Raw genomic sequence first — 57,671 nt, 5'->3', positions numbered from 1 at the left:
ATAGTATTCGCCTGTCAAAAGTTCCGAATGCGGATGTAGCAGTAGGGTTCAAAAGCACACTTTGGATGCAGCTCGGAAATATAGCGCAGCGGACAGGACATACATTAAATGTAGATCAAACAAACGGGCACGTAGTAGGCGATAAAAAAGCAATGGAACTTTGGGGTCGTACTTATCAACAAGGTTGGGAGCCTAAAGTATAATGGATCGTAGTACCAGCTTATGATTTTTAAATCAGCACCGTTGTGTCACTCCCTTGTACTTCATCTTTTTATGGCGGCCCTTTTAAAAGTTTTCTATCTACAAAAACAGATGACATGGAATCGAACATTTCATGTCATTTTTCATAAAATGGAATAATTATCAAGAACATAAAGAAGGCGCAAGAATTTGAAAATCTGAAGAAAAAAAGACCTATTCAAAACTTAATTATCTTTCAAGCTCAACAGTAAAAACAGGAATGAGATACCCGGTTAAAATAACTTTCGCAATTATATTGGTTTCAGTTCTTAATAGTTGCCATACAATGAATAGCGCATCGAAGAATACTTCGGCTGGTAATGGAAATGTAAAAATAATTACGTTAGATCCTGGTCATTTCCATGCAGCCTTGGTGCAAAAAGAAATGTATAGCGGTATCGATCCGGAGGTAAATGTTTATGCACCCGGTGGAGCAGAATTAGAGGCGCACCTTGCTCTGATTAAGCAATACAATGAGAGAAAAGAAAACCCGACCAAGTGGGTCGAAAAGGTGTATACTGGCAGCGATTACCTTGAGAAAATGCTTAGCGAAAAGAAAGGAAACGTGGTGGTGTTGGCAGGTAACAACCGTCAGAAAACAGAATACATCAACAAAGCAATTGATGCAGGTTTAAATGTGTTAGGTGATAAGCCGATGGCGATCAACTTTCAAAATTTTAATTTGTTGCAGAACACTTTTGCAAAAGCGGCTCAGAAGAAATTGTTGTTGTATGATATCATGACCGAACGGTCCGAAATTACTAACCTACTCCAAAGGGAACTTGCCCAATCGCCCGAGCTGTTTGGCGAGTTAAAAAAAGGAACCTCGAACGACCCTTCGGTAATACTGGAAAGCGTACACTTTTTCTATAAGTTTGTTTCAGGCAAAGTATTGACGAGGCCCTCTTGGTTCTTCGATCCCACCCAGCAAGGCGACGCCATAGCGGATGTAGGAACGCATTTAATTGACCTCGTACAATGGGAATGTTTTCCCGATCAGACAATTGATTATAAAAAAGACATCAAGATTAATTCTTCCAGAATATGGCCTGAGCCTTTAACCCTTTCGCAGTTTAGCCTCATCACAAATCAAAGTACTTTCCCGGAATACTTAAAGCAATATGTAAAGAGTGATACCATTTTGCAAACGCACGGCAATGGCGAAATTAACTACACCTTGAAAGACGTGCACGTTAAGACAATAGCACGTTGGGAATATAAAGCTCCTCCCGGTGGTGGTGATACCCATTATTCTATCCTGAAAGGAACAAAGTCGAACCTGGAAATCAAGCAGGGAAAAGAAGAGGGTTACCAGCCAACACTATATATTATTCCCGTTGGTAATCAAAACAGTTTTGAGTCTACGTTAAAGAATACGATCACAAGACTGAACGCTTCTTATGCAGGTGTGACAACAGAAAAAACGGCGAACGGGTGGAAGCTTGTTATTCCTCAATCTTATAAGATCGGTCATGAAGCTCATTTTGGACAAGTGATGACACGCTACCTTCAGTATTTGAAAGACAAAAAATTGCCCGAGTGGGAGGTACCTAATATGTTGGCGAAATATTATACCGCTACAAAAGGTTTGGAAATGGCAACCACTAATACCAAATAAACATTCTAACAATAACGATTAAAATAATAATTGCTAATATGGAACAGTCGAGAAGAAAATTTATTCAGAAGGCAACACTCGGTTTTGCCGGTGCTGTCAGCGTGCCTTTTATTAACCAGGCAGCAACTCAATCAAAAAATTTTGTAGCAAAGCAAGGTGATTTATTACCTGTTGGTATCGCCGGCTACACGTTCAATAAGTTTGACTTGGAGAAGTCGATTGCAATGATGAAACGTATAGGCGTTCAAAACCTTTCTTTAAAAGAATTTCATCTGCCTATCAATAGTAATGACGAAAAGATTAAATCTGTAATGTCTCAGTTCGCAGCTGCAAATATTAATGTGTACGCCGTTGGGGTTATCTATATGAGAACAAAACAGGCGGTGGACGAGGCTTTTAATTATGCAAAAAAGGTAGGAGTGAAGCTGATTGTAGGCGTACCAACTTATGACCTGATTGACTATACTGAACAGAAAGTAAAAGAAACTGACATTAGAATAGCCATCCATAATCACGGGCCTGAAGATGCGTTGTATCCGGGTCCTCAACAGGTGTACGATCGCATTAAAGACAGGGACTCAAGAATGGGACTTTGTTTAGATATCGGTCATGCTGAAAGGGCAGGAACGGACCTGGTGAAAGCTATCAAAGATTTTAAAGGTCGTTTGTATGATCTGCATATTAAAGACGTATCACTTGCTCAGAAAGAAGGTAAGGCAATTGAAATCGGCAGAGGCGTAATTGATTTTAACGCTGTAATAAAAGCGCTGAAAAAGAATAATTACAAAGGAATGTGCAGCATCGAGTTCGAAAAAGATATGAGCGATCCGCTTCCCGGAATGGCTGAGTCTATTGGTTATTTCAGAGGGGTAATGTCAACAATGAGCTAGACGCATTTTTGGTTGAATATTGAAATAAGGTAAAAGAGTGCGACGCAACAATGCCACATAGTAGCACACAGATTGGCTCAATAAAAATCAAACAATTATTGGTTTGAACTTTTAGAAACTTTTTGAAGAAGACGTATGGAAAAAAAAGTTCTACGGGCAGGATTAGTAGGATCAGGCTTTGCGGCAAAGTTTCACTTTGAAGCTTTACAAAGGGTTTTTAGTACCAGGGTAGAAATCACCGGGGCATATTCTCCGTCTTCAGATAATCTCGTAAAATTTACAGAACCAAGAAACCTACGGGCATTTGAAAACGTCGATCAGTTAATAGAAAATTCTGACGTAGTTCACGTATGTACGCCACCGGTTACGCATGAGCCGATTGTTGTCGCAGCCTTACAGCAAAACAAACACGTTATAGTCGAGAAACCATTTACAGGATATTTTGGAGATGGAAGCACCAGCTTTAACGGCGATACTTTCTCTAAGGAAGAAGGCCTTCATCATGCAATGGAAAGTGTAAGGAGAATGTTGGACGCAGAGAAAGCAAGTGAAGGCAAGATTATGTATGCGGAGAATTGGGTCTATGCGCCAGCCATTCAAAAAGAAAGGGAACTCTTGCAAAAAACGGGTGCTCAAATTATTTGGATGAATGGTGAGGAGTCTCACTCCGGCTCACATTCCCTTACTTACGGACAATGGAAATTTTCGGGCGGCGGTTCGATGATAGGAAAGGGTTGCCACCCGTTGTCTGCTGCTATTTACCTGAAACATGCCGAAGGCAGGGCACGCAATGGAAGGGCAATAAGACCTAAAAGTATATCAGCGCGCACGCACGCCATTACCCGGATGCCGACTTTCAAAGACGAAGGATATTTAAGAACCACCTATAAAGACACAGAGGATTTTGCAATGCTTCATGTAGTGTTTGAAGATGGTACCATTGCCAATTTAATTGCAAGTGAACTTGTTCTTGGTGGAGTTCATAACTGGCTCGAAGTAAATACAACCAATCACAGAACTATCTGCAACATTAATCCTAATACTTCTATGCAGGCTTATACGCCTGCGCAAAAACACTTTGAGGAGGTTTACGTGGTCGAGAAGACCGAAACAAAACAAGGTTGGTCTTCGATATCTCCTGACGAAGGATGGTTTGCAGGATACCAACATGAAATGGATGCTTTCTATAGATCGGCAGCTTTTGGTGAGCTAATAGAAAGTGATAGCAGCCTGGCGTCTGATGTAATTGCAACCATCTACGCGGGATATTTGTCTGCCGAACGAAAAGGCGCAGAAGTTGCCATTACCATCCTTTAGATGTTTTTACCTAAGTAATCCGCTAATTCAATAATTTTAAAAATCTAACAACGCTTATTTCACTTGTTTTTCAATAACTAAAATAAATGGCAGCCATAGAAATGAATACTGGTCTTCAGACCAAAATAGGAAAATACAGATGGACAATTTGTGCATTAGTATTTTATGCCACCACTATTAACTATCTCGACCGACAGGTAATCAGCCTGCTAAAACCAACTTTAGAAAAAGAATTTAACTGGACAGAGTCTGACTATTCTAATATAGTCGTAGCCTTTCAGTTCGCTTATGCAATAGGGATGGTCTTTGCAGGAAGGTTCATTGATAAGATTGGTACCAAGATCGGTTACGCGCTTACATTAACCCTATGGAGCATCGCCTCTATCCTACATGCTTTCGCTACAGGCACTGTTAGTTTCGCTGTTTTTCGTGCATTTTTAGGAGTTACCGAAGCAGGAAATTTTCCTGCTGCATTTAAAACTGTAGCAGAATGGTTTCCCAAAAAAGAACGTGCGTTTGCTGGTGGTATTTTTAACTCGGGCACTAACGTAGGAGCTATACTTGCGCCACTATTAGTTCCCTGGCTGGCAATTAATTATAGTTGGAAAATTGCTTTCATCGCCATAGGCGCCATTGGCTTTATCTGGTTGATTTTTTGGTTTATGTACTATGAAATTCCTTCGAAGCAGAAAAGACTCTCGAGAGCAGAGTTCGATTACATCCACAGTGATGTTGAACCTGATACCCATACAGCAACCGGCGAAGAAAAACCTAAAATTACATGGACACAGTTATTAGGCTTTAAACAAACGTGGGCCTTCATAGTTGGTAAGTTTTTAACGGACGGCATCTGGTGGTTCTTTCTCTTTTGGCTGCCAGCGTTTTTAAATTCTCAATACCATCTTGTGGGCATGCAGGTTAGCTTGCCTATAGCATTTGTGTATACCCTTGCAGGTGTCGCCAGTGTTTTCGGTGGCTGGTTACCCATGTGGTTCGTAAAAGAAAAAGGTTGGGACATCGTAAAGGCCAGAAAGACTTCGATGCTTATTTATGCATTTTTCCCTTTGTTGGTAATGGTCTCACAAGCCGCCGGTAGTTATGGGATGTGGTATGCTGTTGTAATAATTGGTATTGCTGCTTCTGCACACCAGGCTTGGTCTGCGAACCTTTTTACAACCGTTTCTGATATGTTTCCAAAAAATTCTGTGGCTTCTGTTGTCGGCATTGGCGGTATGGCTGGCGGACTGGGAGGTATGGCTGTAGCCAAAGTAGCAGGTCTTTTGTTTGACCATTATAAAGCACTAGGCCATATAGAAACAGGATACTACATCTTGTTTCTATATTGCGGATTAGGCTACCTGGCAGCATGGTTTATCATGTTTAGGTTACTAGTTCCGAAGATGAAACCAATAGAGGTATAATTTTCAAAATTGACAAAAACATAAAAGCCTGTAGAAATGTAAAGATTACTTTACTTATCTACAGGCTTTTTATATTGTTACCCATCTTCTTAAAATTCGTATGACACAGTCGCTTTTTTAGCAGATGATTTTTTACTTAGCTCTTATTCATTCTGCAGCTTTCGTTGTGTCACACTCTTGTACGGTATGTACTATGGCAACTATAGGTTTAAAGGAAATTGGTCTCGTTTTCATTAAACAGCAAAGTCGCGCTAAGCCATCTTTTGACTAAACTAAAAGCCAGGTCTATTCGGCTTTTTTCTTGGTTTTGCTTTTGGTCTTTCTTTCTCTTATTAACTCCATTCTTTCTTCTTCCTCCTCTTCGTCGTCATTTTCTGCAACTTTTACAAAAGCACTACGACGCGGAGCTGGCATTTCGCTGTCCTCACCTCTTACAGCTTTCCAAATGATTTGGCTGAAAAGCATATCGGGTACAAGGTCTTCTTTGCTCAAGTCAATCTTATCGCTCAGCTTCGCAGTATTAGAATTGTTGTTAGCTAAATTTTTATCGTTCAGGTTTATGTCCGAAGGCAGCGCTTTAAAAGGAGCAAGGTTTGGTGTGGCTGTAAAACTTTTAAACATAGGCGTAGCAGCTGCGTCATACTGGCTCATTGGAGGAAGGCCAAGTATTAACTCCATCGTGCGTAGCATAGAGGAAGTCGAATACATGCTGTGGTCAACGAAACCACGTTTTACATGCGGGCCAGCTACATAAGCTGTTGTTCTATGGGCATCGACATGATCGGGACCATTTTGCGCATCGTCTTCAACTATAAAGACAACACTTTCTTTCCATATGGGACTATTTGAAAGATGCTCTATAAACATTCCAACTGCCAGGTCGTTATCTGCGACTTGGGCGTATGGCGTTGCGACTCCACGCTTCAGTCCTTGAGTATGATCGTTACCAAAACGAAGTGAGTTGAATTGTGGAACGGCGTTAACTTTTACCAACGAATCGAACTCTCTTTGCCACTGATAAAAACGGGTAGTATCGCGAACATTTAAGTCCCAACCGGTATAGGTTGGAGAAAGATGATTGACAAGCACGGGAATGTTCGCCTTACCATCATCCGCGAACTCGCCGTAAGTACGATAACTCACACCTGCACGCTTGCAATAATCCCAAATAAAGCCATTCTTAGGGTTTGCAATCTCACGTTTTCCTTCACCTGGATAAGTACCACCACGACCACCATAACTAGTAACCCAATTCTTCTCAAGGAAGTCAGTTGCGTGGGCAGACGTGCTCCAATTATGACCATCTGCACTTACTTCGCCATCAGCATAGAAGTTGTCAAGTAATACAAACTCCTTCACCAGCTTATGTTGGTTAGGAGTAATTCTTTCACCAAATAGTGTAAGCGATTTATCACCGTTGCCTTCAGCTATATCTCCAAGTACCTGGTCGTACGTTCTATTTTCTTTAATGATATAAAACACATGTTTAATCGGTGATTTGTCACCTACTTTCATTGGAACAGGATTACCTTTTTCCCCGGTGCTCGTTAGCTCTCCATCCTTTGTGTAGGGGGTATTTGTATAGACAGCTTTTGAATATGCTGCCAATGTAATATCAGAAGGTTCGTCTATTATGGACATTGTTCCTTTCATCAAACCTCCGATATAGCCGGGGTTAACCATAGCCGAAGTATCGCCCATGTGGCGAAGAACGAGCTGTGTTGCTTTTAAAGGATTAGGTCCGTTAGCGTTCGGATAAGAAGAAAACCCTTTGCCATTAGAAACAAATATTTTAGTACCAATCACTTTCAAATTAGTAGGATACCAGCCTACAGGTATGAACCCTTTTGACTTGCTTCTGCCAGGAACGGAAACATCAAAAACCGCGAGGCAATTATTATTTGCATTAGCTACATACAAACTTTTTTCATTGGTAGATAAAGCAAGACCATTAGACGACGATCCTTCAGGTGCATTTGGAAAAAGCGCTGCGTTTAAAACTTCGAGCACCTTTCGCTTTTTTACATCTATCACAGACACGCTATTATCGTTGGCATTTGCAACAAATAGAAGACTACCGCTCTTGTTCAATAGTAACTCGTTTGGATTATCGCCAACAGATATTTCCTCTGTAAATTTTTGTTCCCTTGTATTGTATACCCGTACTTTATCGCCGCCCCATACTGAAATATATAATTCAGTTTTGTCTGGTGATAAAACGCAGGCATAACCTTCATTGCCAAGTGGTAATTGTTGCACAATGGATTTGTCTGCAAGGTTTATAACATATAGTGCATTGTTTTCTTTGGTAACTACATACATCCGCTTTGCCGCATCATCTATTTCTATTCCGGCGGGAGATATTTTTTCGGGCCATTTTTTTCCAAGAATAATACTGTCTTTTAGTACGAGTCTATTATTCGTGATCGCGTATTGAAAGATCCAGTTATCGTTGCCACCTGAAGCATACAAAAATTTTTCATCTGCACTAAACTTTAACCCATACCACGACTTTGGAATGATAACATTAGAAAGAATTTTTTCAGTCTTGGGATCTATCAACTGGATGCTCTGAACGCTTTGTCCGTTATTGGTAACAGCCAGAAATTTTTTGGAAGAAGAAACGGCTATGTTTAAAGGAAGATCTCCTAAAGCTATTGACCTGCCGGCAGGAGAGAGGTGCCATCCGTTCGGTAACCTGACCCTTGTTTTTGATAAATTGTCACCTACTGATGAGGTCTTCTTTTGAGCAGTCACACTTAACACCAGTGTGCTACTTAGAACAATTAAGAGCAGTTTTTTCATAATTCGCTATTTAGTACAAGAAGGTTTGTAAAATTTTTGGAACAATTATTTAAGATAAAAATTTGCTTTTTAAAAGGAGTTATAACCCATTTAATGCAAGTGCTTTTCTTACTTCAGCCAGAAAAACAGGCACCTTTATTTTCGGGTCTCCGGCGCCCAGAGTTTCTATCGGCACGTATCCTCTGTAACCCGACGCTTTGATAATGCTGATTACTTTTTGCAGGTCTGTCTTCTGTTCGCGGTTATCTAAAAACATCAATTCTTTCAATTGCCAATTTACTGCATACTTTGCAGTCTGTTCGATTTGTTTATAGGGATCACCAGTTCTGTAGCTCCCAATATCGAGCACAAGACCGAACCAATCAGAATTGACTTGTTCAATAATCTTTTGTGCCTGTTCGGCTGTTTTAATAAAATCGTTGTGGTTTTGAATCGCGACTATTACGCCGTATTGCTTACCGTAGTCTGCACACTCTTTCATGTCTTTGACCATCCAGGTTGTTACCTCATCCCAAGTGTGCCCTTCTGGTATATTAAGTCCTGAAAAAATTCTGATAACGGGCGCACCGAGTTTAGCGGCACATTCAATCCACTTTTTTATAAGTTTAGTATCATCCTTTCTTTTGCCTTTATCTGGATTTGTAAAATCATTTCTTATTCCTGTACCGCTAATGTCGAGGCCGAGACGATGCGCTTTTTGTTTAAGATGAAATATATACTCGTCTTCGGGAACAGCAGGATACCCTGGAAAATAGTAGCCGGTGAGATCTACCGCATCGAAATTATTTTCAGCACAAAAATTGAGGAGGTCATCTAAAGTCATTGTCTTTTTTGTAAGCGGTTCATTAAAAGAATAAGCATTGAGGCTTACTCTAAGTTTTGAACCTACCCCTTGCGCAGGAGATGTTTGTGCGGTCGAGGACGTGGTATTTAAAAGCATGCCTCCGGTTAGGGTAAGTGCTGGGCTCGCAAGTACTGTTTTGAGAAAGCTTCTTCGTGGAGTAAATTTTTTCATAAGGGGGAGTTGGAAGCAATTGTGAAATTTGGCTTTACATTGGTTCTTATTTGTAGCTTGATCCTATAATATTTTCAATTTAAGAAATTGCCGACATTATCATTCAAAGTACAAGAGTGTGACACAACGATGCCTGAGAGTAGCAACAATGCCATGGCTACAAAAAAATAAATATCTAAACTCCAGAGAAAATATGGAAACCGCCATCGACACAAATAACCTCCCCGCTAACAAAGACAGAGGCGTCACTTAAAAGCCAAATTAAAGTCCCAATTAATTCATCGGCATTGCCGAAACGTTTAAAGGGAGTATTGCGGATAACAGCTTCGCCGCGCTTTGTGTAACCATCTTTTTCCACCAGCAAATGCCGATTTTGGTTGGTAACAAAAAAGCCGGGGGCAATGGCATTAATGCGAATAGCATCTCCATACCGTTGAGCAAGTTCAACACACATCCAACGAGTATAGTTGTCGATACCTGCCTTTGCCATTGAATATCCCAACACCCGGGTAATAGCAGATTGCGCAGCCATTGAAGAGATATTCACGATACTGCCACGTCCTGTTTGGGTCATCGCTTTACCAAAGATGCAGGTTGGTAAAATGGTGCCGTATAGATTGAGATCAAAAGCTCTTTTCAATGCTTCCATATCTAAATCAAAAACATCAGCTCCCGGGGCAACTACTGCTTCAGGAACATTTCCACCAGCTGCATTTACCAATCCGTCTATTTTGCCCCATGTATTTAAAGTGATGTCTCTTGCACGTTCCAACTCAGGCCTTGACAAAACATCTGTCTTAATAAATATAGCTTCTCCGCCTTTTTCTTTCAGTGCGTTCATTCTTTCTTCTCCCACAGTTTCATTGCGTCCCAACAATACTACCCTGGCTTCCATATTGACCAGCCCACTCACAAAGGACTCTCCAAGAATACCTGTAGCGCCGGTTACTACAATCACTTTTTCTTTGAGATTGAAATATTTTTTTTCTTGTGAAATTGACATCTTTTATTTTTTTGAATTTATGGTACTTAATGGAAAAGTGTGTGGAATGTCAAATGTATGATACTTCTTTTTCATTGTGGAGGCGGTTACTATTGATGAATATTAATGTATTTATATGTATGCTGAAATCGGTTAAAATTTTTTAATGAAAAATTTTTCCTTTGAGCTTTTACTATATATTTATTTTCTCAAACAGCGTTTTGTAAGGACATATTGTCACTACTTAAGGCTCATAACGATTCTGGAACTTTTTAAAACAAAACTTGTCAAATGAAAAAATGCTTGTTACGTGTTTTTCACGTACAAAATCCCCCACCCATTTTTTGTCTCCTTTTTTTCGCGCTCCTCTTACCATCATTACTAATAGCCCAGGCTACGCGTACGGTTTCAGGAAACGTGCTAGACAGTAAAAAAGCCCCTTTACAGGGAGTTAGTATTACAATAAAAGGAACCACCAGAGGTACTACTACCGATGCAGATGGTCACTTCGTGCTTCCCAATGTTCCCGACAAGGGTACTTTGGTAGTTAGCTCGACCGGTTTTACTGCACAAGAAATTGGAGTAGGTTCCCGAACCACTTTTAATGTAACCTTAGCTGAAGCGGTTAACGCTTTGAATGACGTCGTGGTAATTGGTTACGGTACTCGTCAGAGAAGAGACGTTACAGGTGCTGTGTCGCAGGTAAAGGCAACGCAGTTAGAGAATGAAAATCCTCAAAGCGTGCAAGATCTTTTAAGAGGTAACGTACCGGGACTAAGTGTTACATCAAGCCCAAATGCAAAAGGCGGTGGAAACTTATTAGTTAGGGGAAGATCTTCGATAAACGCCGGTACTTCACCGTTGATCGTTCTTGACGGAGTGATTTATCCTGGTGATTTATCTGATATCAATCCTAATGACATCGCTACAGTTGACGTTTTAAAGGATGCTAGTTCTGCTGCAGTATACGGTGCAAAAGCAGCAAGCGGAGTTATTCTGGTTACCACTAAAAAAGGATCAGGTGCTAAACCAACCATCACTTTCAATTCTAATACAGGTCTTGCTACTCTGGCAATGAATGAGCCTTTGTATGATGGACCTGGCTTTGTGAAGTGGAGAACAGATGTATTGAAAAGTACAAACATCAGCAACGCAAAACCTTTCCAGTTTGACGATCCAAGAAACTTACCTTCAAACATTACTGTTGACCAGTGGAAGGCATACGACAACTCTTTAGGTGATGCAGTTGACATCTGGCTTACAAGGCTAAAGTTGTTACCCGTAGAGCGTGAAAATTATAAAATTGGTAAAACAACCAACTGGTATGATATGATGTTCCAGACAGGTGTAAGGAACGACCATACAGTAAGTATTTCAGGTAAGAAAGAAGATGTCTCTTATTACATGTCTGCTAACTATACAAGAAACGAAGGTTATATAGTTGGTGATAAGTTTACAACATTTAGAACACGTATTAACCTGGAAGCAAAAGCTGCAAAATTTATGACTGTCGGTATGAATCTTCAGTATGCAGATCGCGACGAGAGCCAGGTACCTGTAACATGGCAACAGATGGTGAACGCTTCTCCTTATGGTGAAGTGTACAAAGCTGACGGCGTTACTTTAAGAGATAGCCCTAATGATGACATCGGTAATAATACCAATCCATTCCTTGATAATGTGTACACTAACCGTTTAAGAAAGTACAATACTCTTTTCGGAAGTATCTATGCAAAAGGTAATTTGCCATGGGGTTTTTCTTATCAATCTAACTTTACTCCAAACTTCGAATTCTATAGGAATTTTAATGGTACATCGGCAAAAGACTTCAGGGTTTCAGTAAGAAAGGGAGTCGCTTCAAGACAGAACCGTACCACTTTCAACTGGCAAATGGATAATTTGTTGATGTGGAACAAAGCATTTGGTGAGCACAAGATCGATGCAACTTTCCTTGTTAACGCTGAGAAATACCAGCAGTGGGACGAAACAATGAATAACGAGGGATTTGATCCAAATGATAATCTAAGTTACAATAACATTGCTGCAGGTATAAAGCCAACAATAAGTAGTAATGACCAGAGAAGTACAGGAGATGCTTTGATGGCTCGTATCAACTATTCCTTCAAAGATAAATACTTGCTTACTACCTCTGTTCGTCGTGATGGTTATTCTGCCTTCGGTTTGCAAAATCCAAGAGCAACCTTTCCTTCAATTGCTTTAGGTTGGGTTTTCTCTAAAGAAAAATTCTCTAACATCAGCTGGTTGAATTATGGTAAGCTTCGCGCTTCATGGGGTATAAATGGTAACAGGGATATTGGTCGTTACGATGCCCTTTCAAACCTTACTACCGGTAAGTACCAGTTTATCACACCAAGCGGTCAAATCATACTTGTGTCTCAACTATATGTAAACCGTCTTCAGAACCCAGGTCTTAAGTGGGAAAGAACAGAGTCTTATAACTTAGGACTTGATTATTCAATCCTAAAAGACAGAATTAGTGGATCTATAGATGTTTATCGTAAGTCCACAAAAGACCTTTTGATCAACAGGGCGCTTCCAGACGTCACCGGGTTTGCAAATGTCTTGGATAACCTAGGTGAAGTTCAAAACAGGGGAATAGAATTAGGCATCAGTACGCTGAATATAAAATCGCCAAGTTTCTCCTGGAGATCTAATGTAAACTTTACTTTGAACCGTAATAAAATAGTTCACCTATATGGACCTACTCCGGATTACGATGCAAGCGGTAAAGTAATAGGTCAGTCAGAAAAAGATGACGTGGCAAACAGATGGTTTATCGGGCATGATATAGATGAAATCTGGGATTTAAAAGTATTGGGAGTTTGGCAACAAGATGAGGCAGCCGCTGCTGCAAAATATGGTGTAAAGCCAGGTGACTTCAAAGTGGAAGATGTAAATGGTGATAGTAAGTACTCTGATGCGGATAGACAATTCGTTGGCTATAGAAACCCAAGATATATGTGGACTTTCAGAAACGACTTTACCTACAAGAATTTTGACTTTTCTTTCATGATGTATTCCAGCTGGGGTCAGAAGGAAGAATTCAACCAGGCAAAAAATAACGGTGGATTTATTGACAGGCAGAATTCTTACCAGGTCCCTTATTGGACACCAGAGAATCCTATTAATGACTATGCGCGTCTTTTCTCAAGTAACGGAAGCGCAGGTTTCAATGTTTATAGGCAAACTTCTTTCATCAGGCTTAGTACTATAGCGTTGGGGTATACAGTATCTCCACGGTTTTTAACAAGAGCTAAGATCCAGGCGTTAAAGGTTTATATGAACGTAAACAATGCAGCGGTATATCAACCAGAGTGGACATTTTGGGATGCAGAGTACAGGGTAAATCCTCCTAGTGATCGTACTGTAGTACCTCCACCAAGATATTACACATTAGGCGTTAACCTTACTTTATAATTACACGTAAAATAATAAGACTAAAAATGAGAACAAGTTTGAAATATATAAAAATCATTGGTGTCCTTACAACTATCATAGCTACTGTAGCAAGTTGTAAGAAGGAGTACCTTGAACCGCAGCCCCTTTCCTTTTACGAACCCTCAGCTACTTATGTAGACGCTACGGCCATGCGTGCTGCTTTGGCTGCTTGCGCAAGGAATTTAAGATTTGAATATTACGGAGGAAACCCTGCTATTCTTACAGAAATGCTGTTTACTGAGATCGCCGTGGAAGGCGTCACAGACAAATCAGGACCTGCACAAGATCTCAATCTCCAAATAACCCCGGATGGTGTGCAGGCAGATGATGATGATCACAATAAAATTTATGTGTATTGGAGAGAGGGATACAGCGGAATTAAATACGCCAATACTGTTATATCCAGGATTGATGATGCTACTTATTCATCTCCTGCCGAACGTAATGCTATTTTAGGTGCAGCCTATTTTCATAGAGCGCTTCGTTACTATAAATTGGTTCACCAATTTGGTGACGTTCCTGCGATCATGAATGAGATAACTGCTCCAAAGCTTGATTTTTATTCTACCAAAAAGGATGTTATCCTTCAGAAAATAAAACTTGACCTTGATTCTGCACTTTTATGGACCTCTGATAACGTAAACAAAGGTGAAGTAACCAAAGGTGCCGTAGCTCACTTACTTACCAAAGTAAACTTAGCTCTTGGAGATTTTGATGCAGCTATTACTGCAGCCAATGTCGCTATCAATGGCCCTTACAGTTTAATGAAAACTAATTTTGGTAGCGCACCAGCTCCAATTGTATTTGTTCCCGGTTCAGCCACACCTCAATCTCTACCACACAATGTAATATGGGATCTGCATCGCCCTGAGAACAAATCTATCGGAGCGAACAAGGAAGGTTTGTATATGATCATTGACCGATTTGGGGATGGGCAATTTGGTACAGGGATGACTATTATGCGTCAGGCAGTTGCATTCTGGGGAACGAACGTAAATACTCCAAGTGGTAAAAAAGGAACTTATGATAACCTGACAGCGGACCTCGTTCAATCAAACTTTGTAGGGAGGGGTATTGGAAGAACCCGGCCTAGTAACTATGCTCAGTACGAAATCTGGAATGATCCAAACGACTTGAGACATGCAAAAGGTAACTGGATGAATATGGAGGATCTTCTCTATAACGAACCAGGTTTGAAAACGATTAACGATCCAAATTACCTTAAGAATCTACAGCTTAGAAATGCTGCCGGTGGTTTACTTTGTACCGACACTATAAGAAGCTGGTATGGATGGCCCCAGTACAAAGTCTTTGTTGATGATAACGAAAACGCACCTAAACAAGGTGGACACAGCGATTGGTACATGTTCCGTCTGGCTGAAACTTATCTGTTAAGAGCAGAGGCTTATTTCTGGAAAGGCAACCAGGCTTTAGCTGCTGCTGATATAAACGCAGTAAGAACCAGGGCTAATTGTGCCCCAATAACCGCTGCTGATGTAAATATGGGAACCATATTGGATGAGAGAGCGCGCGAGTTGTACTTTGAAGAAAATCGTAAGACAGAAATGACAAGAATATCTTTCTTGTTTGCAAAAACAGGAAAGGCTGCTGAAAATGGAAAAGTATATTCTTTAGCCAACATTTCAGAAAGCAATTATTTGTACGACAGGGTTATGGCGAAGAACAATTTCTATAAACTGGGCATTGTTACTAACCACAATGATAAATACACTATGAGTCCTTATCACATTTTATGGCCAATACCTACCCGTTCTATCAATGGAAATAGTAACGGACGTATCAACCAAAATAAAGGGTATGTAGGTTTTGAAAACAACGTTCCTGCCCTGGACAAAATACCATAGTGACACGGTTATTGAAGATCTGAAAAATGCTTAAGAATTTGTTTAAAGTATAAGTGGATCATTTTTATTACGCAGGAGTGCAACTAATGAATCATCTCGGAGTTATCCCGATGGATCTGACGGTAAGCACTCCTGTAGTTTTTTATAGATAATTTTAAAATTCAGAATATCGTATTCACCATTCAAAAGATTATTATGAATAATTCAAATGAAAATAGCAGGCGAACCTTTTTAAAAAATACCATAAAGGCAACCGCCGGAAGTGTTGCTTTAGCAGGTTTTCCTACGATTGTTCCTGCGTCTGTCTTTGGTAAAAACGCACCGAGCAATAAAATTAATATTGGCCAAATAGGTATTGGTCGTATTGCCCGTACACATGATCTTGCCGAAACTTTCAAATATGATGTAGCCAACATAATGGCCGTAGCCGATGTTGACCGCACCCGTTTGCAAAGTGGCAAGCAGATGATAGAGGGATGGTACGCAAAAAAAACGGGTAAGGCTAACTATATCGACGTAAAAATATATGATGATTATAAAGCCTTATTGGCTAATAAGGATATTGATGCAGTAATCATAAGCACGCCTGATCATTGGCATGCTCAGCCTGCTATTGAAGCAGCCCTTGCCGGCAAGCACATCTATTGTCAAAAGCCTACCTCCCTTACTATTGAAGAAGGTCGCCAGATGAGCGACATAGTTAGAAAGTCAGGCGTAGTTTTTCAACTGGGAAGTCAGCAACGTTCCATGAATCCATGGCCGCAATTTAAAAAGGCCTGCGAACTAGTGAGAAATGGAAGGATTGGAAAATTACACACAGTACGTGTAGGATTACCCTCTGATCCTGCTGGCGGAAATACGGCAGAAATGCCTGTTCCTGAAAACCTGAATTACGACATGTGGTTGGGCTCTACTCCATACATTTATTATACAGTTGATAGAGTTCACTCTCAAACAGATCCTAACTCAAGAGGCGGTTGGCTGCGTTGCGAACAATTCGGCGCCGGCATGATTACAGGTTGGGGCGTTCATCACATCGACATTGCACATTGGGGTATGAATACTGAACTAACAGGCCCCATAGAAATTGAAGCAACGGCAGACTTCCCAACGAAAGGACTATGGAATGTGCATGGAGACTATGAGGCTACAATGAAATATGCAAATGGTGTGAACATGATCTTAAGCAGTAAGAACCCAAATGGTATTCGCTTTGAAGGATCAGACGGATGGATTTTTGTTACCAGGGGCAACGTAGGTGTAACAGCTTCAGACCCAACATCGGGCAAAAGTGAAAAGGCTTTTGATGCCAGTAACCCTTCGATACTCACCTCTGTTATAGGACCAAACGAAGTTCATTTATATGAAAGCCCCGAACAACATGGCAACTGGCTGGATTGTATTCAAAATAAAAAACCAAATATCAGCCCGGCTGAGGTAGCCCACCGTTCTTGTAGTGCGTGCCTGTTGGTTCATGCTGCAATGAAAACTCCCGGTAAGCTGTACTGGGATCCTAAGAAGGAAGTTTTTAAAGATAATATCGAAGCAAATAAACTGCTGTCAAGACCACAGCGCTTTCCTTATGGAACTAACTATGTTGTAAAATCTCAAAACGGTAAAGTGGCGTAACAGTATTGTTGCTAAAGCTACTATTGACATTTTACCAATACTTTTTGTCGTTTGACAAATTTTTCCTGCTCAAAAGGTTTTCATCTAAACGTATTGTGGAGGGTTAACATCCAGCTTTCCACAATACCTTTCTTTCTTCTAATTCAAATTTTTACCTCGTTATGAAAAGACTGAGTGCTATCATTGTTTTTATATGTTTTCTCGTTACCTCCGCTTGTTCTCTCCATGCGCAGGGTGTTGTAAACTGGAAAAATGTTCGGGTGTTGGTGTATACTAAAAATGGTAAAGGATATGTACATGATAATATTCCAAGCGCGGTGAGCTGCATACAGAAACTCGGACAGCAACACGGCTTTAAAGTCGATACATCCCGGGATGCTTCTGTGATGACGGAGAACAATCTGAAGCAATATTCTCTACTCATTTTTCCCAGTACCAATAATGACGTTTTTGACACTGATGAGCAGCGCCTTGCTTTCCGTAGATATATAGAAGCGGGTGGTGGTTTTGTCGGCTTACATTCCGTTACAGGAACCGAGCGCAACTGGAAGTGGTTTAAGATGATGATGGGAGGGACATTCTCATGGCATGCAAAATTTCAGAAATTTAAAGAACAGGTAATTACTTCTTCGCATCCTTCGATGCGTGGTCTTCCTAAAGTTTGGGAAAAGGAGGACGAATGTTATTTCGCAAAGGAACTCTATCCCGGCCCCAGGGTCTTGATGGCTCATAATATTACTTCGTTAAATCTTACCGATACAGCACAGAAAAATCTTGTGGATAAAAATGCGGGAGGCTACGCCGATTTATATCCGTCTGTTTGGTACTACGATTTCGATGGAGGTCACACATGGTGTACAGTACTTGGGCACGACAAAAAAGATTACTCAGATCCGGTATATGTAAAACATATTTTTCAAGGTATCGAATACGTAGCTGGGCAGGTTAAATCGCGCGACTTCTCAAAGGCCTATGCAGACTCAAGAGACACGCCTGTAAGATTTTAGTAAAAGAACTACAACTTGCTTCGATCTTTTTAAATTGCCGCTTCAACTAAAGCTCGCTTCATGAAAATTACAAGCTATGAATTGTTCCAGGTACCTCCTCGCTGGTTGTTTCTAAAAATTGAAACAGATGAAGGTATTGTTGGCTGGGGCGAGCCTGTGGTTGAAGGCAGAGCTGCCACGGTAAAAGTGGCGGTAGATGAATTGATGGAAAACCTGGTCGGCAAAAACCCGATGAACATAGAAGACCATTGGAACGTGATGTACCGGGCAGGTTTTTATCGTGGTGGACCAATACTGATGAGTGCTATTTCCGGTATAGACCAGGCTTTATGGGATATAAAAGGGAAGTTCTATAATGCTCCCATACACCAACTTATGGGCGGCAAAGCTCACACTGCCATGAAAATATATTCATGGATCGGAGGCGATCGTCCTTCAGAGGTTGGGCAAGCCGCAAAAAATTTGATAGCGCAAGGAATTACTGCTCTAAAGATGAATGCGACGGAGGAGCTGCAATACATAGACTCTTACGAAAAGATTACTCATGCCATTGCCCGTATTGATGCGGTACGTCAGGCGGTTGGTCCTTCGGTCGGTATTGGTATTGACTTTCATGGCAGGGTACATAAGCCAATGGCTAAAATACTGGCAAAGGAGCTGGAGCCCTATCACCCAATGTTTATTGAAGAACCTGTTTTGCCTGAGAATAATGAAGCGCTTCGTGACATTGCTCAGCATACAGCCATTCCAATTGCAACCGGCGAACGAATGTTTTCAAGGTGGCAATTCAAGAACCTGTTAAAGGATGGCTATGCTGATATTATTCAGCCTGACGTTTCTCATGCCGGCGGCATTACCGAGTGCAAAAAGATTATTTCTATGGCTGAGGCATTTGATGTTGCTGCCGCTCCGCACTGCCCGCTCGGCCCTATTGCACTGGCAGCCTGCTTACAGGTAGATGCTACTTGCCACAACGCTTTTATACAAGAGCAAAGCCTCGGAATACATTATAACCAGGGCAATGATTTGCTTGATTACTTAACAGACAAGACTGTTTTTGATTATGAAAACGGCTATGTAAAAATTCCTGAAGCTCCCGGTCTTGGTATTGAGATCGACGAAGAGTATGTAAGAAAAATGGCGGCAATTGGACACAACTGGCGGAACCCATTATGGAGACATGAAGATGGTAGTGTGGCCGAATGGTAGTGTTGCAAATTCAGATTTCACAGCTTCTATTTCAGCCATATTTGAAATCCTTTAGCAAACAAAATTCTTACATTTGAGCAATGGAAATTAAAGTACAGATACCATTTCAACAACTCCTTACTGCTGTTAAAACACTTACTCCTAAAGAGAAAGAAAGACTAAGAGAGGAATTGGCAAAAGAAAGATCTGTGAAGGACAATAAAAACGAATTAATCGAAATGCTTCTTGCTGGACCAGTATATACAGAAGAGGATATTAATAATATTGGGGAAAACAGAAAAAGCATAGCAAAATGGCGGACAAAAAGTTGATGATTGATTCCACTATTTTGATTGATTACTTCCGTAAAACTGATAAGAACAACTCCCGTTTAATCAGTCACTTTAAAAACTATGACAGCCTTTATATTTCCAGTATAACAGAATTTGAAGTGATTAACGGGTCGTCATCTCCCCATATGGAATTCTGGAACAAAATGCTGCTTGGCTTTACTGTTTTAGACTTTGACAGCAGGGCAGCAAGACAAGCAACAGAAATTGTTCGACTACTTAAAACAAAACGGAAAAGTATTGACAAGCCAGACTTGTTTATCGCAGCAACCTCAGTTGTTCACGGCTTAACTTTAGACACTACGAACCGTAAACATTTTATTTACATCGATAGTCTTAATTTGTTGGCAGAATAGGGGGCTTCAATTTAGAAATTATTGTTAGTTCCTGCTACGCTTCGAAGTTCTTCCGCGAAAAGCATTTAGCAGATGGATAAAAACGGCATTAAAAGTTTTGATTATTAACTCAATAGACAAGAACTTAGGATTTGAAACTTGCCATGACAGATCAACTAACTGCTGCCAAACCTTCTCGCATCCGCTTTGGCATGCTCGCACTTATCTTCGGCAACGTTATTATTAACTATATGGACCGTAGTAATATTTCGGTTGCAGCTTCTGCCATTACTAAAGACTTACAACTTACGCCTGTACAACTCGGTCTTGTTTTTTCTGCCTTCGGTTGGACTTATGCCGCGCTGCAAATTCCGGGTGGTCTTTTGGTAGATCGAATTAAGCCAAGAGTGTTATACACCCTTTGTCTTATAGCGTGGTCGGCAGTTACATTGCTGCAGGGGTTTATGAAAGGTTTTAGTATGGTGTTCAGTCTACGCCTTGCAACCGGGGCTTTTGAAGCGCCATCATTTCCTATAAATAATCGTGTGGTTACTGCATGGTTTCCTGATAAGGAAAGGGCTTCTGCGATAGCTACTTATACGTCGGGGCAGTTTATTGGTCTGGCTTTTTTAACCCCGGTGCTTACAACTATAGAACACTTTCTTACATGGAGGGGTCTCTTTATTATAACAGGATTAATAGGCATTATATGGGGCGGCGTCTGGTACTTTTTTTACCGCGATCCACTTGAGCACTCAAAAGTAAACCAGGCAGAACTTGATCACATTGAAAAAGGTGGTGGTGTAATTAACAGGTCAGCTACAAACAACAAGGAGAAGACTTCATTCAGTTGGAATAATCTTAGAGAAGTATTTATTCATCGAAAGCTTTGGGGTATTTATATAGGGCAATTTTGTGCAACTTCAACCATGTGGTTTTTCCTTACATGGTTTCCTACTTACCTCGTCAAGTACCGCGGATTGAACTTTTTAAAATCAGGCTTTCTGGCGTCAGTTCCTTTTCTCGCAGCTTTTGCAGGAGTGCTGCTTTCGGGGTTTCTGTCTGACTTTTTAATTAAGAAAAAAGTCTCTGTAAATGTTGCACGCAAGACTCCTATCATCGTTGGGCTGATTTTGTCAATTTCAATTATTGGTGCTAATTATGTCGATAGTACGGCGTTGATTATTTTGTTTATGACCATTGCTTTTTTTGGGAACGGATTGGCCGCCATTTCATGGGTCTTTGTTTCAACGCTGGCACCAAAACATTTGATTGGTGTAACAGGGGGTGTGTTTAACTTTATTGGTAATCTTTCCTCTGTCGTTGTTCCGTTGGCCATTGGCTTTTTGGTGGGTGGCGGCAACTTTGCCCCTGCACTTATTTTTGTTGGCGCCCTCGCGTGCATCGGCGCATGTTCTTATATTTTTTTGGTTGGGAAAGTTGAGCGAGTTGAAGTGAAAAGTTTTTCAACGATTGCATAAAGTTTTTTGCAGAGAAAACTGAAGATGCCTGATGAAAGGAAGACGAACGGATTGCGACGCAACAATGAATCATTGAAAGACTGGTGCCGGTACCAACTAGAAATGAAAATGCGAGAAAATTTAAACTCGCCGGTATTAATGGAACCAGAAAGAATTTGATAAATAACGAAAAAGGTATAGTTTTCTTTAAAACCCTACTCTCAATCTGCTTAGTCTCATTCTATAAAACTTGCCCGTTTATATGCAAAGAAGAAGTTTTATTAAGTCCACTTTATTAGGATCTACTGCTGCACTTGCAGGATCTCCAATTCTCATATCTTTTGCCGGCCCTACAAACAATACGGCTTCGCCATTAAAAATTACGAAGATCAGGTATTACAGTATTCCCGGTTATAACAAGCCGCTGTTCAACCAGGCGCGTGGAATTGTAGAGATTGAAACCGATGGAGGAATAATTGGCATCGGTGAAGGTGGTTCTAAAGACATGATAGAACAGTGCGCACAAATGATGATAGGTGAAGATCCATTTAGGATTGAACACATCTGGCAAAATGTTTATCGGGGTATGTTTTATCCGCCGGGGAGAGAGAAACTTCATGCGCTTGGAGCTTTGGAAATGGCTTTGTGGGATATCAAAGGAAAGGCACTGAATGTACCTGTATATGATTTGCTTGGAGGTTCTACCCGGGAATTTGTAGAATGTTACGCTACAGGATTTAGCGCTTCAAAAGCTACTACGGAAGAGCAACGAGCAAGGGATTGTATTGAAGCCGGTTTAAGAACGTACCGCATTGGGCCAACAGGCGGCAACGGAGATGTGCGTTTTGACTTTTATGAAAACGCAAAAAAGACCATTGAATTCTGCAAAAGAATTGATGCTGCAGTGGGAGGTGAGGGCAAGTGGGCCATCGATCTCCATACCCGGTTCGACTTAACTGAAGGCATAAAAATCTGTAACGCTTTGGAGGTTTTGGAGCCTTATTTTGTAGAAGACATAGTTAGGTCAGAGAATCCGGGAGTGTATAAAACGGTGCGGCAAATGACCAAAGTACCGATAGCAGTCGGCGAGCAGTTCGGCGACCGCTGGGACATAAATGAACTAATCGAAAACAGGCTGATAGATTACACAAGGGTAACACTGCCGAATACCGGAGGGATTTCTGAGTTTAAGAAAATCTGCACGATGGCCGAAACGCACTACGTTGGAATGATACCACATTTTACCGGTCCATTATCTACTGCTGCATTGGTGCATGTGCTAGGCTCAAGTTCACCTTCGCGTTGTATGATGGAACTTGGAGGAGGCGCACCGGAGAAGCCTCCTTACCTGAACGAAGACTACGTACTTTTTAAAAACGGAAAACTATATCTAAATTCTGCCCCGGGGTTAGGGGTAAAGTTTGATCGTAAAAAGGTGGATTTTGTAATGGAGATAAATTCTAAAACAAAGTTTCCTCACCCCATCTTAAAAAGCCCTGATGGGGCGATACACAACTGGTAACTTTTGTTGCGTCTTTAAAAGTTTTTTTTCCGCCTTTGAGTGAATACTATTTTCCTGCTGATCACTTTTACTTTTAAATCTTTTCATGACTACATATTTTCTAGGTTGCGATTGGGGAACATCTTCTTTTCGAATGAGGCTGTTTGATATATCGCAAGAACAAGTACTTGGAGAAGTAGTTTCTGATGAAGGAATTTCAAAAATGCACAACGGCTGGCAGCAGGCAAATAAAGAAAATGGTTCGATCACTAGAGCCACCTTTTTTCGTCAATACCTCGCAGAGCAAGTAGGAGCTTTGTCTCGTAAAACGTCTGTCGATCTTGCTCATATTGCAATCGTCATCTCAGGCATGGCATCCTCTTCAATTGGTATGGAAGACGTTCCTTATGCAAAGCTGCCTTTTGCTCTCGACGGAAGTAGTGCTATTATAAAACATTTCGCATCAGAAGATACCTTTCGTCATGACCTGATTTTAATCTCGGGCGTTTGCAGTGAAAACGACGTGATGCGTGGCGAGGAAACACAACTAATAGGGCTCTTAGCTTTATTGGAAAAATCAGGTGCAAAACCTCAAAGCGGTATTTTGATTTTCCCTGGTACTCATTCGAAACATATTTATATCGACGAGAGTAGCATGGTTAGGTTCAATACGTTTATGACCGGTGAAGTATTCAACCTAATAAGCAATCACAGTATCTTAAAAAATTCGATTGAAAAAGATGATGACGATAAACTTTCAGAAGCAGACGAACATGCATTTAAAGCGGGCGTACAAAAATCGAAAGAGACAGGAGTTTTGAATGGTTTATTTACCGTTAGGACAAACCAGCTGTTTGACAAGTTTGATAAAAAGCAAAACAGTTTTTATTTAAGCGGAATATTGATAGGCGAAGAAATGAATTACCTCTTAAAAGATGAAGGAGTTCACTTGTATTTGTGCAGTGCAAGCAATCTGGCTAAGTTCTACACTATGGCAATTGAAGAATTGGGTCTATCAAATCGGACTACAATTGTCCCCGCTGAACTGGTGGACAAAGCAGCACTTGCAGGACAACTTTTAATGTTTCAAAGACATATTTTAAAAAAGCAGTAAAATGAGTGATCAAGCATTTTCATGGGAACTATTTAATAAAGTCCCGGTGATAGGAATCGTAAGAAATGTATCGTTGGAAGACATGATCGAAATTCTTCCAGCTTACCAACAAGCTGGTCTTACTACCATCGAGATCACTATGAACACGAAGGGTGCAGACGAGATTATTAAATATGCACTGCAAAAGTTTGGAGGCATGTTGAATGTAGGTGCGGGAACAGTTTGTACAAAAGGTGACCTGGAAAAAGCGCTTGAAGCAGGAGCTCAATTTATAGTAACACCGGTTATCCGGAAGAAGATTATACGTTCATGTGTAAAGAAAGAGATCCCTATTTTTCCCGGCGCTTTTACGCCTAGTGAAATTTATGAAGCGTGGTCATTAGGTGCATCGATGGTAAAAGTTTTTCCGGCAGCAACGCTTGGTGCGGATTACATTAAAGATGTAAAAGCTCCTTTGAACCAGGTGAAATTATTGCCGACTGGCGGAATTGGCCTTGATAACATTGAAAGCTTTAAAAAGGCCGGCGCTGACGGTTTTGGTGTGGGAAGCCCGCTTCTAAATAAAGATCTAATAAAGGATAAAAACTGGGTCGGTTTACAGGAGCATTTTAAGAAGTTTGTTGAGAAGGTGAGGGTGGGAAGCTAGTTTGGTCAGTCGCAAGTTGAGGGTCGTTGATCGTTAGTTGTAAATCGTTAGTCGCGAGTTTGGGATACGTTCATCACGCGTTGTAAATAGTTAATCGCAAGTTTGGGGTTCGTTAATCACAAGTTGCAAATTGCTACTTGATAATTTGAAACTATTGATGGCAAATTTTCTTTCTGGTCATAATCTCGCGTATGAAAAAATCGATAAATGCTGTTAAGAAACATTAAGAACTATCGGTGGCTTATTGTGGTCTTGTTGTTTTTTGCAACAACGATCAATTACCTCGACAGGCAAATTATCGGGTTGCTAAAACCTATCCTTGAAAAAGAATTCAGTTGGACTGAAACTGATTTTGCACATATCGTGATGGCTTTTACTGCTGCCTATGCAGTCGGCCTGGTATCGTTTGGATGGTTAGTTGATAAGATAGGAACTAAGCTAGGATATACCATTACCATCATTGTTTGGAGCGTTGCAGGAATGCTGCATGCGGTTGCACGAAGCGCTTTTGGTTTCGGTCTTGCAAGGGTAGGGTTGGGGCTAGGTGAAGCGGGCAATTTTCCGGCGGCCATGAAAACAGTGGCGGAATGGTTTCCTAAAAAAGAAAGAGCTTTAGCTACCGGTTTTTTTAATGCCGGAACAAGTATCGGCGTAGTAGCTGCTTTGCTAATCGTGCCGCTTATTCTTAACTACTATGGCTGGCAAGAGGTGTTTTGGATCACGGGTGCATTTGGTTTTGTATGGCTGATTTTCTGGTGGATCTTCTACGAAGTTCCATCGAAACAAAAGAGACTATCAGCAGAAGAATACCAGTATATCACAAGCGGGCAGGACGTTGAAAACAATAAGTCAGCTATCTCGGATCCAATCAAATGGCAAAGGTTATTTATGTTCCCGCAGACATGGGCAATGATTGCCGGCAAAGGTTTAATCGACCCAATCTATTGGTTTTTTCTTTTCTGGTTGCCCTCGTTTTTTTCCTCTACGTTTAGTCTTGATCTTAAAAAGCCAAGCCTTCAGCTGATGATTATTTATGCCGCTACTACAATTGGCAGCATAGGCGGCGGTTACTTATCGTCGTGGTTAATAAAAAAAGGTTGGCCGGTATTAAAAGCAAGGAAAACAGTACTCATCATATTTGCGCTGTTAGAAGTGTCCATCATTCTTGCGCAGTTTGCAAAAGAAGCTTGGGTTGCGGTCGCCTTAATTAGTCTCGCAGTGGCAGCTCACCAGGCGTGGGCAACGAATGTTTTCACGATGGCTTCCGACATGTTTCCAACTGAAGCGGTAAGTTCTGTTGTAGGAATTGCGGGGATGGCTGGTGCAATTGGTGGAATATTATTTCCGATATTAATTGGAAGCTTGCTAGATACTTACAAAGCTGCCGGGAACCTTTCAGGTGGTTATCACCTCATATTTACCATTTGCGGATTTACCTATTTAATTGCCTGGACTATCATCCACCTGCTTACCAGGAAGTCCGAAAAAGTCAACCTGGATGAACTGAAATAATCCGAGCCGACAATCGGAATCGCGTTCATGGTTTCAAGGTTTAGCGTTTAAGGTTTAGGGTTTAGGGTTTAAGGTTTTAGGATTATAGCGTTTAAGGTTAGGGTTGTTTAGATTACGGGCATTAATCTTTATGCAACGCTCGTTGTGTCACACCCTTGTACCGTTGTACATATTTCATCAGGAAGGTAAGTGTTCGGATGATTTTTTTTAGGGACGCAAACGGCGATAGAAAGTTGAATACTGAAAACATTGCAAAAGTGTGCGACGCAACGATGTATAGAAAAGACCCGATGTTGGCTAAAAAAGACTTCTCTTAATCCCCTGATATCGCCAATGGTTCGTGTGTGTATATTTGGAATGTTTTCAAGTAGAAAAATAAAAAAAGGATAATTGAATGAAAAGGAACCTCCTGTTATTGACTGCGTTTACGATTGCTTGTGTGGCTTGTAATAATGACTCTGACAAAATAAATCAACCTGATTTTTTAGCTAAAAACATCGATAGCACTGTTAATCCTGCAGATGATTTTTTTGCTTATGCTGAAGGCACGTGGTTAAAAAATACACCTATACCTGAAGAGGAAAGTTCGTGGGGTATTGGCAACCTTGTGCAGGAAGAAATTTATAACAGGCTAAGGAAAATTAATGAAGATGCTACCATTAAAAGTTCGACTTCCGGGGTTGAACAAAAGATTGGTGATTTCTGGTACAGCGGCATGGATACTTTGTCTTTAGAAAAACAAGGGCTACAACCATTGAAAGCTGACTTCGATGAAATCAATGCGATTCAATCAACGAAAGACCTGGTGAATGTAACGGCAAGCTTTCACAATAAAGGCATAGACGTACTCTTTAGCGATTACGTAAGCCAGGATGATAAAAACAGCGAAGTGTATGCTTACCAAATGAGTCAGGGTGGACTCGGAATGCCGAACCGGGATTACTATTTTAATACCGACGCCAGAACCGAAGGCGTGAGGAAAGCATATAACACTTACCTCGTTCAGACCTTTATGCAGTTAGGAAATGATAGCGGTACCGCAGTAAAAAACGCTAAGGGCGTGTATGATTTGGAGATGCGTCTTGCAAAATCAAGCAGAAAGCTGGCGGACTTGCGCGATCCGTATAAGAACTATAATAAAATGGACGTAAAGGCGCTGAGCAATCTTTCATCAAACATTGACTGGGTTAATTACTTTAAGAATATTAATGCCAAAAAGATCGATTCTGTCATTGTCGGGCAACCTGAGTTTTACTCAACCCTTAACCGTGAAATTCAGTCGACGCCGATCGAAGACTGGAAGAATTATCTACGTTTCCATGTGGTTGAAAGCAGTGCACCTTTCCTTGATAAAAAGACTTACGCTAACTATTTTAATTATCGCAAGAGTTTGTCAGGAGCAGCAATTCCCCGCCCAAGATGGAAGAGGGTATTAGACGCTGAGGAAAACGCCATGGGAGAAGCGCTCGGGCAAATCTTTGTAAAAGAATATTTTAATGAAGATGCAAAGAAGCGATACACCGACCTGGTAGAAAACATTAGGGATGCATACAAAGACAGGATAAGAAAACTCGCATGGATGAGTGACAGCACCAAGGAAAAGGCGATACATAAATTAGATAAGATCACTAAAAAGGTTGGGTATCCTGACAAGTGGAAAGACTTCAGCGATTTGAAAATTGATAGGGGACCGTTTGTACTAAATATGGAAAGATCGAGCGTTTGGTGGCACAACTATATGATGAATAAACTAGGCAAGCCTGTTGACCGGGATGAATGGAACATGACTCCACAAACGTGGAATGCCTACTATAATCCAAGTAACAATGAAATTGTTTTGCCTGCCGGGATCTTTGCTGTTCCGGGTATGAGGGACCCTGACTTGGATGATGCTTTTGTATATGGATATGCAGGCGCCTCAACAATTGGTCACGAAATAACGCACGGCTTCGACGACCAGGGACGTCAATACGATGAGAACGGCAACCTGCACGATTGGTGGGCGCCCAGCGATGCGAAGCAGTTTAAAGAACGGGCGCAGAAGATTATTCAAGAGTACAATCAATTCAACCCGGTTGATACCTTACACATCAACGGGGATGCAACCCAGGGAGAAAACATCGCTGACCTGGGAGGTGTTTTGTTGGGCTTAGATGCATTTAAAAAAACAGAGACTTACAAAAACGGAAAAAAGATAGGAGGGCTTACGCCGTTACAAAAATATTTTCTTGGCTATTCTTATAGTTGGATGTTTCAGATCCGTAAAGAGAGACTGGCCAACCAGGTGATGACAGATGTTCATTCTCCTGCAAAAGAGCGGGTAAACGGACCGGTTGTAAACGTGCCTGAATTTTATGAAGCTTTCAATGTAAAGCCGGGAAATAAAATGTATAGACCAGACAGCTTAAGGGTAAACATCTGGTAGAACGGATGTTTTTTGTATGTTTTTTGATTTAACGAAAAATGGGAAGCAGGCGTTTTTAAAAGAACGGCTGCTTTTCTTTTAGGGTATGGGCACTGGTTAAGATAATTCTTCTCGGGGATTGGCAGCAACAAGACAACGGTGAGCGAAGTCGTTGAACTCTTTTTCAATGTCAGCCGTCACATAACCTTCAATCTCTTTTTGATAGAGTTTATTGTTTTTCTGATCGACGGTGATAATTCCGTCTTTGATAATTACATTTTTGATTTCATTCCATTGCAGAACTCTTCTGGGCAAACTATTGAAGGAAATTTCCTTCTCCGCAAATCCGATTTCAGCTGGAAACTTAACCTGTTTTTCAAGCAATCCGGCTATCACGTACAAAATGGCCATCCACACATTTCTTTCTGGGCCTAACACCCAACCTAGCGCACAAATAAATAACCCGAGCCGAAATAAGGCCTCACCCTTCTTGCTTTTCTTTATTACGCTGTAAGCCCACGATAAGAAAACTCCCGCACCTATAAAAAGGTATACTGCGCCTGCCTTTGGATGATGATAGTAGAAATAGGCAAAAGTGAGTAAGGCAAAGACGTACATCAACTGGCTGATTTGATCAGCCATTCGGTAGTCTCGCTTCTTAAGCGTTATGAGGTAATCGTACACCATTACGGATTGCTCTTAACCAACAGATTGCATAGTTTAAATAGGATGCGTGCAGCGATGTTTGCATCTAAACCACCTTCACCGACACCAACTTCATTTAAGTCAAAACCTACCAGTTTCCTGCCACTTTCAATTACTTTTTTAAAAAGATACATTATCTGCTCTGCCTCAAAACCGCCAGCGACCGGTGTACCTGTGTTGGGACAAAGTTTTGGATCGAGACCATCAATATCAAAACTGATATAAACTTTAGGAGGAAGCTGATCGACAATTTCACCAACAATAGTCTTCCAGGTTTCCCCTTCGTACTGCCTTTCTTTAATGTCTTTGTCAAAATAAGTACTGATGCGCTCGCTGTTATCAAGCACATATTGATTTTCGTCTTCAGAATAATCGCGTACGCCCACCTGCACCAACTTCTTTAACTGCGGAATTTCCTGCAAGGCGTTGTGCATAATAGAGGCGTGACTGTACTTAAAATCTTCGTAAGAAATACGAAGGTCGCAGTGAGCATCGATCTGCAGTATTCCAAAATCTCCGTGTAGTTCGGCTATTGCTTTAAAGTATCCCAAAGGCGTGCTATGGTCTCCACCGATTAAACCGACAAGTTTTTCATTTTCAAGCAAAGCCTTTGTCTGGTTATACACCCAGTCATTTAGAAAAATACTGCCTTCATTTATTTCTCTAAGGCTTTTGCACATAAACTTGTTCGCCTGTACATCGTCGCCTTTCGAAATGTAATCGATGTATAATTCTGCTTCTTTCCGTAAGTAGTCGCTTTTCAGTAAAACCTTTCTGTCAATAGGTTTCATGTAGAACCCACTTTTCCAGCCGTCTTTTACGTCGGGGTCATAAAGGTCTACCTGTAAACTCGCCTTGAAAATTTGGTCCGCTGCCCGTGATGTTCCAGCTCCGAAGCTTACAGTAACTTCCCATGGTATTGGTAGTAAAACCACTTTTGCTTCTTCTTCTGAAAAAGGCAATCCAAAAATGTTGTTATTCGGATTACCCGCCTGGTTAGGGTCAAATAGAGATAGATCTGCCATATTTATTTTTAAAACGCGGTGCAAGTTAGCCCAATTAATGTTTCTGGATAACTTGACAGAACCGCACTTGTAAATCTTAACATTAACGGATTTGCTAACAGCTTATTTCGTACCAGAATTTGATCGTGCTAGTCTTTTGGAGGAGTTCTTCAAAAAAAGGTTTATTCCGGCACCCGTTTCCATAGCAACATCGTTGCGTCGCAATCACTTCACCTGCAAACCTTCCTGCATCTTTAGTCGCTATTTCAAAATGGCCTTCAAAAGACTTAAACCTTATTTCCCAAAACAGGTTTGTTTTTCCCTCAACAAAACAGCCAATCGTCCCGTCAAAATCCCACACTAACCTATGTTTTTACTCAATAAATCGTAAAGCAGCTCCTTATTACAGAGGCCGGTTTTTTGCAGCGATTCATGCTAGTCCTAACATTCAAAATTCCTAATTCCTAATTCCTAATTCTCCAACTATGACTCCCTATCACCAACCAAACCCTTACACACGAAGAAAATTTATTTACAATCTTTCCTGCAAGGCGGGCTTTGCAGCTCTTGCAGTAAATGGAATCAGTTCTCTAGCCGGCTGCGGGACAAATGAACAACAGAGTGAAGAAAAAGCAACGAACGAAAAAGGCCAGCACAAGCTAGGCATTGCACTGGTTGGATTAGGAGGGTACAGCTCAGGAGAACTTGCCCCATCACTAAAAGAAACTCAACATTGTTACCTCTCCGGTATTGTTACAGGTAGCCCCGACAAAGCTGAGAAGTGGAAGAAGCAATACAATATTCCTGACAAGAATATTTACAACTATCAAACTTTTGATTCGATCAAAGACAATCCCGACATCGATATTGTTTATGTTGTTTTGCCCAACTCGATGCATGCAGAATATACTATTCGCGCAGCCAAAGCCGGCAAGCATGTTATCTGTGAAAAGCCAATGGCAGTTTCGACAGAAGAATGTGAAAGTATGATAGCTGCCTGCAAGGAAGTAGGCAAAATGTTGTCTATAGGTTACCGACTTCATTTTGATCCATTTCACCTGGAGATGATGCGTTTGGGTCAAAAGAAAATATATGGCCCCATTAAACTGATAAAAGCATACAATGGCATGGACGGAACATCCGGTTGGCGGCTTGATAAAAAATTAGCAGGCGGCGGTCCATTGATGGACCTGGGAGTTTACTGTATACAAGGCGCACGATATACAACAGGGTTGGAACCGATCTCCGTGGCAGCACAAGAAGGCCCAAAGACAAATAAAGAAATGTTCAAGAACATTGAAGAAACGATCCTCTGGCAAATGGAGTTTCCAGGAGGGATAAACGCAGATTGTATGTGCAGCTAGTCTAAGGGAACAAACCTGCTACGTGCAGAAGCAGAAAAAGGCTGGTTTGAACTTTCGCCCACATACGCTTATAGAGGGCTAAAAGGCAAAACTTCAGAAGGGGAAATGGATTTCAAAGGTGTCAATCAACAGGCAAGACAAATGGATGATTTCGCCATGGCCGTTAAAGACAAACGTCCGTCACCTGTTCCCGGTGAAATGGGCCTGCAGGATGTAAGAATTATTAAAGCTATTTACAAAGCAATGGAAACAGGAAGACGGGTGGAAGTATAAAAGGCCAATCAAGATTTATTCTACTTCTTTAACGTTATCGTTTTCCCCGTTCTTGCTGACTCTCTTGCTGCATCTAAAATGCGTACAGCTTTCATATTGTTTTCCAGGGAGTATAAACCATTGTGAGGCACTTTTATTTTTCCTCTTACAACATCTGCCAGGTAAGAAAACGGGTCCGTGTAAACTGTTACTTCTTTCGTTGTTACCCGCAACGTTTGTTCGCCTTTTGTTTGCGTATTTCTCAGGCGCATGTTATTATTATTTGTCGCAATAATGTATCCCGTCTCGCCATATACCTCCATATCTTTTCTTGCAAAAGGCCAGTTCCAGGAGGCTTGTATAATGCATTGAGCTTTTGGATAGGTAACGACAATAGTAGCTTCATCATCTACTTTAGGGTAAATGGCAGGTTGAAAATGACCTGTTACTGCCGTAACAGAAAGCGGCTCCTGGTCTTTCATCAAGTAGGTCATAAGATTTGCTCCATAACATCCGAAGTCCACAATAGCCCCACCACCATTTTGCGCTGGGTCTGTAAGAATTTGAAAAAATTCGGGTTGAACCTCGATCTTCTTTGGCCCTTCATGCCCGTGATGAAATACTACTTTCCGGATAGGGCCAACATAATTACTGTCATTGACTAATTGAAAAGTTTTCTCGGTGGTGGGATACCAGGAGGTCTCATAATTAGTAAGCAGATAGATGTGATTTTTGTTGGCCAGTTCCTGCATTTGTCTCGCGTCCTCGTTATTAAACGTGAGTGGTTTTTCTACCATTACATGAATGCCTCTTGGAGCACAGGCTTCTACTGCAGCAAGATGATTTTTTATTGAACCAAAGACTGAGACCGCTTCGGGCTTTACTGCATCCAGCATTTTGTTTAGATCCGTGTAGAATAAAGCAGGATCAAGATGGTGTTCTTTTGCGTTGCGTTCGCCTAACTCTTTGTTTGGTTCGTAAATACCTACAAGCGTAACATCTGGCTTTTTTCGTTCTAGTATCCATCCAACATGACCGTGAGATATGCCTACAACAGCGAGGCGAAGTGGGGTAGACTGAACAGGTTGCGCATTTAATAGAGGCATAGCTAAAGGTTGCAACAGGAATATTATGTAAATGCGGAAAAGGGGCTTAAAAAGTTTCATAGTGGCAGGAGTTAGTAACTCTAAAGTTATTGATTTTGCTTGAGGGCAAGTAGTTATTGATACTTACGCCACACCAATGTGTTTAACCAATCGTGGTCGGGTTGAATAAACATACAACAGTAGAAGGGTGTGACACAACGATGCTAAATGAAGACATACTGCTTGGTACAAGAAATTTACCCAAATGTAAAAGGCTTCTGAAAACCTTGAAACTGTACGCGTTTTAACAATAGCACTAAACACCTCTCTTCATGCCATCCCTTTTTTGAACTACATTTGCGGAAAACCCGGAGCAATGAAAAAAACGCACATAATTCTGCTTGTTTTGATAGCTGCAGCCATTGCAGTTCTAATAAGTTTTATGGGTGATGTTACTACGTATGATACCGTTACGTCGGCCAAAGAAAAACCCGGAAAATTTGTGCATTTGATTGCAAAAGTTGAAAAGAACTCTCTGAATTACGATCCCGTAAAAGACCCGAATTATCTCTCATTTACTGCGGTAGACTCTATCGGCAATAGCATAAAAGTGGTCTATCGCAATACAAAGCCAACTGACATGGAAAAAAGCGAGCGACTGGTATTAAAGGGCAGGGTAGAGGGAGACCATTTTGAATGTCGTGATATTCTTTTGAAGTGCCCATCGAAATATAAGGATGATATGAACGCGGCTAAAAAGGAATTGGGAACGGCAGTGAATTATGAAACAAAATAAGAGAAGAAATTAAAAAGTGCTCATGGAATTTATAGGGGAACATTTACTACCTGGACAAATAGGACAATTTTTCGCAATACTTTCTCTGGTGGCTTCGTTGGTGGCCACCGTTGCTTTTTTTAAGGCGGCCAATACTGCAGAATTACAGGAAAAAAGCGGCTGGATACGGATAGCAAGGATCTCATTTCTATTAGAGACTGTATCTATCGTTGCAATATTTTCTTCACTTTATTATATTATTTCAAATCATTTTTTTGAATACAAATATGCCTGGCAACATAGTAGCCGAGCTTTGCAGGTTGAGTATTTGTTAAGTTGTTTTTGGGAGGGCCAGGAAGGTAGTTTTATGCTGTGGAGTTTCTGGCATTGCGTGTTAGGATGGATACTCATCTGGAGAGCGAAAACATGGGAAGCACCAGTAATGAGTATTGTAAGCTTTGCTCAATTTTGCCTTGCTACAATGATTGTCGGCCTTTACTTCTGGGGAGCGAAAGTAGGAAGCAGTCCGTTTGTTCTACTTAGACATGAAGGCTTTTTTGATGCAGCCCCGGTTTTTAAAGACGTTACTACCGGCGCTTTGCGGAAAGATTATTTGAGCATGTGGAAGGATGGCAACGGGTTAAATGCTTTACTGCAAAACTATTGGATGGTTATTCACCCGCCTGTGTTGTTTTTAGGATTTGCGTCAACGATTGTTCCTTTTGCCTATGCCATCGCAGGGTTGTGGAAAAGAGACTATAAAGGCTGGACAAAGCCTGCGATTTCCTGGGCCGCTTTTTCGACAGGTATTTTAGGTGTTGGTATAATGATGGGTGCAGCCTGGGCTTATGAAAGTTTGACTTTCGGAGGGTATTGGGCGTGGGATCCTGTTGAGAACGCATCGTTAGTTCCGTGGCTGGTAATGGTCGCCGGCTTGCATACGAACCTGATTTTCCGCAGCAGCGGTTATTCTCTAAAGAGTACATATTCATTTTATATTCTTGCCTTCCTGCTTATTTTATATTCTACGTTTTTGACAAGAAGCGGGGTTTTAGGGGATACTTCGGTACACGCGTTTACTGATCTAGGCATGAATGTGCAGTTATACCTTTTTCTAAACCTCTTCTTCTGGATTCCACCTTTTATTGCAGCAAAGACGAGAAACTACAAAATGATTGTTGTAGCTCTTTTTATAGTCCTAAATGTCTTAGGATATTTTTATGGCGTTCTTACCTTAGTTTCTACCCTTCTTGCTTTGGTTGCTCTTTTCTGGCTGATTAACCACGATGCGGAAATACCAACAATAACGAAAGAAGAAAACACCTATAGCAGGGAGTTCTGGATGTTTATCGGCTCGCTTATATTCTTCTTATCGGCGTTTGTTATAATAGTGATCACTTCGTTGCCTGTGCTGAATAAGCTGCTTGGTACAAAGTGGGCAGTTGGTGAGGACCCGGAAGGCTTTCACAACCAGGTGCAGATTTTCGTAGCTATTATTATAGGAACATTAACGGCGATCACTCAATACTTTAAATACAAAGACACACCTAAGCCCTTTTTTCTAAGGAGAATTGCAGGTCCTACTTTAATTGCCGTTTTAGCCAGTATAGCTATTGCCATTTGGGGCGAAATTGAGTACGATAAAAAAGGCATTGGTTTTTTGATAGCCATTCATTTAGGTGTTTTTGCAGCCATTTATGCAGTTGTCGCAAATGCCTCCTATATACAGTTGGGTTTGAAAGGAAAGCTAAAGATGGCGGGTGCATCAGTTGCTCATATAGGCTTTGGCCTTTTTCTTTTAGGTATCCTGATTTCAAGCTCGAAAAAGTCTGTTTTAAGTTATAACACAACAGGCATGTCCCCGTTAAAAATCGGGGATAAGGAGAGCCCGTTGGAAAATCTTACGTTGGTAAAAGGTCTCGCCACTGATATGGGCAAGTACATGGTGACGTACGTGAAGGATACACTCAATCCAAAAGATCGGAAGCGGTATTACGAGATAAATTTTCAAAGCAAAAAGGGCGACGAGAAGTTTAACCTGTATCCTGACATCATTGAAAATAATAAAGGTGCAGAAGGGGTAACTCCCAATCCTTCAGCGAAGCACTACTGGAACAGGGATATTTTTACCTATTTGACTTTTCTGGGTGATCCTGAAAAGATTAAGGCGGCCGACACTTCCACGTTTAGAAACACAAATGTTCGCATTGGAGATACCCTTTTTTATTCTAAAGGTGTTATGATCGTAAATAATGTTACAGTTAACCCGTCAAATACAAAGTACCAGTTTAGTCAAAACGACACCGCTATTGCTTTAAACATCACCGTGATATCTAAAGAGGGAAACCGTTTCGAAGCACAACCGCTGCTGCAGGTTAAAAACGGCAGCATTTATTCCATCCCCGACACCGTCATGGCGCAGAGCCTGATTCTACAATTTGCGCAAGTAAAGGACCAAACCCAGGGGTTGCTGCAAATTGGAGTAAAAGAAAGTTCATCCGTTCTTAATTTTGTGACCCTTAAAGCCTACGAGTTTCCCTTCATTAATATCCTATGGATGGGAGTGTTGGTAATGGTTGTGGGTATCATAATGAGCATTGTGCAAAGGGTAAAACAGATGAAAAGGATTGGTTCTACCGCAAGAGTTGAATAAAATTCAGGTGGTATAGTACCACAACTAATTAAAATAACGTTTTAAAAGAGTTCGATTGCGAACTCTTTTTTAGTTTGTTTAGTTTCGACCATTTTTAATCGTTTTTTCGAAAAGTTCGTATTTAGAAAGAAATAACATAGAGTTAGGTTACTTAAACAGTAAAGCAGCATAAATATTCGTAGTTATCTCTATATTTATAACAGGAGTTTAGTCATGAGTAAAAATTATAAATTACTACTTACTGGTGGTTTAATTGTTTTCCTGCTATTAAGTGGAATTGGCGTAAATGCACAGGACAACCGAAACGATACACTTAAGGTGTACGCTTTTGTTGTAGATGGGGATACCATTCCGGGGGGGCGTTTACTGGATGTAGAAGTTTACACAAAAATGCACGCGAAATGGCGGCAGTACTGGGCTGAATGGAACAGGTTAAGGAACGCTGTGTATGTCACTTATCCCTATGCAAAAGCTGCGGGTAAAGTCTTTAATGAAGTAAATAGTTTACTGGTAAATGTCACTGATAAGCAAGAGCGGAAGAGGATTATTAAGTCAAGGGAAAAAGAACTTAAGAAGGAATTTACAAGTAAAATAACCAATCTCTCAGTTTACCAGGGTAAAGTTTTAATGAAGTTGATCTATCGTGAAACCGGTAACAACTGCTACCATCTCATCCAGGAATATAAGGGCGGTTTTACTGCAGGATTTTATCAAACTGTAGCAATCATTTTTGGAAGCAGCCTGAAACAAAATTATGATCCGGTAGAAAAAGACCAGGCGATAGAGATCATTGTTAAAGATGTTGAAAGAATGTACGGCCACCGCAGTTGAAACCCAAATGGAGGCGTGATCTCGCACTAAAAAATTGGCCATGTCGGTCAGTTCCTGTGAATATCTTATCTGTTTTAATTAACATAATCCTTCTTATAAAAGATTACCTTGCAGCCACTTTTAAAGGCTGTAAAAATGTTTGAAAAACTGGATATCCTGGCTTTCGGTGTCCATCCGGATGATGTAGAACTAGGTTGTTCAGGAACTATTCTCGCCTGCGTGGCAGAAGGGAAAAAAGTCGGAATTGTTGATTTAACCCAGGGCGAATTAGGAACAAGAGGTAGTGCTGAGACAAGAAAGGAAGAAGCTGCTGAAGCTGCAAAAGTTTTACAGGCATCTGTGAGAGAAAACCTTAAAATGGCAGATGGCTTTTTTCAAAACGATGAAAAGCATCAGAGAAAAGTTATAGAAGTTATAAGAAAGTACAGGCCTGAAATTGTGTTGTGCAACGCGTTGGAAGATCGTCACCCCGATCACGGAAGAAGTGCACAACTGGTAGAAGACGCTGCGTTCTTGTCTGGTTTAAGAAAAATAGAAACCGTAGTTGAAGCTGAATTGCAGGATGCCTGGAGACCAAAATACATTTTTCATTACCTTCAGGATCGTTTTTTACAACCCGACTTTGTTTTTGATATTTCAGATTATTTCGATAAAAAGTTACAATCTGTCTTATGTTATAAAACGCAATTTTTCAACCCCGACCTTAACGAACCCCAGACTTACATCTCCAGCCCTGCTTTTTTCGAAAGTATTAGAGCAAGATCTATGATGCTGGGAAAACGAATTGGAGTTCAATATGCAGAGGGTTATATCACAAAAAAGATGATAGGAGTTAATACTTTTAATTCCTTTATTCAACATACAACCTGATTTTGCGTTAGAGACATAAATAATAAACACAAAACCGGAATTATAAATATCTAGTATTATGGCTACACCAAAATTTGCTACACAAAAGCAGTCCTTTCACGGGGAACTTAAAAGAAGGATCAATGAATATTTTACTGAGCGAAATATCAGCACAACCGGCAATTATAAGTTGTATACCAAAGCTGTAATTCTTTTAGTAAGTTTTTCTATTACTTATATACACCTCGTTTTTTTTACTCCATCAACTGTTTTAGCTCTTCTTGAGGCGGCTTTGTTAGGTGGATTAATGTCGGCTATTGGCTTCAATATTATGCATGACGGCGGACATGGTAGTTTCAGCGACTCTCCTTTTATTAATAAATGTGCTGCAATAACACTTGGAATTTTAGGTGGAAGTCCTTTTATGTGGAATGTAAAACACAATATCATCCATCACGCTTTTACCAACATTGATGGCGTTGATGATGATATCGATGCAAGGCCTTTTTTAAGGATGACTTCAACCCAGAAAAAGTATAAAATTCATAATTTTCAACACTGGTATTTTTGGGCTCCTTATTGCCTTTTACATTTTTACTGGAGTTTCGTCTCAGATTACAGGAAGTATTTTACCAAGAAGATCCAGAACATGCCTTTGAAAAAAATGGACACAGCGGACCATATTAGTTTCTGGGTTTTTAAGGCTATTTATTATTCTTTGTTTATAGTAATCCCAATTATCACTATTGGGTTTACCAGCTGGCTAATCGGTTTTATTTTCTTTACTGCAGTTACAGGCTTTATTTTAAGTATTGTTTTTCAACTTGCACATACAGTTGAGCACACGCACTTTCCGGTCCCGGATGTTGTTACAAATAAAATTGAAGACGAATGGGCTATCCACCAGTTGAAGACTACGGCCAACTTCGCGACGAGAAGTAAATTAGTTTCTTGGTATGTCGGGGGATTAAATTTCCAGATTGAGCATCATCTATTTCCAAAAATATCTCACATCCATTACCCGCAAATCAGCAAAATAATCAAGCAGGCTTGTGAAGAATACGGTGTTCAATATGTAGAATATAAAAAGATGAGTCATGCAGTTGTATCTCACGTTGCCTATTTAAAGCAAATGGCCACAGCGTCTTAACTCAAAAACACCTCCGGATATTGATAAAAAGTGCGGTTATTGTTAGCCGCACTTTTTTATTTAGGTAGGGCGGACATCGTAATAAACGTTTTTTTACCTTTTACGTAATACTAAACACAAGTGAAGCCCACAATTAGTATAGAATATTGCCCGAAATGTGGATGGCTCTTAAGAGCTGCTTATATGGCACAAGAAATTCTTACCACGTTTTCCGAGGAGGTCGCCGCTGTCGCATTAAAGCCAGCGGTTGTTAGCGGCACTTATTCCATTTTTATTGATGAACAACTGGTATTTGATCGTAAAACAATGGGACGTTTTCCTGAAGTGAAAGAACTTAAACAACTGATCAGGGATAGAATCAGCCCGGGCAAAAACCTAGGACATTCGGATAGGAATGCAACTTAGATTAAGTAAGGGGAGAGCCAGCTTTTCTACTTTCAAGCATTAAAAGGTAGATTACCGGAATCAAAAAAAGCAGCCCTAGCTGCTTTTGATTTTTAAATATGTCTGGTGGTTATACTGACTTTCTTCCAGCAATAAGCGAGATAAGAAACAGTACGATAAAAATAAAGAATAATACTTTAGCTATACTAGCTGCACCGGCAGCTATACCACCAAAACCAAATATTGCGGCAATTATAGCAACTACCAAGAATATTACTGTCCAACGTAACATAATAATAAGTTTTAAGTTAGTAATACTGTCAATATTCAAAAAACCGTACCAAGATTTATTTTTAATACCCATTTTTTTTATTGACTTCAAAAAAAATTTAGTTGTTATAACATCAGTTGTTTTACTTATTATCGATTCCTTTTTTAAAACAGTCCAAACAACTCTTCCTCATTTTTCAATAACTAAAAAAAGGTTCTACTTTCGAACACCCTTGAGTGGAGCTAGGTGCGAGCTAGAAGTAAAAGATTTAAAGGGATAAACTTTACTATAATTTGAAAGATTGTTATGAGCAGTACTGTACCTGAACTAAGAACTGTAAACGTTACACGATATGTAACTCCGTTGCGTGAAGGCGGGTCCTTGCCAGCCATCGCCGAAGCGGACGACGAGTTTCTATATGTGCTTAAGTTTCGTGGTGCGGGCCAGGGTGTAAAAGCGTTAATTGCTGAACTAATTGCTGGCGAGATTGCCAGATTACTTGGCTTAAAAGTTCCGGAAATTGTGTTTGCAAATTTAGATGAGGCCTTTGGACGAACCGAACCGGACGAAGAAATACAAGACCTGCTTAAGGCTAGCGTAGGTCTTAACCTCGCACTTCATTATCTGTCCGGTGCCATTACTTTTGATCCTGTCGTGACTACCATCGATGCAAAGCTTGCTTCTCAAATCGTTTGGTTGGATTGTTTTATAACTAACGTAGACCGAACGGTTCGAAACACAAATATGTTGATGTGGCGCAATGAACTCTGGTTAATTGATCACGGTGCTGCTCTTTACTTTCATCATTCCTGGCAGAATTTTGACGAACAAGCAAAACGCGCTTTTGTGCAGGTAAAAGACCATGTACTACTACCATTTGCAACCGAACTTGATACAGTAAATGAGGAGTTTCGCTCTATTCTCGGGCCGGAAAGTATTCGTTCTATTGTTGCCTTGATCCCCGAGGAATGGCTTGTAGCAGATTCTTCGGAGGAAGCTGGTAACGAGAGAAGATTTGTTTACACGCAGTTTCTGGAAACCCGTCTTATTAATTCAGATATTTTTGTCAAAGAAGCAAAGCATGCAAGAGAAGCACTTATTTGAGTACGCGGTAATAAGGATAGTGCCTCGTGTAGAACGGGAAGAATTTTTAAACGTAGGCGTAATTCTATATTGCTCAAAGGAGCGTTTTTTACAGTCTAAATTTAAACTCGACAAACAGAGGCTTATTGCTTTTGCACAAGAGCTGGATCTATTACAAATAGAAAAACGCTTGCAAGCTTTTGACAAAATCTGTGCTGGCAATTTCGATGGAGGGCCTATTGCAAAACTTCCTCTATCTTCTCGTTTTCGCTGGCTAACCGCTGCACGAAGTACTGTTGTTCAAATTTCCTCTGTTCACCCGGGCATGTGTTCCAGTGCTGTTGACACATTAAATAGGTTGTACCAACAATTGGTTGACTAGAAGTAGTCTGTTAGACTTCTCTGTGCAATTCATTGCGCCTATTCTCCATCAAAAATTCCTAAAGAAGCTTTGACTTCTACTGTCAAACAAACTGTCCTTAAAAAATTTCTTCCTTTTACTTCAGCTAGCACCCATCTAAAAATTCTTATGCATCAGGATTTTTAAACTCCCCTGCTGTTCTTTTAATTATTTTCGCGGCTTCATTAATAACTTATGAAGTATCTCCTGCTATTACTTTTTACAATTACAAGCCTCTGTGCAAACACTCAAACCCTTCAATCTCCCGAACAGTTTCTTGGCTACAAAATTGGAACGAGATATACTCCTCACTACAAAATTGTCAACTACGTAAGAGCGGTTGCGCAGGCAAAGCCTGACATGGTTAAATTAGAAAAATACGGAGAGACTTATGAGGGAAGAGAACTTTTGGTGCTGTATGTTGCTAACCCTGATAATCTTAAAAATCTTGAGACCATCCGGCAAAACAATTTGTCGTTTGCAGGCATGAACGCCAATAAAACTACTCCCGCCACTTCAGCTAATCCTGCAATTGTTTGGTTAAGCTATAATGTGCACGGCAACGAAACTTCATCTTCCGAAGCGGCCATGCTTACTTTGTTTTCACTAGTTGATCCAACCAATACATCTATCAAAGAATGGCTTAAGAATACGGTTATTATTATTGATCCATGTATTAATCCGGATGGAAGAGATCGGTATGTTAACTGGTTCAATTCGGTAGTGGGTCAAAATTATAATACTGATCCGCAATCCCGTGAACACGTTGAACCGTGGCCAGGTGGTAGAACTAACCATTATAATTTTGACCTGAACAGAGATTGGGCTTGGCAGACACAAAAGGAAACGCAACAACGGCTGGTAAAGTATAACCAGTGGTTGCCACAAATACATGTGGACTTTCATGAGCAAAGCATTAATTCTCCTTACTATTTTGCGCCTGCAGCTGAGCCTTTTCACGAGGTGATTACGCCCTGGCAAAGAGAGTTTCAAAACACAATCGGAAAAAATAACGCAAAGTATTTTGATCAAAATGGCTGGCTGTTTTTTACGAAGCAACAGTTTGACTTATTGTACCCATCTTACGGTGATACCTACCCCTTATACAATGGAGCAATAGGTATGACATTCGAGCAAGGCGGAGGACCAAGGGGAGGACTTGGAGTAACAACCAGCTCAGGGGAAGTTTTGACATTGGTTGACAGGGTAACGCATCACTATACAACCGGCCTTTCTACTATTGAAATGGCATCTCAGAACGCGCAAAAGTTAGTGACAGAATATAAAAAGTTTTTCGATGACAGTAAGGTGGGAAAAGGAAACCCCGTGAAGACGTATGTTCTTACCAGTGATAATCCAGCGAAAATAAACAGCATAGCTCAACTACTAAAATTGAACGGAGTAGAATTTGGCTCGCTGGCAAACAGGCCCTTTAAAGGTTTAAACTATTCAACTGAAAAACAGGAAAATGGGAGCCTGAAAAAATACAGCCTAGCCGTCAGTACTTCACAGCCGAAGTCAGTTTTAGCCCGCGTATTGCTGGAGCAGAAGAGCAAGTTGGTCGATTCTGCTACCTATGACATCACCGCCTGGTCTTTACCGTTTGCTTATGGCGTAGACGCCTATGCAGCGTCAGATGCTGTTTCTATGGTACCTTATCAACCTTCTGTAACTGTTAAGCCGGTTGCATCTTCATCGTACGGCTATTTGATACCCTACAATTCAATCAAAAGCGTAAAATTTCTTGGTCAACTTTTAAAGCAAGGCATTAAGGTCAGGTTTTCTGAGAAGCCTTTTAGTTACAACCAGAAGCAATACGACCGCGGTACTTTGATTGTACTTCAAAAAGCAAATCCTGCAAATCTTCAAACTACTTTGAATGATTTAGCGGCAAAAAATGATGTAGAGGTAGATGGAGTTTCTTCAGGGTTTATGGATAAAGGACCCGATTTTGGTTCGTCTGATGTAAGGTTTATACGTGTTCCTAAAGTCGCATTGCTTACCGGGGAACAAACATCTTCAGGGTCGGCAGGCGAAGTATGGCATTTATTCGAACAGCAACTAGATTACCCTTTAACCCTCATTAACGCAGGCGACTTAAGTCGTACAAGCTTAAAAAATTACAATGTGTTGATCGTTCCCAATGGTAGTTATCGGAACTTGACAGATAAGAATGTGACGGATAAATTAAAGGAGTTTGTAAACAGCGGCGGTACAATGATAGCAATGGAAAATGCTGTTCAAAAACTTTCTTCCGGTGATTGGGGCGTAAAGTTGAAAGAAGATAAAGAAGACAAAAAAGATGATAAAGTAGATTATTCTGTCTTGAAAAAATATGAGAATCGCGATCGGGATGAATTGAACAATAGCATACCAGGCGCTATTTACAAGGTGCAGTTAGACGAGACTCATCCGCTTGCCTTTGGTTATTCGAGTACCTATTACACTTTAAAACAAGATCCGAATGTGTATGAGTTCCTGAAAGAAGGATGGAACGTAGGCATCATCAAAAAAAATAGTTACGTAACCGGTTTTGCGGGATCAAAAGTAAAAAGCCAGCTGAAAGACGGGCTGCTGTTTGGTGTACTTCCAATGGGCAGCGGTTCTGTAGTCCTTTTAGCAGAAGATCCGTTATTCAGGCTCTTTTGGGAAAATGGCAAAATGCTTTTTGCCAATGCCGTTTTTCTCTTAGGGCAATAAAAAAAGTTAGGGGTTGGAAAATAGCTTTTTGCTATTCTTCAACCCCTAACTCAATTACTTAATTATTCTTTCCAGGTTTTTTCTCCCTTTTTCATTTTATCGATTACATCCTGGTATCCTTTCTTGTCGCCTTCAGAAGCGAATCCAAGAGCCTTTTCTTCCCAGGCTATTGCTTCATCTTTTCTGCCAAGTTTGTATAAAATGTTTGCATAAGTATCAATAAAGCCGGGCGTGTTGTTATCCTTAAAAGATCTTTTGCTCCACTCAAGCGCATCAGTTACACAACTCATATCCTTACAATTTTCAAACACGGTCCATGCATATTCATTCAGTTGAGCAGGGTTAGCTTTAGCACCATAGGCTTTCATATAGTCCTGTACTGCCACTGCAAAGTTGTTCCAGTCGCGTTTGTTTTGATAATAAAAAACTTTACCTGTTGAAGCCACCTCATTCGCCTGTGCAGGATATTTTGCCGTTAAGTTTGTTGTTATAGTTTTCCAGTCAGGTATGCCAGCATCTTTTTTAAAGATCATTGGAAAAACTTCTTCGTTTAAAATAATTTCAGTCAGTTTTTTATTGGCTGAGCCCTCCCCACGAACTGCGTCAAACTTTTCCGGATTGTTAAGTATAAAAGAAAATCCCTGGTCTTTTGTGCTTCTGGTAAAGCGATCTATGAATTCTATATTGTCTTTAGTAAACATATCTTTCTGAGTAGCGAGATATTCTTTTGACACACTATTAGCTACTGGCATATCGTAAGCTTCCTGCGATGCCTTAGCTAAACTTAATAAAAATTGAGGGTCCTTTTTACCGGCTTTGTACTTGTCTAACATAACATAATACTGTTTCTCAGGATCGACGGCATCCTTCGCTTTGGCTAGAAACTGATCGGCCTCAGAAGATCCAATAGCCCGATGAACCAGTTTACCATTAGGATCAAAGAAAAGGTAGGTAGGAAAAACGTTCACCTTATAACTCGTCATAATGTTGTGCGCATCGGTATACCAACTTTTCACTTCATCATTATCAGCTTTCGTTGTATCAAGCTGCGCTTTGACGTTAATGAAGTTTTGATTAAAGAAAGTGCCCACTTTTTCCTGCGGAAAAATATTAGCTGTCATATAACGGCATGGTCCGCACCAGGTAGTAAAGGCATCCATAAAGATGTATTTCTTTTCAGCTTTTGCTTTTGCCTGAATTTGTTTCCATGTAAGTCCGTGTTCAAATTGAACTCCTTTCTGCGCAAATAGAATACTGGGAATTACAAATAAGAGTAGTAATAATTTTTTCATGGTTTTTATATTTATAAAACATCAATTTTTTATTAATATAAATTTAGGCAATTTCTATTCTTATGCAATAGGTAATTAAACCCTTAATACCGTTTGAAAGTAGAATTAGGCAATAGTTCTAATTGGTGATTATGATACCAGCGATATACCTGAAAGGAGCATTGTTGCGTCGCAATCCGTTCAACCTTCTCTGCTATGGAGAGCTGAGGTTTGATTGAAATTCGAGATGATTTTGGAAAATAGCAAATAGTAAATTTAGGGGAAGTCTTAAGCCTTGCAGGTGCTGCAATTGAAGAAATCCCAGCCGGGAAATTTCTGAAATTAACAATGCGTAAAAGCTGATGCGCTAAATCAGTAAGTGTCGTTGTCTTTCGCTTGCTTTTTTGGAGAGACCTTTTTCGGTAAAGGTTTCGCAGGAGTTGCTGGTTGTTTTGCCGGCTGGTTCTTCTGAATATTCTTCTCTGACTGCTCTATTAGTCTTAATTCATCGCTTTTGCCAGTTGCGTCTTTAATAGGGGATGGCATGGGAGCTTCCCCATCCTTCAACTTATAATCAAATACTTTATCTATGAATACCCATTTCCCGTTCTGCCATTTAAAACCCTGGTAGTCGCCGTCGGGAACCATCGTAAATTGTTTGTCCGGCTCGTTACTCTCGCTGATTAGGTGATCGTACACAATCATATCCATTTCCTGGTCGTAGTTCATTCTTGCCCGGCCTTCCTTTTTATACTCCAGGCAGTAGCGCGCTAATGATGCAGACGGGTTCACTTTGCCGTCTTTCATTGAGAAGTAAGGACCTCCAAATACGGGTCGTCCACTTTCATCAAACGATAAAACTTCAATCCACTTCTTCGTACTTCGCATGTTATTATCGTCGTAACCTAAAAGCGTGTAATATTTCTTGTTATTAAAAGTCTTCATTACGATACCGTAGTAGATCGCACCTATCCAGTTGTTTCCGGTACGAATAGAATCCTGCGGAGCAGTAGTAAATTCACTCATATCAACCAATGGAAACAGCTTTAACGAGCCGTCGGATGTTTTCATTTGTATTGCACCGCGCTGTCTAAAGTAATCCTCGTCGCGCGCCCATTGCCAGGAGAAAATACGGAAGGAACTATCGGGGGCGTAAATCCTCGAAACAGTTTCAAGAGAGTCGAAGGGATAATAAAAAGAGTTAGGTGTTTTTAAAGACCTTACCAGCATGCGAATAAAGACACTGTCAGCAGTGAAGCGTTGTGTAGCCGTTTTCTCCATGATCATCTGCCGACCGTAATTTCTCATACTGTCTTCCTCCTTTCTCATATAAGCTTTAGCCTGAGGAGACAAGGTTTGCGCTGAAACTGAAATAGCTACAAGCGTTACAAGGAGCAATAAAAAGGTGCGGATCTGCGTCATATTCTAATTAACGAAAATACCTCAACCTAATTATAATAATTCGTGAATGTAAAAGTGGTGGAACCTATTTAAGGTTTCTTTATAACTGATTGAACCGACCAGGCAAAAGCCGGTAAATCTTTAAATCGAAAATCTATAAGTGGGTTAGGAGACGGGACTTCGGGGTTAGTTGTGTCTACATACACAGTGAACATGCCGGCGTTCTTACCGAACTGCATGTCGCTTAGCTTATTACCTACCATTACACTTTTACTAAAGTCGATGTGCTTAAAATCTTGTTGTGCCTGGTAGGCCATGCCGGGATTAGGCTTACGATCGTAGCAATCGTTGTCCATGCTGTCACAATAATAAATTTTGTCTAAACGTCCATCATTATTGGTAATGACTTCGACCATATTCTTATGAATGTCTGCCAGATCATTTGCTGTCATTAGGCCCTTTCCTACACCGCGCTGGTTAGTAACCATAACGATGGTTCCAAATAAGTTCGAAAGGGTTTTAAGTGCATCAGTAACACCGTCATAAAATGTGAACTCGCTCCAGTTTAAAACATAATCCTCTTTTTTTTCGTGGTTAATCACGCCGTCGCGGTCTAAAAATAAAGTCCAGCTTTTGTCAATTTCAGGCATTGTATTCATGGGGTTAGCTGCGCTGACAGCGCTGAAAGCACTTATAGTTTTATCGAGGTTTTAGTAAATTGTTACGGTTAGAACTTAATCTTCAACAAGCTCTTTCTGGGCTCTTTCAAAATCCTCCGGAATGCCTATATCTATAAAATACTCATCCTGGATAACACCAAACATTCTTCTTTTTTGAAAGTATTTCTCCAGGTAATCAGTCTCGAACGAAAATTTATCGGGAAGATTTTCATCCAAAAATTTATGTGTATGAAGTGCATACACCCCGCCGTTGATCAGGCCACTTTCATAGAACTTTTTCTCCTTAAAACTTTTGATCAAACAATGGTTATCAACTTCAACCACACCATAACGGTCAAAGTTTTTCATTGGTTTGAGAGTCAAAGAGCAGCTGGCACCACTAAGACAATGAACCCCCGCGATAATTTCTACATCTATCTTATAAAGAGTGTCCCCATTTGCAACCAGCACGCACTTGTCTTTTGCAACCTTGCAAGCTTTTTTTACTGCGCCACCAGTTCCTAAAGGTTCATCCTCGATAGTTGTTTTAAAAAGGAGTGAAGGAAATTCTTTGGTAAGAAAATCAGTAATTACTTCACTCTTATATCCCAGCGAGAATATAAAATGTTTTATGCCTTGCGACTGCAGGTGATTGATTACATAGGTTAGAAAAGGTTTACCATTTACAGGGGCCATGCACTTAGGTAAATCCGGAACAGCCGCCCGTAGTCTTGTTCCTAAACCTCCTGCCAGAATAATTGCTTCTTTGATTCCCATAACATTCGAAGTTTAAGTTGCAATATTGAGGTTACAGTTTGAAAGTTTTTTGGCATTTTTCCTAACCGGGAAAAATATTCTCTTCAACAAATTGGCAAATGATGTGACCAATCATTATATGACTTTCCTGGATCCTGGGCGTGTCTGAAGAAGGAACATTGAAAATTACATCACTCATTTCTTTCATTATTCCACCCGACATACCAGTAAAACCAATAGTAACCATACCAAGGCTTCTGGCGGATTCAAAAGCCTTTACAATGTTCCCCGAATTACCTGACGTGCTAAGGCCAATTAAAACATCACCTTTTACACCCATGCCTTCTACCAGCCTTGCATAAATTACGTCGTAACTATAGTCATTTGCCACAGCAGTTAAATAAGATGAGTTGCAATGAAGTGCATCAGAAGGCAACGCTCGTCTATTCTTGTAAAACCTGCCCGAAAATTCTGCCGCGAGGTGTTGGGCATCTGCAGCGCTTCCGCCGTTGCCGCAGAACAACACTTTGTTTCCATTTTTAAAGGCTGTCGTTACCAGGTCTACTGCTTGTTGTATCCTTCCAATAAACTCTTCATCGTCTAAGATTCGTTGCTTCGTTGCGATTGATTGCGTAATGATTTCCTTAATACTGTCCATTATTTATTTCTTGTGATAATTCAATGATTTCTGTTCCATATTTCTAAGCCTCATCCATATTACAAAGCTATTGTTTCTAAAGAGTTCTTTATAGTCTAACCTGTAATTATTAGAGGAAGTAGTTTTGGTAATAATGCAATCATACTTATCATCTGCGCTGAAAGCTTTGTACCTGGTACTGTTAATGGCTGATGTGGAAAAGTGGATGTTTTTTTGTGCCTCGGAATAATAGTATTCGATCATTGGGACGCAAAACCAAAATTCCTCTTCATCGATATAACCGTTTTCAATGTCATTTCTTATTAGCAGGTCTCCAACAATTTTTGCGTCCTTGTCTTCAACCGGACCTAATAGTTCTTTCTGATTACGTATACACAGGTAAGAGAAAATGGCTATCGAAGAAAGAGTTAAAACGGCTTTTGTGCTGGCGTTCGTTCGTCTAACAAAAATTGATATCAACGAGATAAAAATGAGGATACAATTTGTAATGAGGCAGTTCAAAGATCTTTCAGGAAAAATGTTGCCGGTAATAGCCCTGGCCGTTAAAGTAAAAATGATAACAAACAGGCAGTAATCAATTATTGTCTTTTTAGATCCTGCCAAAGGCTTAAGGGGTAGCGACACAAATGCGAGTGACAGCAACAGTAGCATGATGTACTTCGACGAAAAAAACAATTGAGACAAGCCAAACAAAAAATCGCTTAATCGATTTATTGTATCAATAATATTGAAAGTATAATGGTTGTTATGAGAGATCAATGAAACACCTGAAGTAAGAAGTACAGGAAGATACCAGAGAAAACTTGCCACAAAGATTACAGCGGCACTTGTTAAAATAGGTTTTAGATGACGTGTGTAATAATAAAGAAATATTGAATTACAAATAGTAAAAACGAAAAAAGTAGGCATTGAGATAATGCCAAGGATATTTAAAATGATAAATAAAAACCGGTATCGTTTACTGAAAGTATTGCCATCAGTTATTCGAAGAATTATTTGAGTAATAAGTATTGATATAAATAATGATAGCGTAATCCCCCTGCTTAAGCTAGTGTAAATATAAAAAAGCGGCGAAGCTGCGAGTATGGCAAGTGCAAGCGCGGAGAGAGCAAAGCCGGCCCTTTTGTATAAGATATAGAATAAGCCTAGTAAGGACAACAGACCGAAAAGTAGGGAAGGAATTCGAATATTTACAAGGGTGTCAAAAGGAAGAAACGTGAAAAAATGGGTAATAAGATTAAAGAGGGGATAAGTATTGAATAGAATAAAAGGAAAATAAAAATGCTTGTTGATGTAATAATTGTATCCCCATGCCTCGTCGTAACTAATCTCTTTCAAATGGTTGTTATAAAGGATCAAAAAGACATATATCACGGCCCCCGCTCCTAATAATAATTTTTCTTTAGCAGGAAGAGCCTTGAAGAAAATAATTATATGAAAAAGAGTTGATTGAATATAACGGATTGCAAAAAGAACGTGGACGGAAATTTTTCTAACATTAAGATATAAAGCAATAGTAACAGCCAAGATTACGGGATAAACCATCCAGTGAAACTTATATATCAGCTGGTATTTCTTGGGAGGAAATAGTGATTTTTGAATTAAGGGTTTAAGATCCGGTCTTTTTAGTGTGTCAGTTACGAAATTCAGAAGTGAAGAATAAGAACTGTTGGAGAACCAGATGCTTGCTGACAGAGTACCAATAAAAAGGCAGGCTATACCAAAGTAAATAATTAAAGGCAAGGTCTTACTGCGCCTTTTACTAAACTTTGTTGTTCTAATCGTGCTAATGGGCAAGCTGTGTTTTTAACTATCCTCTTATTTGCCTATCTAAATTCTTAGCCTGACCTTAAAACAATCTTTTGTTGTTTTCGAAAAGTCAATAAAAAAGGTTCAAAGCTTATTACGAAAGGTATCGGTGTTAAACGGTCCAGGTATTCAATCCGTTTTGAGCAAACTGGTAGTGCCTCGCTTGTCCACCAAATTGTTCCAATGCTTCTATCACTTTGTATCGGCAATTGCCAGGGCAATAGAAAATCATAAAACCTCCACCTCCTGCACCGCTAATTTTTCCACCGGTAGCTCCGGCTTTTTTAGCTGATTCGTACACTTCCTCGATACTGCTATTACTAATATTGTTTGCCATTAACCTTTTCTGCTGGAAACCAAAATCTAGTATTTCACCAATTTCATGAAGCCTGCCTTTTAGCATAGCTTCTTTCATCATCTTCGCTTGCTCCTTCAATTGGTGCATCGCTTCGATCGACTTCTCATTATTAGAATTCACATTCTTTACCTGCTCTTTAATAATGGTTGCGCTTTCACGGCTGGTTGCAGTAAAATATAGAACGATATTATTTTCAAGTTCGTTCAATATTTGTTGCTTAATTCTAAGGGGATTTACGATCACCTTATCGCCTTCATAAAACTCCATAAAGTTTACGCCGCCAAAGGTAGCAGCGTACTGATCCTGCTTGCCTCCCGCAAGTTTCAAATCACTTCTTTCTATGTCATAAGCGTAATGTGCAATATCATATTCACCTAAGGGGAGACGGAGCATTTCATAAAAAGCGCCAATAATAGCAACAACCAGTGTTGATGAAGTACCCAAGCCGCTACCTGCAGGAGCGTCTACGTAAGTAGATAGTTTAAAGCCGGTAAGAGGAACACCATAATCTTTCTGTATACGGTTGTAAACACCTTTTAGCAGATCGAGTTTCCCGTCAATCGGCAACTCATTATTCCATTCAAATCGTTGTTCTTCGTGCCTGTCAAGTGCCTGAACTACAATTGCGTTTTCGTCAATTGGCTGAATGCTTGCACGTGCATATAAATTGATAGTTGCATTTAGAATGGCACCACCAAAAAGATCACTGTATGGACTTACGTCTGTTCCGCCGCCTGCCAAACCAATCCTTAATGGCGCTCTGCTTCGATAAATCATTAGAAAATTGAATTATAAACTAGATAAACGAACAATATGGCTAGTCAGATTGTGCCAGCTATACTTTTTCTTTTCTTCGCGAAGATGTGGCAAAAAGTAGTTTTCACCTAATTCGTACAGCTTTAAAATGTTAGCTGCTATGGATTCAGGAGTAGGTTCTGCTACCACCCCAACTTTACCTGCCGGAACGAGGTCTGGCAGTCCGCCCACGTTTGTAACAAGCATAGGTTTTTCAAAGTGATAGGCGAGGGGAGTAACACCACTTTGGGTAGCGTTTTTATAAGGTTGAATTACGAAATCGGCTGCACTTAAATAATATTTCACTTCACTGTCGGGGATGAAATCTGTTTTCAGTATTAGTTGGGGTAGAAGATTATTATCTGAAATTAATAAGTCGTATGCTTTTCTGTCTTCGTAAAATTCTCCCGCAATCAAAAGCTTTATTCCGGCCTGTTTTAATGAAGGTAAAGCCAGCGCTTTCAATAGTAAGTCTAGTCCTTTGTATTGACGAATGAACCCAAAGAACAAAATAATCTTTTCATGAAGGGGCAGCCCTAAGTATTTCCTGGCATCTTGCTTTGATAACTGTTCGCCAAAATTATCGTAAAGAGGATGAACCACTTTTTGAGCAGGCTTATTGGTTAGAGATGTAAGATCTTTCATCACTTTATCGCTCATGGTTACGAAACCATCAACCGGTGGAATAAAGTATTTGGTGAACGGTACATCTCCTGCTCGTTTTTCGTGTGGCTTGATATTATCCGCTATGCAAATAATTTTTGAATGCCGATTACTCTTTACTATCCTAAGAATGGTTCCCAAACAAGGTCCCAAAAATGGCAACCAGTAACGTACCACTACTATGTCTGGTTTTAATCTTTTTAACTCATTTCCTACTTTTAGCCAATTAAAAGGATTAATTGAATTAATGACAACTTTTATATCAATGTCTTTTGGAGGAAGCTCTGTGGAGTATTGAGTGGTGCCCGGAAATAAAAAACCAGGGTACTGTAATGAGAAGGTGTAAATAGAAACATAAATTCCTTCGGAAGTAAATTGTCTTGCAAGCCTTTCATTGAAAGAAGCTAAACCACCTCGAAGAGGGTAGGCAGGACCGATAATAACTATCCTCCTTGCTATCATATCTTCTGAAGGTTATACAATTCCTATCTTTTTTTCGACGAGGTAAGAATTTCTTTCGGTTGAATTTCTTGCAATTAGCTCTGCAACAAAACCTGCCAGAAATAGTTGCATACCTATGAGCATAGTGGTAAGGGCAATGTAAAACGAAGGTCTGTTAGTGAGTGCAAACTCTGTTGATACCAATTTTGCTATAACAAGATAAATGAACATACAAGCACCTGCTATAAAACTAAGTGTGCCGTATAAGCCGAAAAAATGCATTGGTCTTTTGCCAAACTTTCCAACGAACGTTATGGTGGCAAGGTCAAGAAATCCGTTAATAAATCTTTCCCAACCAAACTTTGTCGTTCCATATTTTCTTGCCCGGTGTTCAACAACTTTTTCGCCTATTTTCTTAAACCCGGCCCATTTTGCAATAACAGGAATGTATCGGTGCATTTCTCCGTACACTTCTATGCATTTGACGACTTTCTTCTTGTAAGATTTTAATCCGCAATTGAAATCATGCAAGTAGATACCACTTGTCTTTCGCGCAGCAGCATTGAATATTTTTGAAGGAATATTTTTGGTCAATTTATTATCAAACCTTTTCTTTTTCCACCCACTTACAAGGTCGTATCCTTCTTCAACAATCATGCGCCGCAGCTCAGGAATTTCATCTGGCGAATCCTGCATATCCGCATCCATTGTTATGATCACGTCGCCTTTTGCAGCTTTAAAACCTTCGTTTAGCGCTGCCGATTTTCCGTAATTTCTTTGAAATTTTATTCCCTTTATGTTTGCGTTAGCAGATGAAAGACTTTCAATTACTTGCCAACTGTCATCACTACTTCCATCATCAATAAGTAAAATTTCGTAAGAAAAGTTATTAGCAGTAACTACTTGTTCTATCCATGCACATAACTCAGGCAAAGACTCTTCTTCATTTAGTAGGGGAATAACAACAGATAAATCCATATAGCTAATTAACTTCCTCGAAAACTGGTTTCTTCTTCTTCACTATTGCTGAGATGATTAACGCAAAAACTCCGGTAATTGCTACGCTCGATAGGTAACTTTTAATCATTTGCGGCAGTTCTGTCACTTTCTTTATATCTCCCATTCTTTCCATTGCTTTTTCTTTATCCTCATCACTCATTTGGTCCCCCACTTTATCAAACATCTCCTGCATTCCTTCCCTCATTCTGTCAGCAACAGTGGGATCGATATATTTAAGATGGATGTAAGTATATATTGAATAGAATAGTTCAAAAATAAGAACAGAGATAAAGAGCGTTTGAAATAAACTCTTAAGATTAATGAAACCTTCATCTAATTTTCTCCGTTGAACAGCTTCAACACATAATAAGACTAGAATTGCTAAATAACCAAGAAATGAGTACAAGCCAAATTTGATAAGGTTTGTCGCCGCACTCCATCGAAAAAATAATATTAAAACGTAAATCAAACCAATGATGACTCCGTAAGTAACTCCGGTAGAGATATTTTTATTATCCTTCATTTCCAGTTGTTTCGTTTAAATATACTTTGTCTTTGTTGATGATGCCAACTACCTTTCCTTTAAGTGTTTTATTGATGAAAGGGCTGTTTTTACTCTTGCTTTTGATGGAAGCCGTACTATAGACATATTCCGTCCCTCTATTGAAAATCGTTAAATCTGCTACAGCGTTTATATCAATACCTTTTGGGCTTAGGGAAAAGATTTTTCTGGCGTTGTTACTAAAAAGGTCAACTAGTTTTTGAGTATTAAGTTGAGGCATTATTGTATTAACAGCTGCAAAGGAAGTTTCAAGGCCAATCATACCAGGAGCAGCATATTCAAATTCACATACCTTATAATCGCGGTTCTGCGGTAGATGATGAGAAGCAATGCAATCCACAATTCCTTCTTCAACCGCTTGTCTTAAAGCCAACACATCTTCGTTACTACGAAGTGGAGATTCTGTTTTTAAGTTAGTATTATAATCAGCTAAATCTTCGTCGCAAAAGGTAAGATGATAAGGTGTAGCACTGCATGTTACATTTACTCCTTGCTCTTTGGCTGCTTTTATAATCTGTACACTTTTAGCTGTAGATATGCCTGTTATATGAAGTGCACTCCCGGTATATTTTGCCAGTTCGATATCCCTGCTTACTAATAGTTCTTCTGCAATTGCTGGAATGCCTGGAAGTCCGAGTCGCGTACTTGTAACCCCCTCGTTTATTAAACCAAATTTCGCAACTGATCTGTCTATGGGTAGTTGTATTAATACACCGTTTATCGCTTTCACATATTGCAATGCTTTTAAGAAAAGTCCGGGAGTTTGCACAGGAAGTAAGCCGTCAGAAAAAGCGACGGCACCGCTATTGAACATATCGTACATCTCAGACAGTTCTTTGCCCTCCACATTTTTACTAATAGCACCAAGAGGAAGTACATTTACAGGTAAAGATTTTGACTTTTGAACGATGTATTCAATGGTTGATTTACTGCCAAGAACAGGTTGCGTATTTGGAAGAACAAAAACATTTGTAAAACCTCCTGCCGCTGCAGATGCTACTCCAGTTTCAAGGGTCTCTTTATATTCGAAGCCCGGGTCGTTAAAGTGAGCAAAAATATCTACCCATCCCGGTGAGACTATTAAGCCCTTTTGGTCAATAACGGTAGCGTCAGATACTGTTATTAATAAATCAATTTTTTCAATATGACCATCGATTACCAGAATATCTTTAACCAGTCCGTTATAAGGAGAATATTTATCTACGATAGTTACTTGCTTTAATAAAAGCTTCATCAAAAGGGAAGAAAATTTTGTGCAATATACCCGTTTTTTATAAAATCCTTTTACATTTGCCACCCTGCGAATAAATGGGAAAGTGTTCGGGACGTAGCGCAGCCCGGTAGCGTACTAGCATGGGGTGCTAGGGGTCGCAAGTTCGAATCTTGTCGTCCCGACAATGATGGTTATATTAAAAAACAAAAAAGCTCGTAAAACGTTGATTTTACGAGCTTTTTTGTTTTTAGCCTATCAATTCTTATCAAATCTCTATAAAAAGCTTGCGACAAATTCGGTTACAAGTAAGCTGTCTTTACCTTGGTGTAACCGATTTTCTTTGTAATCTTTTGATTATCAAAGAAGTAGTTTTTTAAATAATTTAATTCTATAATTTGTAAGGAATTGATATATAAATAATAATAAAATCTATAAAATAGATACTATGATAAGTACTAAGCCGACGCAAAAATCTAGCACTTTCAATGTTTTTTTCCACTTGAGAAAGACTGCTGCTAAAGACGGAAAATTCTCTGTTTACGCTCGAATTACTATTGACCGTAAAAGAATAGAATTGGCGGTCAGACAATTTGTAGATCGCAGCGATTGGAATGAAGCAAAAGGAATTGCAAAAACGAAGAAGGAAGAACTTAAGGTGTTGAATAATTACCTGGAGCAAATGAGGGCCTCCTTTGTAGCCTGTTACCGAGAAATGCTACTAAGCAAAAAAGTAATTACGACTGAAAGTTTTAAGCAGGTATACTTCGGGAAAGACACCAACGAGTTTACCCTTTGTAAATTGATGAACTACCATAACCAGGATATGAAGGAAACCATTTCTTGGGGGACTTTGAAAAATTATTTTACTACCGAGAAATATCTGCAGAAATTTTTGAAGGAACGTATGCACACGTCTGACATCTCATTAAAAGATATTAATTATAAGTTCGTTACCAGCTTCGAGTATTTTCTGAAAACCTTCAAACCGTTAGATCACCACAAGCCCATTGGCAACAACGGAGTTATGAAACATATGGAACGTTTTAGAAAGATGATTAACGTGGCGTTGAAAAATGAATGGTTAGAGAAAGATCCATTTAAGGCGTACAAGCTTAAGTTTAACAGGTACGAAAGAGGATTTTTGACGACTGAAGAATTAGCGCTAATAGAGATGAAAAATTTTTCGTTTGAACGTCTTCAGTATGTGAAAGACCTTTTTATTTTTAGTTGTTATACAGGACTTGCTTATACGGATGCTATGCAACTAACCCCCGCTAATCTAATCAGGGGTATTGATGGCGAACATTGGATTACTACTCAACGTCAAAAAACAGGCACCGCTGTAAAAATTCCGTTGTTACCAAAAGCGAAACACCTTATAGAAAAATACAGAAACAACCCCAAAAGTTTAAATGCTGGAACACTGTTTCCAAACATATCAAATCAAAGATTGAACGGTTATTTAAAAGAGATGGCCGACGTGTGCAAAATAGATAAAAACCTCACCTTTCACCTTGCCAGACACACCTTTGCAACTACCCTGACGCTGTCTAATGGAGTACCCATTGAGTCAGTAAGTAAAATGCTGGGGCATACTAAGATTACAACCACACAGGTATATGCTAAAGTGATTGAAAGCAAGCTGAGTGACGATATGAAATTGCTTAAGCAAAAGCTGGATAAAAAGCAGGATGAAGCGGATCATAAAACTGCCCAGCCAGAATAAATTTTGGTAGTGCCAAAAGGATTTAAGGCTTCTTAATAGGAAGTCTTTTTTGCTATTGAAAAACAAAAAACTCGAGTAATACTTTGGAAGATTTTT

At 40.1% G+C, this 57,671-nt stretch carries 48 protein-coding genes and 1 tRNA gene (1 of these 49 running past the window's edge); 31 read left to right on the top strand and 18 right to left on the bottom strand.

Translation table 11 applies throughout. The features are described from left to right. From SAE01_RS13005 to SAE01_RS12985, 5 genes are all read left to right on the top strand, one after another. Window positions 1-203, top strand: the end of a protein-coding gene (locus tag SAE01_RS13005; protein ID WP_147204203.1) for a Gfo/Idh/MocA family protein. It extends 1,135 nt beyond the left edge of the window; the window shows 203 of its 1,338 coding nt (coding positions 1,136-1,338); its start codon lies beyond the left edge, outside the window; it ends in the stop codon at window positions 201-203. Between the two features lie 257 nt (window positions 204-460). Next, complete coding sequence (locus SAE01_RS13000; protein WP_147204202.1) at window positions 461-1,858, top strand: putative oxidoreductase C-terminal domain-containing protein; 1,398 nt, start codon at window positions 461-463, stop codon at window positions 1,856-1,858. Between the two features lie 38 nt (window positions 1,859-1,896). Then, a complete protein-coding gene (locus SAE01_RS12995; protein WP_147204201.1) occupies window positions 1,897-2,748 on the top strand; it encodes a sugar phosphate isomerase/epimerase family protein in 852 nt (283 codons plus the stop codon). 135 nt (window positions 2,749-2,883) lie between these two features. After that, a complete protein-coding gene (locus SAE01_RS12990) occupies window positions 2,884-4,065 on the top strand; it encodes a Gfo/Idh/MocA family protein (RefSeq protein WP_147204200.1) in 1,182 nt (393 codons plus the stop codon). An 86-nt stretch (window positions 4,066-4,151) separates the two neighbouring features. After that, a complete protein-coding gene (locus tag SAE01_RS12985; RefSeq protein ID WP_218029153.1) occupies window positions 4,152-5,486 on the top strand; it encodes an MFS transporter in 1,335 nt (444 codons plus the stop codon). Between the two features lie 285 nt (window positions 5,487-5,771). Here SAE01_RS12985 and SAE01_RS12980 read toward each other — a convergent pair whose 3' ends face one another. The 3 genes from SAE01_RS12980 to SAE01_RS12970 all read right to left on the bottom strand — a co-directional run bounded on the left by SAE01_RS12980 (window position 5,772) and on the right by SAE01_RS12970 (window position 10,309). Then, entirely contained in the window at window positions 5,772-8,291 is a 2,520-nt protein-coding gene (locus tag SAE01_RS12980) for a bifunctional YncE family protein/alkaline phosphatase family protein (RefSeq protein WP_147204199.1), read from the bottom strand. Window positions 8,292-8,370: 79 nt separating this feature from the next. After that, a complete protein-coding gene (locus tag SAE01_RS12975; RefSeq protein WP_147204198.1) occupies window positions 8,371-9,306 on the bottom strand; it encodes a sugar phosphate isomerase/epimerase family protein in 936 nt (311 codons plus the stop codon). A gap of 175 nt (window positions 9,307-9,481) precedes the next feature. After that, a complete protein-coding gene (locus tag SAE01_RS12970; RefSeq protein WP_147204197.1) occupies window positions 9,482-10,309 on the bottom strand; it encodes an SDR family oxidoreductase in 828 nt (275 codons plus the stop codon). A 270-nt stretch (window positions 10,310-10,579) separates the two neighbouring features. Here SAE01_RS12970 and SAE01_RS12965 point away from each other — a divergent pair, with 270 nt between their 5' ends. From SAE01_RS12965 to SAE01_RS12905, 13 genes are all read left to right on the top strand, one after another. Beyond that, window positions 10,580-13,726 (top strand): SusC/RagA family TonB-linked outer membrane protein, encoded by a 3,147-nt coding sequence (locus SAE01_RS12965; RefSeq protein ID WP_218029152.1) that lies wholly within the window; start codon window positions 10,580-10,582, stop codon window positions 13,724-13,726. Between the two features lie 26 nt (window positions 13,727-13,752). Then, on the top strand, window positions 13,753-15,612 hold the full coding sequence (locus tag SAE01_RS12960; protein WP_147204196.1) for a RagB/SusD family nutrient uptake outer membrane protein: 1,860 nt from the start codon (window positions 13,753-13,755) through the stop codon (window positions 15,610-15,612). Between the two features lie 195 nt (window positions 15,613-15,807). Next, window positions 15,808-17,241, top strand: coding sequence for a Gfo/Idh/MocA family protein (locus tag SAE01_RS12955; protein WP_147204195.1), 1,434 nt, complete (start codon window positions 15,808-15,810; stop codon window positions 17,239-17,241). Window positions 17,242-17,402: 161 nt separating this feature from the next. Beyond that, entirely contained in the window at window positions 17,403-18,248 is an 846-nt protein-coding gene (locus SAE01_RS12950; RefSeq protein WP_147204194.1) for a ThuA domain-containing protein, read from the top strand. Window positions 18,249-18,308: 60 nt separating this feature from the next. Then, window positions 18,309-19,457, top strand: coding sequence for a galactonate dehydratase (dgoD, locus tag SAE01_RS12945; RefSeq protein ID WP_147204193.1), 1,149 nt, complete (start codon window positions 18,309-18,311; stop codon window positions 19,455-19,457). An 80-nt stretch (window positions 19,458-19,537) separates the two neighbouring features. Then, on the top strand, window positions 19,538-19,768 hold the full coding sequence (locus SAE01_RS12940) for a hypothetical protein (protein WP_147204192.1): 231 nt from the start codon (window positions 19,538-19,540) through the stop codon (window positions 19,766-19,768). Continuing rightward, window positions 19,750-20,142, top strand: coding sequence for a type II toxin-antitoxin system VapC family toxin (locus SAE01_RS12935; protein ID WP_147204191.1), 393 nt, complete (start codon window positions 19,750-19,752; stop codon window positions 20,140-20,142). The genes SAE01_RS12940 and SAE01_RS12935 overlap by 19 nt, the downstream gene beginning before the upstream one ends. Window positions 20,143-20,285: 143 nt before the next feature. Then, on the top strand, window positions 20,286-21,602 hold the full coding sequence (locus tag SAE01_RS12930) for an MFS transporter (protein ID WP_147204190.1): 1,317 nt from the start codon (window positions 20,286-20,288) through the stop codon (window positions 21,600-21,602). A 241-nt stretch (window positions 21,603-21,843) separates the two neighbouring features. Continuing rightward, the gene (locus tag SAE01_RS12925) at window positions 21,844-23,103 is read left to right on the top strand and encodes a mandelate racemase/muconate lactonizing enzyme family protein (RefSeq protein WP_147204189.1); all 1,260 of its coding nucleotides are present in this window, start codon (window positions 21,844-21,846) and stop codon (window positions 23,101-23,103) included. Window positions 23,104-23,188: 85 nt separating this feature from the next. Further along, on the top strand, window positions 23,189-24,196 hold the full coding sequence (locus SAE01_RS12920) for a 2-dehydro-3-deoxygalactonokinase (RefSeq protein WP_147204188.1): 1,008 nt from the start codon (window positions 23,189-23,191) through the stop codon (window positions 24,194-24,196). 1 nt (window position 24,197) lies between these two features. Next, window positions 24,198-24,842 carry a bifunctional 4-hydroxy-2-oxoglutarate aldolase/2-dehydro-3-deoxy-phosphogluconate aldolase gene (locus SAE01_RS12915; protein WP_147204187.1) on the top strand — a complete coding sequence of 215 codons (645 nt, stop codon included), beginning with the start codon at window positions 24,198-24,200 and terminating at the stop codon, window positions 24,840-24,842. Between the two features lie 207 nt (window positions 24,843-25,049). Next, window positions 25,050-26,354 carry an MFS transporter gene (locus tag SAE01_RS12910; protein ID WP_147204186.1) on the top strand — a complete coding sequence of 435 codons (1,305 nt, stop codon included), beginning with the start codon at window positions 25,050-25,052 and terminating at the stop codon, window positions 26,352-26,354. Window positions 26,355-26,748: 394 nt separating this feature from the next. Beyond that, window positions 26,749-28,779 carry a M13 family metallopeptidase gene (locus SAE01_RS12905; protein ID WP_147204185.1) on the top strand — a complete coding sequence of 677 codons (2,031 nt, stop codon included), beginning with the start codon at window positions 26,749-26,751 and terminating at the stop codon, window positions 28,777-28,779. Window positions 28,780-28,875: 96 nt separating this feature from the next. Here the strand turns inward: SAE01_RS12905 and SAE01_RS12900 are convergent, their stop codons facing one another. Together SAE01_RS12900 and SAE01_RS12895 are read right to left on the bottom strand one after the other, a co-directional pair. Then, entirely contained in the window at window positions 28,876-29,400 is a 525-nt protein-coding gene (locus tag SAE01_RS12900) for a hypothetical protein (RefSeq protein WP_147204184.1), read from the bottom strand. 44 nt (window positions 29,401-29,444) lie between these two features. Beyond that, on the bottom strand, window positions 29,445-30,488 hold the full coding sequence (locus SAE01_RS12895) for an agmatinase family protein (RefSeq protein WP_147204183.1): 1,044 nt from the start codon (window positions 30,486-30,488) through the stop codon (window positions 29,445-29,447). A 464-nt stretch (window positions 30,489-30,952) separates the two neighbouring features. Between SAE01_RS12895 and SAE01_RS12890 the strand changes: the two genes are divergently transcribed. Together SAE01_RS12890 and SAE01_RS24810 are read left to right on the top strand one after the other, a co-directional pair. Then, window positions 30,953-31,831 carry a Gfo/Idh/MocA family protein gene (locus SAE01_RS12890; RefSeq protein ID WP_218029151.1) on the top strand — a complete coding sequence of 293 codons (879 nt, stop codon included), beginning with the start codon at window positions 30,953-30,955 and terminating at the stop codon, window positions 31,829-31,831. A 105-nt stretch (window positions 31,832-31,936) separates the two neighbouring features. Beyond that, window positions 31,937-32,104 (top strand): Gfo/Idh/MocA family oxidoreductase, encoded by a 168-nt coding sequence (locus SAE01_RS24810; protein ID WP_218029150.1) that lies wholly within the window; start codon window positions 31,937-31,939, stop codon window positions 32,102-32,104. A gap of 20 nt (window positions 32,105-32,124) precedes the next feature. Here the strand turns inward: SAE01_RS24810 and SAE01_RS12885 are convergent, their stop codons facing one another. Then, complete coding sequence (locus SAE01_RS12885; protein ID WP_147204182.1) at window positions 32,125-33,249, bottom strand: Gfo/Idh/MocA family protein; 1,125 nt, start codon at window positions 33,247-33,249, stop codon at window positions 32,125-32,127. Window positions 33,250-33,544: 295 nt separating this feature from the next. Between SAE01_RS12885 and SAE01_RS12880 the strand changes: the two genes are divergently transcribed. The 6 genes from SAE01_RS12880 to SAE01_RS12855 all read left to right on the top strand — a co-directional run bounded on the left by SAE01_RS12880 (window position 33,545) and on the right by SAE01_RS12855 (window position 39,831). Then, window positions 33,545-33,964 carry a cytochrome c maturation protein CcmE domain-containing protein gene (locus SAE01_RS12880; protein ID WP_147204181.1) on the top strand — a complete coding sequence of 140 codons (420 nt, stop codon included), beginning with the start codon at window positions 33,545-33,547 and terminating at the stop codon, window positions 33,962-33,964. 22 nt (window positions 33,965-33,986) lie between these two features. Beyond that, complete coding sequence (ccsA, locus tag SAE01_RS12875) at window positions 33,987-36,596, top strand: cytochrome c biogenesis protein CcsA (RefSeq protein WP_147204180.1); 2,610 nt, start codon at window positions 33,987-33,989, stop codon at window positions 36,594-36,596. A 213-nt stretch (window positions 36,597-36,809) separates the two neighbouring features. Next, on the top strand, window positions 36,810-37,427 hold the full coding sequence (locus tag SAE01_RS12870; RefSeq protein WP_147204179.1) for a DUF4294 domain-containing protein: 618 nt from the start codon (window positions 36,810-36,812) through the stop codon (window positions 37,425-37,427). A 135-nt stretch (window positions 37,428-37,562) separates the two neighbouring features. Then, window positions 37,563-38,297 (top strand): bacillithiol biosynthesis deacetylase BshB1, encoded by a 735-nt coding sequence (gene bshB1, locus SAE01_RS12865; protein WP_147204351.1) that lies wholly within the window; start codon window positions 37,563-37,565, stop codon window positions 38,295-38,297. 58 nt (window positions 38,298-38,355) lie between these two features. Further along, window positions 38,356-39,426, top strand: coding sequence for a fatty acid desaturase family protein (locus tag SAE01_RS12860; protein WP_147204178.1), 1,071 nt, complete (start codon window positions 38,356-38,358; stop codon window positions 39,424-39,426). Between the two features lie 120 nt (window positions 39,427-39,546). After that, window positions 39,547-39,831 carry an Rdx family protein gene (locus SAE01_RS12855; protein WP_147204177.1) on the top strand — a complete coding sequence of 95 codons (285 nt, stop codon included), beginning with the start codon at window positions 39,547-39,549 and terminating at the stop codon, window positions 39,829-39,831. A 109-nt stretch (window positions 39,832-39,940) separates the two neighbouring features. Here SAE01_RS12855 and SAE01_RS12850 read toward each other — a convergent pair whose 3' ends face one another. Further along, window positions 39,941-40,174 (bottom strand): DUF1328 family protein, encoded by a 234-nt coding sequence (locus SAE01_RS12850; RefSeq protein WP_443096428.1) that lies wholly within the window; start codon window positions 40,172-40,174, stop codon window positions 39,941-39,943. 213 nt (window positions 40,175-40,387) lie between these two features. Here SAE01_RS12850 and SAE01_RS12845 point away from each other — a divergent pair, with 213 nt between their 5' ends. The 3 genes from SAE01_RS12845 (at window position 40,388) to SAE01_RS12835 (ending at window position 44,264) form a co-directional block, all read left to right on the top strand. Beyond that, window positions 40,388-41,185, top strand: coding sequence for a HipA family kinase (locus tag SAE01_RS12845; RefSeq protein WP_147204176.1), 798 nt, complete (start codon window positions 40,388-40,390; stop codon window positions 41,183-41,185). Beyond that, a complete protein-coding gene (locus SAE01_RS12840) occupies window positions 41,163-41,546 on the top strand; it encodes a DUF3037 domain-containing protein (protein ID WP_147204175.1) in 384 nt (127 codons plus the stop codon). The genes SAE01_RS12845 and SAE01_RS12840 overlap by 23 nt, the downstream gene beginning before the upstream one ends. Before the next feature lie 213 nt (window positions 41,547-41,759). After that, on the top strand, window positions 41,760-44,264 hold the full coding sequence (locus SAE01_RS12835) for a M14 family metallopeptidase (protein ID WP_147204174.1): 2,505 nt from the start codon (window positions 41,760-41,762) through the stop codon (window positions 44,262-44,264). 62 nt (window positions 44,265-44,326) lie between these two features. On the opposite strand, the gene SAE01_RS12830 is transcribed toward SAE01_RS12835, so the two are convergent. The 11 genes from SAE01_RS12830 to SAE01_RS12780 form a co-directional block, all read right to left on the bottom strand. Continuing rightward, a complete protein-coding gene (locus SAE01_RS12830) occupies window positions 44,327-45,556 on the bottom strand; it encodes a thioredoxin family protein (RefSeq protein ID WP_147204173.1) in 1,230 nt (409 codons plus the stop codon). A 351-nt stretch (window positions 45,557-45,907) separates the two neighbouring features. Next, window positions 45,908-46,957: a hypothetical protein gene (locus tag SAE01_RS12825; protein WP_147204172.1), complete on the bottom strand. Its 1,050-nt coding sequence runs from the start codon at window positions 46,955-46,957 to the stop codon at window positions 45,908-45,910. Window positions 46,958-47,025: 68 nt separating this feature from the next. Continuing rightward, window positions 47,026-47,586 carry a D-glycero-alpha-D-manno-heptose-1,7-bisphosphate 7-phosphatase gene (locus SAE01_RS12820; RefSeq protein ID WP_147204171.1) on the bottom strand — a complete coding sequence of 187 codons (561 nt, stop codon included), beginning with the start codon at window positions 47,584-47,586 and terminating at the stop codon, window positions 47,026-47,028. 84 nt (window positions 47,587-47,670) lie between these two features. After that, entirely contained in the window at window positions 47,671-48,372 is a 702-nt protein-coding gene (locus SAE01_RS12815) for a nucleotidyltransferase family protein (RefSeq protein ID WP_174834616.1), read from the bottom strand. 61 nt (window positions 48,373-48,433) lie between these two features. Beyond that, the gene (gene gmhA, locus SAE01_RS12810; RefSeq protein ID WP_147204170.1) at window positions 48,434-49,009 is read right to left on the bottom strand and encodes a D-sedoheptulose 7-phosphate isomerase; all 576 of its coding nucleotides are present in this window, start codon (window positions 49,007-49,009) and stop codon (window positions 48,434-48,436) included. A 3-nt stretch (window positions 49,010-49,012) separates the two neighbouring features. Beyond that, window positions 49,013-50,752: a hypothetical protein gene (locus SAE01_RS12805; protein WP_147204169.1), complete on the bottom strand. Its 1,740-nt coding sequence runs from the start codon at window positions 50,750-50,752 to the stop codon at window positions 49,013-49,015. A gap of 178 nt (window positions 50,753-50,930) precedes the next feature. Next, on the bottom strand, window positions 50,931-51,953 hold the full coding sequence (locus SAE01_RS12800) for a GHMP family kinase ATP-binding protein (RefSeq protein ID WP_147204168.1): 1,023 nt from the start codon (window positions 51,951-51,953) through the stop codon (window positions 50,931-50,933). Window positions 51,954-51,965: 12 nt separating this feature from the next. After that, a complete protein-coding gene (locus tag SAE01_RS12795) occupies window positions 51,966-53,096 on the bottom strand; it encodes a glycosyltransferase family 4 protein (protein WP_147204167.1) in 1,131 nt (376 codons plus the stop codon). A 12-nt stretch (window positions 53,097-53,108) separates the two neighbouring features. After that, window positions 53,109-54,053 (bottom strand): glycosyltransferase family 2 protein, encoded by a 945-nt coding sequence (locus tag SAE01_RS12790; RefSeq protein ID WP_147204166.1) that lies wholly within the window; start codon window positions 54,051-54,053, stop codon window positions 53,109-53,111. A 4-nt stretch (window positions 54,054-54,057) separates the two neighbouring features. Beyond that, window positions 54,058-54,597 (bottom strand): DUF4199 domain-containing protein, encoded by a 540-nt coding sequence (locus tag SAE01_RS12785; RefSeq protein ID WP_147204165.1) that lies wholly within the window; start codon window positions 54,595-54,597, stop codon window positions 54,058-54,060. Further along, window positions 54,587-55,870 carry a dihydroorotase gene (locus tag SAE01_RS12780; RefSeq protein ID WP_147204164.1) on the bottom strand — a complete coding sequence of 428 codons (1,284 nt, stop codon included), beginning with the start codon at window positions 55,868-55,870 and terminating at the stop codon, window positions 54,587-54,589. The genes SAE01_RS12785 and SAE01_RS12780 overlap by 11 nt, the downstream gene beginning before the upstream one ends. Before the next feature lie 87 nt (window positions 55,871-55,957). On the opposite strand from SAE01_RS12780, the gene SAE01_RS12775 reads away from it, so the two are divergent. Further along, window positions 55,958-56,031, top strand: a tRNA-Pro gene (locus SAE01_RS12775). 263 nt (window positions 56,032-56,294) lie between these two features. Then, complete coding sequence (locus SAE01_RS12770) at window positions 56,295-57,575, top strand: site-specific integrase (protein WP_147204163.1); 1,281 nt, start codon at window positions 56,295-56,297, stop codon at window positions 57,573-57,575. Window positions 57,576-57,671 lie beyond the last annotated feature (96 nt).

Origin of the sequence: Segetibacter aerophilus (assembly GCF_007991655.1) — a bacterium.
Lineage (GTDB): Bacteria > Bacteroidota > Bacteroidia > Chitinophagales > Chitinophagaceae > Segetibacter > Segetibacter aerophilus.
Note: the sequence above shows the minus strand (reverse complement) of the source record. Positions and strands in the feature narration are given on the sequence as shown.

Bases quoted from the DNA above. Each gene is read 5' to 3' on its own strand.
- bshB1 (WP_147204351.1), top strand. From the start codon at position 37,563: ATGTTTGAAAAACTGGATATCCTGGCTTTCGGTGTCCATCCGGATGAT.
- SAE01_RS12820 (WP_147204171.1), bottom strand. From the start codon at position 47,586: ATGCCTGAAATTGACAAAAGCTGGACTTTATTTTTAGACCGCGACGGC.
- SAE01_RS12850 (WP_443096428.1), bottom strand. From the start codon at position 40,174: ATGGGTATTAAAAATAAATCTTGGTACGGTTTTTTGAATATTGACAGT.
- SAE01_RS12785 (WP_147204165.1), bottom strand. From the start codon at position 54,597: ATGAAGGATAATAAAAATATCTCTACCGGAGTTACTTACGGAGTCATC.
- SAE01_RS12960 (WP_147204196.1), top strand. From the start codon at position 13,753: ATGAGAACAAGTTTGAAATATATAAAAATCATTGGTGTCCTTACAACT.
- SAE01_RS12990 (WP_147204200.1), top strand. From the start codon at position 2,884: ATGGAAAAAAAAGTTCTACGGGCAGGATTAGTAGGATCAGGCTTTGCG.
- SAE01_RS12930 (WP_147204190.1), top strand. From the start codon at position 20,286: ATGACAGATCAACTAACTGCTGCCAAACCTTCTCGCATCCGCTTTGGC.
- SAE01_RS12895 (WP_147204183.1), bottom strand. From the start codon at position 30,488: ATGGCAGATCTATCTCTATTTGACCCTAACCAGGCGGGTAATCCGAAT.
- SAE01_RS12925 (WP_147204189.1), top strand. From the start codon at position 21,844: ATGCAAAGAAGAAGTTTTATTAAGTCCACTTTATTAGGATCTACTGCT.
- SAE01_RS12835 (WP_147204174.1), top strand. From the start codon at position 41,760: ATGAAGTATCTCCTGCTATTACTTTTTACAATTACAAGCCTCTGTGCA.
- SAE01_RS12910 (WP_147204186.1), top strand. From the start codon at position 25,050: ATGCTGTTAAGAAACATTAAGAACTATCGGTGGCTTATTGTGGTCTTG.
- SAE01_RS12975 (WP_147204198.1), bottom strand. From the start codon at position 9,306: ATGAAAAAATTTACTCCACGAAGAAGCTTTCTCAAAACAGTACTTGCG.
- gmhA (WP_147204170.1), bottom strand. From the start codon at position 49,009: ATGGACAGTATTAAGGAAATCATTACGCAATCAATCGCAACGAAGCAA.
- SAE01_RS12795 (WP_147204167.1), bottom strand. From the start codon at position 53,096: ATGATAGCAAGGAGGATAGTTATTATCGGTCCTGCCTACCCTCTTCGA.
- SAE01_RS12790 (WP_147204166.1), bottom strand. From the start codon at position 54,053: ATGGATTTATCTGTTGTTATTCCCCTACTAAATGAAGAAGAGTCTTTG.
- SAE01_RS12995 (WP_147204201.1), top strand. From the start codon at position 1,897: ATGGAACAGTCGAGAAGAAAATTTATTCAGAAGGCAACACTCGGTTTT.
- SAE01_RS12825 (WP_147204172.1), bottom strand. From the start codon at position 46,957: ATGACGCAGATCCGCACCTTTTTATTGCTCCTTGTAACGCTTGTAGCT.
- SAE01_RS12800 (WP_147204168.1), bottom strand. From the start codon at position 51,953: ATGATTTATCGAAGCAGAGCGCCATTAAGGATTGGTTTGGCAGGCGGC.
- SAE01_RS12905 (WP_147204185.1), top strand. From the start codon at position 26,749: ATGAAAAGGAACCTCCTGTTATTGACTGCGTTTACGATTGCTTGTGTG.
- SAE01_RS12890 (WP_218029151.1), top strand. From the start codon at position 30,953: ATGACTCCCTATCACCAACCAAACCCTTACACACGAAGAAAATTTATT.
- SAE01_RS12815 (WP_174834616.1), bottom strand. From the start codon at position 48,372: ATGGGAATCAAAGAAGCAATTATTCTGGCAGGAGGTTTAGGAACAAGA.
- dgoD (WP_147204193.1), top strand. From the start codon at position 18,309: ATGAAAATTACAAGCTATGAATTGTTCCAGGTACCTCCTCGCTGGTTG.
- SAE01_RS12770 (WP_147204163.1), top strand. From the start codon at position 56,295: ATGATAAGTACTAAGCCGACGCAAAAATCTAGCACTTTCAATGTTTTT.
- SAE01_RS12880 (WP_147204181.1), top strand. From the start codon at position 33,545: ATGAAAAAAACGCACATAATTCTGCTTGTTTTGATAGCTGCAGCCATT.
- SAE01_RS24810 (WP_218029150.1), top strand. From the start codon at position 31,937: ATGGATTTCAAAGGTGTCAATCAACAGGCAAGACAAATGGATGATTTC.
- SAE01_RS12935 (WP_147204191.1), top strand. From the start codon at position 19,750: ATGGCGGACAAAAAGTTGATGATTGATTCCACTATTTTGATTGATTAC.
- SAE01_RS12950 (WP_147204194.1), top strand. From the start codon at position 17,403: ATGAAAAGACTGAGTGCTATCATTGTTTTTATATGTTTTCTCGTTACC.
- SAE01_RS12985 (WP_218029153.1), top strand. From the start codon at position 4,152: ATGGCAGCCATAGAAATGAATACTGGTCTTCAGACCAAAATAGGAAAA.
- SAE01_RS12845 (WP_147204176.1), top strand. From the start codon at position 40,388: ATGAGCAGTACTGTACCTGAACTAAGAACTGTAAACGTTACACGATAT.
- SAE01_RS12940 (WP_147204192.1), top strand. From the start codon at position 19,538: ATGGAAATTAAAGTACAGATACCATTTCAACAACTCCTTACTGCTGTT.
- SAE01_RS12830 (WP_147204173.1), bottom strand. From the start codon at position 45,556: ATGAAAAAATTATTACTACTCTTATTTGTAATTCCCAGTATTCTATTT.
- SAE01_RS12900 (WP_147204184.1), bottom strand. From the start codon at position 29,400: ATGGCTGATCAAATCAGCCAGTTGATGTACGTCTTTGCCTTACTCACT.
- SAE01_RS13000 (WP_147204202.1), top strand. From the start codon at position 461: ATGAGATACCCGGTTAAAATAACTTTCGCAATTATATTGGTTTCAGTT.
- SAE01_RS12860 (WP_147204178.1), top strand. From the start codon at position 38,356: ATGGCTACACCAAAATTTGCTACACAAAAGCAGTCCTTTCACGGGGAA.
- SAE01_RS12915 (WP_147204187.1), top strand. From the start codon at position 24,198: ATGAGTGATCAAGCATTTTCATGGGAACTATTTAATAAAGTCCCGGTG.
- SAE01_RS12955 (WP_147204195.1), top strand. From the start codon at position 15,808: ATGAATAATTCAAATGAAAATAGCAGGCGAACCTTTTTAAAAAATACC.
- SAE01_RS12870 (WP_147204179.1), top strand. From the start codon at position 36,810: ATGAGTAAAAATTATAAATTACTACTTACTGGTGGTTTAATTGTTTTC.
- SAE01_RS12970 (WP_147204197.1), bottom strand. From the start codon at position 10,309: ATGTCAATTTCACAAGAAAAAAAATATTTCAATCTCAAAGAAAAAGTG.
- SAE01_RS12980 (WP_147204199.1), bottom strand. From the start codon at position 8,291: ATGAAAAAACTGCTCTTAATTGTTCTAAGTAGCACACTGGTGTTAAGT.
- ccsA (WP_147204180.1), top strand. From the start codon at position 33,987: ATGGAATTTATAGGGGAACATTTACTACCTGGACAAATAGGACAATTT.
- SAE01_RS12965 (WP_218029152.1), top strand. From the start codon at position 10,580: ATGAAAAAATGCTTGTTACGTGTTTTTCACGTACAAAATCCCCCACCC.
- SAE01_RS12920 (WP_147204188.1), top strand. From the start codon at position 23,189: ATGACTACATATTTTCTAGGTTGCGATTGGGGAACATCTTCTTTTCGA.
- SAE01_RS12780 (WP_147204164.1), bottom strand. From the start codon at position 55,870: ATGAAGCTTTTATTAAAGCAAGTAACTATCGTAGATAAATATTCTCCT.
- SAE01_RS12840 (WP_147204175.1), top strand. From the start codon at position 41,163: ATGCAAGAGAAGCACTTATTTGAGTACGCGGTAATAAGGATAGTGCCT.
- SAE01_RS12885 (WP_147204182.1), bottom strand. From the start codon at position 33,249: ATGAAACTTTTTAAGCCCCTTTTCCGCATTTACATAATATTCCTGTTG.